This window comes from Curtobacterium sp. MCPF17_018 (assembly GCF_003234135.1).
GTDB classification, from domain to species: Bacteria; Actinomycetota; Actinomycetes; order Actinomycetales; family Microbacteriaceae; genus Curtobacterium; species Curtobacterium flaccumfaciens.
In genome coordinates this window covers 1-56,795 of sequence record NZ_QKSJ01000009.1, presented here as the reverse complement: position 1 = coordinate 56,795, position 56,795 = coordinate 1, and the positions used below count along the sequence as shown (strand labels likewise).

The following is a 56,795-nucleotide window of genomic DNA, read 5'->3' as shown; positions in this document are numbered from 1 at the left end:
ACGTCGCCGCGGGCCAGATCCTCGCGCGCCAGGACGAGCTCGCCGCGATCGTGTCCGGGCAGAGCCGGTTCGCCAAGCTCATCGAAGTGCACCCGGAGATCGTCGGGGACCTGCTGTTCCTGCGCTTCGCGTTCACCACCGGCGACGCCTCCGGCCACAACATGGTCACGCAGGCGGCGGACAAGCTGCTGCCGGCGATCCTGGACTGGCAGCCGGGCCTGCGGTACGTCTCGGTGTCGGGCAACTTCTGCACCGACAAGAAGGCCACCGCCGTGAACGGCATCCGTGGCCGTGGCCGCAACACCATCGCCGAGATCGTGATCCCCGGCGAGGTCGTCGAGAAGCGCCTGCGGTCGAGCACCGCGCGCATCGTCGAGCTCAACATCGCGAAGAACCTGATCGGGTCGACGATCGCCGGGGCCATCCGCTCGGCGAACGCGCACTACGCGAACATGCTGCTGGGCTTCTACCTGGCCACCGGGCAGGACGCCGCCAACATCGTCGAGGGCTCGCAGGGCATCACGAGCGCCGAGGACCGCGACGGCGACCTGTACTTCGCGACCTCGCTGCCGCACCTGATCGTCGGCACGGTCGGCAACGGCAAGGGCGGTGACCTGCCCGTCGTCGAGGACGCCCTGGTGCGCCTCGGCTGTCGCGAGGACCGCGAGCCGGGCGGCAACGCCCGCCGCCTCGCTGCCCTGTGCGCCGCGACCGTCCTGTGCGGGGAGCTCTCGCTCCTCGCCGCACAGACCAACCCGGGCGAGCTGATGGCCGCCCACGTCGCCATGGAACGTCGCGGCGCGAAGCCCGCAGGGGGTGCGGCATGACCGGCGTCGGCATCCACGACATCGCGATCGCGACCGGCCACCACGTGCTCGAGCTCGACGACCTGGCCGAGCGGCTCGGCGTCGACCCGGCGAAGTACCACGTCGGCATCGGGCAGGACGCCTTCAGCGTGCCCGCGCCCGACGAGGACATCGTCACGATGGGCGCCGCCGCAGCGAAGGAGCTCATCGACCGGCACGGCGTCGACGGCATCCGAACGGTGCTGTTCGCCACCGAGTCCGGCGTCGACCAGTCGAAGGCCGCCGGTGTGTACGTGCACGGCCTGCTCGGGCTGCCGAAGGCCGTCCGCGTGGTCGAGCTGAAGCAGGCCTGCTACGGCGGGATGGCCGCCGTGCAGCTCGCACTCGGCATCGTCGCCCGCGCCCCGCACGAGCGGGTGCTCGTCATCGCCGCCGACGTCGCCCGGTACGACGTCGACACCCCGGCCGAGCCGACCCAGGGTGCCGGTGCCGCCGCGATCCTGGTGTCCGCCGACCCCGACCTGATCGAGGTCGAGCCGGCGGCGGGTGTCTACACCGCGGACGTCGACGACTTCTGGCGGCCGAACGACCGCTCCACCGCACTGGTCGACGGGCGGCTCTCGGTGAGTGCGTACGTCAACGCGTTCGTCGGCGCCTGGGACGACCTGGCGGAACAGGGCGGCCCGGCGTACGACGACATCGCCCGGTTCGTGCACCACCAGCCCTTCACCAAGATGGCGATCAAGGCGCACCGCAAGCTCACGCAGCACGTCGGGGCAACCTTCGACGAGGCCGACCTGGCGATCGGGTTCACCTACAACCGGCAGACCGGCAACACCTACACGGCGTCGCTCTGGATCGGCCTCGCGGCACTGCTCGACCTCGACGACGACCTGGCTGGGGAGCGACTCGGCCTGTTCAGCTACGGCTCGGGCAGCGTCGGCGAGCTCATCACCGGCATCGTCCGGCCCGACTACCGCGAGCACCGTCGTACGGGTCGCGTGCGGTCGCTGCTCGAGGCACGGGTCCCGCTGACGGTCGACGCGTACCGCGCGCTCCACGCCGCGGGTGCCGCCACCAGCGAGGACGTCGAGCGTCCGCGCGTCACGACCGCGCCGTTCCGGTTCGCGGGCGTTCGCGGCGGCGCGCGCCACTACGAGGCGTCCTAGACCGGACACCGGGACGGACGGGAGGCCCGTGGCGGCGCCGCCACGGGCCTCCCGTCCGTCTGTCGGTCACGCTGCGGACAGGACCTCGCGTTCCAGCCGCTGGTAGCTGGCCTCCATGCCCTCCGTCATGCCGGTCGCGAGGATCGCGTCCCGCTGCTCCCGGTCCGGGTAGGTGACGAGCAGGGTCATGAGCGTGACGCCGTCGTCCTCGTCGAACTGCAGGTCGTTCGTGTTCGGCGGGAAGGGCGCCCCGGTCATGCGTTCGGTCGACACCATCCGGCGTTCCGGTTCGACGACGAGGTTCTCGCCCTCGAACCCGAAGGGCTCACCCTCGGTGTCACCCGTCGGCGCCCAGGCCTGCCGGAACGCGCCGCCCGGGGTCAGGTCGTTCTCGTACACCGTCATCTCCCACCCGTCGGGGCCGAGCAGCCACCGGCGCACCAGGTCGGGCTCGGTGTGCGCCCGCCAGAGCAGGTGTCGCGGCGCCGCGAACGCCCGGGTGATCCGGACGTGGGTGTCGTCGAGGACCTCGGTCCCGGTGCCGGCACGGAGGGCCCACTCGCGCAGGTCGGCGAGCACCCGGTCGAGCTGGCCGAAGGCCTGCTGGTAGCCCTCGAGCATGCCCATCTGGAGCATCGCGTCGAGGTCGGCGGCCGAGGCGAACGAGGACACCACGGAGACCCGGGCGCCGCCCTCGGCCGGCTTGAACGACAACACGGTCTCGCCTGCGGGCAGTGACTCGTCGACGGTGCCCTGGGGGTCGGTGAACAGGTCGCGGAAGACGATGCGACGGGGCTCGTCGACCTCGGTGACCTGCCAGACGGCGTGGAACCGCTCGCCCTGCGGTGACGTCATCCGGTAGTCGGCACGGCCACCGGGGCGCAGGTCGAACGTCGTGAACGTCGCGGGGAACCCGGGCGGTCCCCAGAACCGCTCGAGCTGGCGCGGGTCGGCGAAGGCGGCCCAGAGGCGTTCGACGGGGACGGGGAACTCGGCGACGAGGGTCATCGAGAGGGTGTCGGGATCGGTGTGGACGGACGTGGTGGGCATCATCGCTCCTGGTGTCGTCGGGTGTCGTCTGGTGCTGGGTGTCCGGAGGCGTCGCCGTCGAGGAGGTCGCCCAGACGGTCCATCCGGCTGTGCCAGAGGCGGCCGTAGGCGTCGAGGAGGGCACGGACCCGTTCGAGCTGCTCCGGCTCGGCGCGCACGATGCGGGTGCGGCCGCGGGCTTCCTTGCTCACGAGTCCGGCTCCTTCGAGGACGGCGACGTGCTTCTGGACGGCGGCGAACGACATCGAGTAGGCGTCCGCGAGCTCGCTCACGGACGACGACCCGACGAGCGTGCGCCGGACGATGTCACGACGGGTCGCGTCGGCGAGTGCGTGGAACACCCGGTCGACCTCGGCGTCGGACAGTTCGATTCGTACAACCATTTGGTTGTAGGTTACGTCCGGACGGTCTCGTCCACAAGGGGGACCTGCCGGTAGTCTTGCCGCGGAGATCGGAGGGGCGATGGCGGAGCAGCTGGGTGCGTCCGATGCCGTCCGTGCCCTCGTCGCCACCCTGCCCCGTGCGCCGCAGCTGTCCGATGTGGTGACCGGCGTCGGTCGGATGGTCGGCAAGCCCACGCGCGTCGTCGACGTCGACGGGCCGAGCTGGGGTCCGCTCACCGCGCTCGTGTCGCAGTTCGAGCACGAGAACCTGGTGCTCGTGCCGGCCGACGCACCGCCGCTCTACCGCATGCACTGCGTGCTGCACGAGCTCGGGCACCTGGTGCACGGCGACGTCGGCACACCCACCCCGTCATCCGTCGCCGAGTTCGCCGCCGGGGGTCACGTCTGCCGTCGTGCGCTCGACGCCGACTCCGGGCTCGTGAGCATCTCCGACGACGACGAGCACTTCGCCGAACGGTTCGCCTACGAGCTCGCGACGGTCCTGCTCGCCGGGGCCACGGGCGCGGACGAGCGGGCCTACGGCTGATGGCCGTCCTGCACGCCGCGGCCTTCTGGTTCGCGGCGCTGATCTTCCTCGCCCGCACGCCGTACGTGCTGCGGAACCCCCGTGGTCGGGCGGCCTGGGGTGCCACCGGCGTCGGGGCGCTCGGGCTCCTGACGCTCGGCAGCGTCGTGCCGCAGCCGGCGCTCGACGGCGCCCTGGGCGGCTCGAACCTCATCAACCTGGTGCAGAACGTCTGCGCGACCGTCGCGTTCTGGCTGATGCTGCGCGCGAGCACGGACGACCTGCCGGAGCGCCCGGTGCTCGCCAGGCCGATGGCGCTGCTCGTCGTGGTCGTGGCCTTCACGGTGCCGTTCCTGCTGGTCGAGGAGCGCGGCGGGACCGACTTCCACTTCATCGTGCGCGAGATCGAGCAGACGCCGATGTGGCTCTACGCGAGCGTGTACATGGTGGGCGTGGGACTGATCGCCGCGACGACACTGCGTCGCGGCGTGCTGCAGGACCCGGTGGCACTCGTGGTGTTCCGCGTCGGGCTCGCCCTGGTCGTCGTGGCGAGCGTCGACGAGGTCGCGTCGCTCACCGCCGACCACTTCGGACTCTTCCCGGCCGGGGTGCGGGACGGCCTGCGCCTGGCCTTCGATCCGCCGTTCTACCTCGGCATCGTGCTCATCGTCGTGGCGATGGCCTCGCTGACGTTCCGACGGTGGGGTCGTGACCTGCGCCACCGCGGGCACCACCGACGCCTGCGCCGCATCGCCCGTCGGCACGCGGTGCGGGCGGTCGAGCGGCCGGGGGACCCGCAGGCCCGGACCTACGACCTGGTCATCGCGATCCGCGACGCCGAGGTGCAGGGACGGACCCTCGACGACGCCGAACTCGCGCAGGTGCGGTCGGCGGAACGGACCCTGACCCGGAGCCTCGGAGGATGACGGCGTGACGATCGTGTGGTGGGTGCTCGGAGCGCTCGTGGTGCTGGTGGCGGTGTCCCTGGTGGTCCTGGTCGTCCTGCGGAAGGTCGTCGGCAGGATCGTGCTGCCCGGCGGCGATCGGTGGACGCCCGTGATCGAGTCCGACGCTGACTCCGTCCGGCTGCCGATCACCGACGACACCGTGCGGCCGGGGGAGTACGGGCTGTGGCACGACGGCCCCGGGCACACCACCGTCGGGCCGGTGCTCGAAGTCGACGAAGCCGCCGGGTTCGTGCGCCGGGCCGTTGTGCGGACGACCGGCGCGGTGTCGTCGCGGGTGCGGTGGAGCGGACACGTGCACCCCGACCCGGCGGCGATGGACGTCGACTGGTCCGAGGTGTCGCTGCCGACCCCGGTGGGGTCGGCACCCGCGTGGGTGGTGCGGCCGGGTCCGGGCGGCGCTGCCGACCGCGCTCCGTCTCCCGACCGCGCGGCTGCCCAGGGTGCGGACCCCGAGGCTGTCCGCACGTGGGCCGTCCACGTGCACGGGATCCGGACGACCCGGGTCACCGCGCTCCGGACCGTCCCCGCGGCGCTCGAGCTCGGCTGGACCTCGATCGTCCCGTCGTTCCGCGGCGATGGCGAAGCACCGTGGGAAGGACGGGCCTCGCACCTCGGCGCCCGTGAGTGGGCGGACGTCGAGGCGGCGCTCGACCACGCCGTCGCGAACGGCGCCCAACGGCTCGTCATCGTGGGGTGGTCGATGGGCGCGACGATCACGCACGAGCTCCTCGCCCGCTCCGCGCACCGCGACCGCCTGGCCGGGATCGTGCTCGTCGCCCCGGCCCTGGACTGGTCCGTCACCGTGCGGTCCCAGGCCCGCCGCGCAGGACTGCCGGGCCCCGTGGTGGGCGCTGCCCTCGGGGCGATGGCGGCACCGGTCCTCTGCCGGCTGGTGGGGCTGCGCTCGCCGGTCGACGTGCGCGCGCTGTCCTGGTTGCGCGCACCCCGGTCGCTGCCCCCGACCCTGCTCATCCACTCCACGGGCGACACCACGGTGCCGTTCTCGGCCAGTCAGGAGTTCGCCGATGCGCACCCGGGCACGGTGACCCTGGCGGTCAGCGAGCCCGCCGAGCACGCGTGGGAGCGCAACGTCGACGCCGTCTGGTTCGACCGCACCATCACGAACTGGGCATCGCACCTCGAACACACCGGAGCGCAGGAGTAGAAGGAGCCATGGGGCAGCTCATCTACGACGGCCAACCGCTCGACCTGCGGATCGACGACCGCGCGCTCACGCACCTGCAGATCGTCATCGTCAACATGCTCCGACGCGACCACCGCTTCGCGTTCTCGTGGAAGGACGACGTCGTCCACGGCAACGGTCGCAGCACGATCTGGCTGAACCCCAACGTGAGCCTGCACTTCAAGTTCACGGGCAGCCGGGTGCCGTCGATCAACCGCAGCTGGCTCGAGGACCTCTACGCCTCGGCCACCTCGGGGTCGGGGCTCGTGCTGACGCCGGAGCCGCCGGACACCAGCACGGCGGCCGACTCCGCGTGGTCGCGGGCGGTGGCGCCCGGCGACGCGGACGACGCCTCGGGGACACCGAGCGGGAGCACGGCGCGCTGATCCCGGGAGCAGTAGCACAGCGGGCTGATCCGGGTCAACGGGTTCCACTCGAACTCCACACCTCGTACGGTTTCCGTACCGCGGTTCGCTGTCGTCCCCCCGCACCGGCCCGCCAGGGCGCCGGTGCTGGCAGTGTCCGCGGCAGGAGGGGAACCCGAACAGCCCGTGACGCACAGCGAGTCCGGTGCCGACCAACCACCGGTGGCCGAGACGAGCGAGGGACGTGAGTCCCGGATCAGGGGACTCCCTGCTCGGGTCACCGGCGCCACGCGTCGGTGATGCGTGCGTCACGCTGCAGGGCTCGCCGGTCCGCCCCCATCGACCGGCGCTCCTCCGGGACCGCCCCGGCCATCGGATTCGGGTTCCGTGGCCGGGGCGGACTCATCCCGTCTGCATGCGGCTCAGTAGACGTCGCGCACGTACCGCTTCGCGCGACGCATGTCGGCCAGGTACGCCTGCGCGTCGTCCTCGCCGCGCCCGCGTCCGGTCCGGATGACCTGGAGCAGCGCGGCCTCGACGTCCTTCGCCATGCGTGAGGCGTCGCCGCACACGTACACGTGGCCGCCGTCCTCGAGCCAGGCGAAGAGCTCCGCCGAGCGCTCGAGCATCCGGGTCTGCACGTAGACCTTCTCGGCCTGGTCTCGCGAGAACGCAAGGTCGAGGCGGTCGAGCACGCCCTGTTCCTGCAGCTCGGTGAGCTCGTCCTGGTACACGAAGTCGGTGTCCCGGTGCTGGTCGCCGAAGAACAGCCAGTTGCGTCCCGTCGCCCCGGACACGGCCCGCTCGTGCAGGAACCCGCGGAACGGCGCGACACCCGTGCCCGGTCCGATCATGATCATCGGGGCCGACTCGTCCGCCGGCACCCCGAACGACGCGTTCGGCTGCAGGTAGACGTCGACGGTGCCGTCCGGGTCGACCCGGTCGGCCAGGAACGTCGACGCGACACCGGCGTACATCCGGTGCGGGTCGCCGTAGCGCACGGACGCGATGGTCAGGTGGATGCGGTCCGGGTGGGCCAGCGGACTCGACGAGATCGAGTACTGCCGCGCCTGCAGCGGCCGCAGGTTCGGCAGCAGCTCGTCGAGTCCCGGGGCGGCCGGTCCGGCGTCGCGGAGCAGGTCGAGGACGTCGCGTCCCCAGAGCCAGCGGTCTAGCTCGTGCTTGTCGCCGTGCGCCACGACGGCCGCGAGCTCGCTCGACGGCGCGCGCTGCACCAGGTCGGCGATGAGGTCCTTCGAGGGCGTCCGGATCTCACGGTCGGTCCGCAGGACCTCGGTGATCGGCCGGCCGTCGAACGCCTCGCCACCGTTCGCGCCGACCTGCTCGAGCAGGTCCGCCACGAAGACCTCGTCGTTCACCGGCACGACCGCCAGGGCGTCGCCGGCCGCGTACTCGATGCCCGAGTCGCCGAGGTCGAACTCGTAGTGCCGGATCTCCTTCGCGCTGCGCGGCGAGGAGAGCAGCCGGTTCTCGACCAGGCGCGACGGGTACGGGTTGCGCTTGTTCCACTGCGACCCCGGACGGGAGGCACGGCTCGCGCCCGCCCCGCCGGTCGCGCCGGCACCGTCGCCGGCACCACCGCCCGCGGTCGCGCCGGGTGCAGCCGTCGCGCCGGCCTCGGCGGCGAGGCGGTCGAGGACCGCCGCGGTCCACAGAGCGGCCGGGTCCTCGAAGTCGACGTCGCAGTCGACGCGGTCGTGGACCCGGGTCGCGCCGAGCTGCTCGAACCGGGTGTCGAGGAGCTTGCCGGCCTGGCAGAACTCGTCGTAGCTCGTGTCGCCGAGGCCCAGGACGGCGTACTGCAGCCCCTCGAGCCGCGGCACGGTGCTCGCCTGGATCGCGTCCCAGAACAGCCCGGCGTTGTCGGGCATCTCGCCCTCGCCGTAGGTCGAGGTGACGACGAGCACGTGCGACATCTCGGCGAGCTGCTCGGGGGTGACGGCGTCGAGCGCGCTGGCACGACCGCCGAGTCCGCGGGCCTTCGCGCCGGCGACGAGCTCGTCGGCCAGGAACTCGGCGTTGCCGGTCTGGGTGCCGAAGAGCACGTCGATCGTCGTCGTGGGCGCGCTGGCTGCGACCTTCTTGCCGGCGGCGGCGATGCCCGCGATGAACCCGGCGAGCCAGGACTCCTGGGCGGCCGAGAACGGTGCGTCGACGGGGATCAGCGACCCGGTCGGGGGGAGCAGGCTCACGCGGTCACCGCCTCGGTCGGCGCCTGCGGTGCACGGCGGGCGATGTCCTCGAGCGCCGCGGTGGCGAGCAGCTCGTCGAAGCGGGCCTCGCGGACGCGGCCGTCGTTCTTGGCGTTCTGGTGCATGATCCACCCCGTGGTGCCCGGCGCGTCCATGCTGCGGTTGTTCCGCTGCGTGAGCGCGCGCTTGTAGTCGTCGAGCCGCTTGATCGCGATGAGGGTCGCGAGCTGGTCGTCGGCGAACCGGTCGAGCGTCCCGCGCAGGTACTTCACGACGCGCTGCTTGACGGAGAAGTCCTCGGTGAGCACGAGGTTCTTGACGGCCTCGGCGACCCGCGGGTCGGCGGCACCGAACGCACCCGGGACGCGCTCCAGGGCGACGTCCTGGGCGACCCCGAGCACGGTGTACGACGACAGCAGCGAGAACATGTCCTCGCCCTGGTCGCCGAGCGCCGGGGCACGACCGTCGAGCACCGTGCGCTGGTCGCGGTAGTCGAGCTTGAACGCGCGGAGCTTGTCGGTGGCGATCGAGGTCGCGAGCTCGTCGAGGAGCTCGGGCCGGGTCGCCGCCGCGAGGATCTCGCCGGCGTCCTGCGTGAGCAGCAGGGCACGGGGCATGCCGACGTAGACGTGCGCGCGGGCGGTGTCCCACTCGGCGAGCAGCCGCTCGGCCAGGGCCGAACCCGTCGCCTCGAGGTGCCACTCGAGCAGCAGGCGAGCGGCGGCCTCGTGGAACGCACCGCGCTCGGTGTCGGTGACCGGGAACACCAGGAGCGAGTCCGTGCTGGCACGCTCGGCGACCTGGCCGGAGGGGTCGTACTGGTACAGGAACCCGCCGGACATGCCGTTGCCGAGGCCCTTGCCGAACGCGCCGAGGTTGAACACGGCGCCGCCGGTCATGTACTCGCACCCGAAGTCGCCGAGGCCCTCGACGACGGCGGTCGCACCGGAGTTGCGGACGGCGAACCGGTCACCGGCCTCGCCCTCGACGAAGGTGCGACCACCGGTGGCCCCGAACAGCGCGAAGTTGCCGACCAGCACGTTGCCGCCCTGCTCGGCGCTGCCGCCACCGGGGGCGCGGACGATGATCCGTCCGCCGCTCTGGCTCTTGCCGACGCCGTCGTTCGCGGTGCCGGTGTGCTCGAGCACGACGCCGTCGTTGTTGAAGACGCCGTAGGACTGCCCGGCCGAGCCCTGCGTGCGGATCGTGACCGCGCCGTCCACCAGCCGGCGGCGTCCGCGGTCGTCCGTCGTCACGGCGGGCAGGCCCTGCACGTCCTCGGCCCCGAGCTCGTGGTTGAGCAGACGCTCGAGGTCGATGCCGAGCTGACCGCCGACCGACTTGTCGGCGTTGCCGAGCAGCACGCCGTGCACGAGCACGTGCTCCTGCGCGTGGTCGACGAGGGCGGTGCGGACGCGCTCGAGCAGGGCGTCGTCGGTGTGGAAGTCCTTCTCCAGGTACTCCGGGTCCGCGACGACCTTCTCGGGCACCTGGGCGAGCAGGGCGCGGGCGTCGAGCCGGCCCACGCTCGCCGGGTGGTCCAGGAGCTGCAGCAGGTCGGTCCGGCCGCGGGCCTCCCGCAGGGAACGCAGGCCGAGACGGGCCAGGATCTGCCGCACGTCGTGGGCGATGTTGAGCAGGTACTGCGCGAGCGCGCGGGGGTCGCCCTCGAACGCCTCGGCGTTCGTGGTCAGGCCCGCCGGGCACTTCACGTTGCAGTTCTTGGCCATCACGCAGCCGAGCATCATGAGCGCGGTCGTGCCGAACTCGAAGCTGTCGCCGCCGAGCAGGGCGCTCGTGACGACGTCGCTGCCGGTCTGGTGCGCACCCGAGCAGCGGAGCGTGACCTTCTGGCGCAGGCCGTTCGCGACCAGGGCCTGGTGCACCTCGGCGACGCCGATCTCGGCGGAGCGGCCGGCGTACTTCAGGCTGGTGACGGCCGCGGCACCGGTGCCGCCGGTGTTGCCCGCGACGTTGATCACGTCGGCGCCCGCCTTCGCGACGCCGACCGCGATGGTGCCGATGCCCTCGGACGAGACGAGCTTCACGATCACCCGGACGCGGGCGGCCTTGCAGTCGTGGATGAGCTGCGCGAGGTCCTCGATCGAGTACGTGTCGTGGTGCGGCGGCGGCGAGATCAGCTCGACGCCGGGCGTACCACCACGGGCCGCGGCGATGTCCACCGTGACCTTGGGTGCGGGCAGCTGACCACCCTCGCCGGGCTTCGCGCCCTGGCCGATCTTGATCTCGAGCTCCTCGAGCATGGGGTCGGCGAGGTAGCCGGCCCAGATGCCGAACCGGCCCGAGGCGAACTGCTTGATGCGCGAGCCGCGGATGGTGCCGTAGCGGGAGTGGTGCTCGCCGCCCTCACCGCTGTTCGACATGCCGCCGACCATGTTCGTGCCGTGCGCGACGGCCTCGTGGGCGGTGGCGACGAGTGCGCCGTGGCTCATCGCACCGGACGCCAGGGTCCGGGTGATCTCGTGGGCCGGCTGCACCTCGTCGAGCTCGACGCTCGCCGGGGCGCTCTGCAGCAGCGCGAGCAGGGCGACGGCCGCACCGGTGGCGCGGAGCGTCACCCCGGTGTCGTCGACGGCGTCGACGTCGATCTGCCCCGGGTGGAGCAGCGCGAGGCCGTCCGCCAGGGCCGCGTGGCGCAGTGCACCCGTGGTCCCCGTCGACGTGAGCTCCAGGCGGAACCGCTCCGTGCCTCCCGGCAGGTCCTGGTCGTCCGACGGACGCGAGCCGGAGAGCCCGCGCACGGTGACGCTGGCGTTGCCGCTCGTCGAGAAGCGGCCGAGCTCGCGGGCGAAGTCCTCGGCCGTGTCGATGCCGGTGACGTCCGCGGGCAGCGCGAGCACGTCGCGGAGCGCGGCGGGGCGGCGGGACCGCTCGTCGTGGGTCGTCTGCAGGAACGTGACGTAGCCCGGCGTGATGCGGTGTGCGTCGATCTCGGCATCGCTCAGCCGGTCGTACCCGGTGTTCCGGTACGCGGCGTCGGTGATGCCGAACGAGTCGTCGAGCTGGCCGAGCGTGAGCAGGCGCAGCGCGTCCGAGTCGCCGGAGCGTTCGAAGGCCGGGCGCTCCTCGGTCATGCCGCCGAACCCGCGGACGCTCGCGACACCGAACGAGTGGCCGGCGCCGTCGGAGCGTTCCTTGAACAGGCCGAGCAGCGGGACCTGGCCCTCGGACGCCACCGAACGGGCACGCTCGTGCCAGTCCGTCGCCGCCTGGGCGATGCGCGCGAAGCCGACGCCGCCGACCGGTGCCTGCATGTGCGGGAAGATCCGCGCGAGCACGTCGTCGCCGGTGTCGAGGTAGTTCGGCTCGAAGAACTCGCCACCGATGTAGCTCTCGGCGGTGCACAGGCCGACGCGGCCCATGGTCTTCGCCAGGGCCTTCTCGGCGGCCTTGCGGAACTGCTTGAGTGCCAGGTCGGTCGCGGTCAGCTCGCCGGCGGGTGCGGGTGCGGCGGGGTACTTCTCCTCCGCACGCAGCCGAGCGCTCAAGCTGTACACAGCGGCGGCACCGAAGCCCAGCGCGGTCGCGACGTGGTGTGACGATGGCAGCTGACCGCTCTCCGCGACGACGGACACCCGCAGGCGCAGACCGGTCTCGATGAGCCGCTGGTTCACGGCGGCCACGGCCAGGATCACGGGGAGGGGCGCATGGGTCGACGACACCTCGCGGTCGGTCACGACCGCGATCCCGCCACCGCGCGCCGCGAAGGCCTCGATCGCGTCGCACAGCACGTCCAACGCGCCGCGCATCGCGTCGGCGTTGGCCTGCTCGTCGGCGGGCACCGGCACGTAGAGCATGTCGAAGCGCTCGAGCGGGACGATGTCCTGCTCGCGCAGCCGCACCATGTCGAGGTGCCCGAGGATCGGCGACTGCACGACGAGCTGACGCCCCGTGGTGCCCGTGCCGTCCGGCTTCGCGCCGAGTGCCACGCGCATCGACATCCCGTCCGCCTCGCGGATCGAGTCGAGCGGCGGGTTCGTCACCTGGGCGAAGCGCTGCGAGAAGTACTTCGCCATGCCGCCCTCGGTGTCGCTCAGGGCGTTGATCGCGTTGCCGTAACCCATCGCCGAGATGCGCTCCGACCCGTTCTGCAGCATCGGGTCGAGCATGAACCGGAAGCTCTCCTGGTTCAGCGAGTACGCCACGTACCGGCCGGCGAGCGACAGATCGCCGTCGTAGCCCAGGGTGGACGTCGTGCGCTCGTAGTCCGGAGCGGGCACGTCGTCCAGGTTCACGCGAGCGGCGTCGAGCAGGGTGCCGTAGTCACGGCGGGCCGCGAGCATGTGCAGCACCTCGCCCGTGCGCATGCGGGTGCCGGTGCGGTGGTCGACGACGAGCATGCCGCCGGCCTCGATGCGGCCCCGGTGCACGACCTCGTCGGCGTCGAACTCGACCTGGCCGGCCTCGGACGACACCATCAGGTACTCGGCCGTCTCGACGGTGCGCAGCGGGCGCAGGCCCAGGCGGTCCAGGCGGGCGCCGACGACGTCGCCGTCGCTGAAGATCACGGCGGCGGGACCGTCGTTCTTCTCCTCGTACAGCGAGAAGTACTCGAGCATGTCCCGGACGTCCGGGGTCAGGGTGCGGTCGTTCTCCCACGCCGGCGGCATGAGCGAGACCACGGCCTCGATGATCTCGAGCCCGTCGTCGAACACGCGGCTCTGCAGGGTCTGGTCGAGCCGGCTCGAGTCCGACTGCCCGGGCGGGCGGACGATGCTCCGGGTGCGGGCCCGCGCGAGCGCCTCGTCCGACAGCCGGTTCTTGCGGTCGGTGTTCAGTTCGCCGTTGTGCGCCATCAGGCGGAACGGCTGCGCCATCGTCGGGTGCGGCTCGGTGTTCGTCGAGAACCGGGTGTGGAAGTACAGCGTCCGCACCGAGTGCCGGGGGTCGCGCAGGTCGGTGAAGTACCCGATCACCTCGCCGGAGTTCAGCCGGCCCTTCAGGATCTGGGTCCGGGCGCTGAGCGACAGCGGGTACAGGGCGGCGTGCTCGGCGCGCTCGGCGGCGGCCTGGGCGTAGGAGACGGCCTCGATGGCGAGCAGGGCGCGGTTCGCGGCGGCGTCGACCTCGGTGCGGTCCCAGTCGGACGGTGCCCGGAAGACCCACTGCACGATCGGCAGCTGGTACTGCTCGGCCTCGGGGCGCGCGACGGAGTGGTCCACCGGGACGTCACGGACCAGCAACAGCTCGAAGCCCTCGGCCGTGATGGCGTCCGTGACGGTCTGCTCGGCACGGGCGCGCTCGTCGGTGCCGTCGGCTCCGTCGCTGCTCGGCACGAAGCAGTTCGCGACGCCGAAGTGCCCGGCGCGCAGCTGCTCACCGGTGATGGCGCTGAAGAACTCCACCGACAGGTCGATGCTGACACCCGCGCCGTCGCCGACACCCTCGGCGGACTTGCCGCCGCGGTGCGGGATGGAGCAGAGCGCTTCGTCGCCCTTGCGGATGACGTCGTGGCTCGGCGTCCCGTCGAGACGGGTGATGAAACCGACGCCGCAATCGCTCGATTCGCGGGCAGGGTCGTAGAGACCGAAAGAGGTGGGGTTCACGTGCGGGTCCAGTGGGGCGTTGCCGACAGCGGACGGCGCGGGCTGCATCGATGGAGCGCTCGCCGCGGGCAGACCGATGGTGGCAGTCGGGCCCTGTGGGGTGGTGGTGCGGTAGGGCGATGCTACGGCTTGGTATACCGACCGTGCAACACGGGTGGTGTGGGGCGCGGCGCGGGGTTCTCCGGCTGGTGCGAGGTCGATCACCCGGTGCGAGGTCGCAGCGCCGCACCGAGTGGACGACCTCGCACCGGGAGGAGCGACGCGGCGGCAGGTGCCGTGCTGCTCGCACCCGCCACGCCAGCCCGTGGGACGGACCCGGTGACCGCCGTGCTGGCGTCGGCCGCCAGGGTGGTTCCGGGGCGGATGAGCTCGCCGATCCCGCGCGGCACCGCGCGCTCCTCGCACCGTTCGAGGGGTCAGGCGTACCGCTGTGCTGCCCGGAGTGCGGCGCCGGTGTACGAGCCGCCGAACAGGAACACGTGCAGCAGCAGCGGTGCGAGCTGGTGGAGCTCGACGCGCTCCTTCCAGCCGTCGGCCAGCCGTGACTCCCGGTCGTAGGCGGCGAGCACCGTCTCGAGCCGGGGGAGCCCGAACAGCCCGAGCAGTGCCAGGTCGGTCTCCGCGTGGCCGCCGTGGGCGATCGGGTCGATGAGCACGGCGCCGGTCGGTTCGGACGGGTCCGTCGGCCAGAGGACGTTACCGGCCCACAGGTCGCCGTGCAGGCGCGCGGGGCGGTCCCCGACGAGCACGGGCTGCGGCGACCCGAGGGTTCCGTCCTGCACGCGCTGCGCGACCCGCTCGAGCACGGCGGCCTCATCGCGGTCGAACCCGCCGGCGTCGACGATGCGCCGGACGAAGTCGCGGATGCGGTACTCGGCGAAGAACTCGCCCCAGGTCGCCGGCGCCTGCTCGGCCGCGGCGAACGGCGTGCGAGAGCGGCCCATCCGCAGTGCCGCACCGCGGGTCCATCCGGCGGGCGGCGCACCCCAGTGATCGGCGCCGGCGGCGTGCATGTGGGCGAGGGAGCGGCCGAACCGCTCGGCCTGGGCGGCGGTGGGCGAGCCGTCGGAGATCAACTCGAGGTCGAGCACGGTCGGGCCCGGACGCCCCAGCACACGGGCGATGCGGGTCCCTCCGGTGTCCTCGGCCTGGGCGAGCCAGGCGAGCCCGGCGGCTTCGGCTGCCGCCTCGTCCGCGGTGGTGAACGTCTTCACGTGCGTCTCGGCCATCGGCCCATCCTGCCGAGGGAGCACCGTCGACCGTTCAGCCGACGGTCACCCGGTCACGCGCTCGGCTCTCCCCGCCGGGCCGCGTGCACCACGAGTGCCAGCTGCACCCGGTTCTCGACGCCGAACTTCTCGTACACGTGCCCGACGTGCGTCTTCACGGTGGCGAGTCCCACGTACAGGTCGGCGGCGATCTGCGCGTTGGACGCCCCGTTCGCCACGGCGAGTGCGACCTCCCGTTCCCGCTCGGTCAGCAGGGCGAGCAGCCGGCGCGCTTCGGTGTCGTCCGCAGCGGCGCCGGCCGTTCCGCCGCCCCGGCCACCGGCCGCCTGGCCCGAGCGTGGCCCGGCCGCGAACGCGATGACCCGGTCGAGCACGGACGGGGACAGGATCGAGCGCCCGGCCGCCACGGTCCGCACGGCCTGCACGAGTTCGTGCGGCGCGGTGTCCTTGAGCAGGAACCCACGGGCACCGGCCTGCAGTGCTCCGAGCACGAGGTCGTCGCCCTCGAAGGTCGTCAGCACCAGGACGGCCAGGTCGGGTCGTCGGCGCAGTTCGCGTTCGGTGGCGACGAGTCCGTCGCACCGGGGCATCCGGATGTCCATGAGCACGACGTCGGGCGCGGTCGACGCGATGACACCCTCGGCTTCGAGCCCGTCGCCCGCTTCGCCCACGACCACCAGGCCGTCGTCGCCGCTGAGCAGCATGCGGAGCCCGACGCGCACGAGCTGGTCGTCGTCGACCAGGACGACGCGGACGGGAGCGGTCACGGGGTCCACGGCAGCACCGCCTCGACCACGTGCACGCGTCCGTCGTCGCTGCCGGCGCGGAAGCTCCCGCCGACGAGACGGGCGCGTTCGGCGAGCCCGCGCAGGCCGTGCCCGGCCGAGTGCCCGGAGGCGTCCGCGGGCGCAGGTCCGTCGGCCAGCGTGTTCGACACCACCACCCGGATCGCCGACCCGCGGACGGTCTCGACCACGACGTCGACGGGCTCTCCTGGGGCGTGCCTTCGGGCGTTCGTCAGTGACTCCTGCACGATCCGGTAGGCGTGTCGCCCCACGGCGGTCGGTACCGCCGCACTGTCGGCGTCGACGCGCGCCCGGACGGTCGCACCGCCGGCACGCGCCTGGTCGAGCAGGGTGGGCAGGTCGACGAGGGTCGGCTGCGGAGGCGCGGTGCCGGTCACCTCGTCGCCGCCGTTCGCCGCGGGGTCGCGCAACACCCCGAGGACGTCGCGCAGGTCGGTGAGCGCGGAGTGCGCCTCGGCCCGCACGACCCCGGCCGCCGCGGCGGTCTCGTCGGGGGTGAGCCCCGGGCCGCGGTACTCGAGTGCACCGGCGTGCAGCGCGACCAGGGACAGCCGGTGGCCCAGGACGTCGTGCATCTCGCGGGCGATGTGGGCGCGCTCCTGCTCGCGGGCACGGTCCTCGCGCAGCTGCTGGTCGCGTTCGAGCAGGGCCGCGCGCTCGCGCAGGGACAGCAGGAGCGCCCGGCGCTGTCCGATCCCGATGCCGATCGCGACGAGCAGGGCGATGCCGACGGCACCGGCGACGAGGATCTGCCAGAGCGGCATGGCGTCGTCCTGGGGCGCCAGGACGACGTCGTAGAGCACCGTGGCACCGAGCAGCACCGCACCGGCGACGGCGAGCTCGACGGCCCGGCGCCGGGTGGCGAGCGACACCGTGGCGATCGCGGCCGCCCCGACCGCCAACGTCGACACCGAGCTGAGGGCAGCGATGACGACCGTGATCGACAGCGGTGCCCGGTGCCGGAACGGCAGGAGGACGAGGGCAGCCAGACCGGCACCCACATCGCCGAGGATCAGCGCGCCGACGTGCAGGTCGCTCCAGCCGCGGGTGTCCATCGACGGCCACACGAGCCCCGCCGTGAGCAGTCCGGTCAGGGCCGCGACGGCGACACGCCAGCTCTGTGACCACACACGCTGCCCGAGTGGCACAGCGGGGAGCGCGGTCGAGGTCATGCCCCGAGCCTAGGGAGCCGTCGGGACGAGCGGATCCGCCGAAGGTCGGAGGTCGGGGGTGCCCCGTGTCTCAGACCGCGTCGACCAGGGCCCGCGCCAACGGGTGCCACGCACGGGACGACGGCCCGCTCAGCACCAGGGTCCGTTCGAGCCGCCGGGCCATCGGGATCATCACGAGGTCGGGCGGCAGCATCCCGCGGCCCAGGGTCGGCACGATCGACACGCCCTCGCCTCGCTGGATCATCCCGAACATCGTGCTCATCTCCCGCACCCGGTGGGCGTAGCGGAAGGGGCGGCCGTCGAGCTCGTGGAGCTTCTGGACCTGGTACTCGCAGCCGCCGCCGCCCGCCACCAGGCCGTCCTCGTGCAGGTCGTCGAGCGTGAGCGCGGGCAGTTCGGCGAGGGGGTGGTCGCGGCGGATCACGGCGGCCATCTCGTCCCGCGCCACGACCACGCCACCTGCGGGTGCCGGCGACGGGTCGACGAGCACTGCGGCGTCGACGGTGCCCGCCTCGAGCCACTCCGGCATCTCGTCGTCGTCCCCCTCGTAGACCTGCACGTCGACGTCCGGCAGGGTCACCGCCCACAGCTCGCGGAGCCGCGGCAGCAGGCCCTGGCAGACGGTGGGGACGGCGGCGAGGCGCACGGTGCCGCGCGCCGAGGCGGGCCGGACCACCGCCTCCAGGGCTTCGACCGAGGCGAGCACGCTGCGGGCGTGGGCCAGCAGGCGGTCGCCCAGCGGTGTGGCGGCGGCGACCGTGCCACGGCGCACCACGGGGCCGCCGACCTCGCGTTCGAGCCCGGCGACGGCGTGGGACACCGCGGACTGGCCGACGCCCAGGGCGGTCGCCGCCGCGGTGAAGGACCCGGCGTCGAGCGTGGCGACGAACGCGCGCAGTTGCTGGACCGAGACGGTCATGCGTCCTCCTCATGTCGGCATGAGCCCCATGCGTTTGCCGCATGTCACTCGCTGGTCCGACACTAGGCCACGTGAACGCCCTCCTCTACGCCCTCGTCGCACTGACCTGGGGCTCGAGCTTCCTCTTCGCGAAGATCGGGCTCGACGGTCTCGCCCCGCAGCAGGTCGCCACCGTGCGGACCGTGCTCGGTGGGGTGACGCTCGTGGTCGTGTTGCTCGCCACCCGGCGCCGGTGGCCCCGGGAGCCGCGGACGTGGGCACACCTGGCGGTCGTCGCGGTGTTCCTCAACGCGGTGCCGTCGTCTCTGATGGCGTGGGCCGAGCAGACGGTGCCGTCCGGACTCGCGAGCATCTACAACGCGACCACGCCGATTATGACGCTGGCCGCGCTCGCGGTGCTCGTGCCGTCCGAACGGCTGCGCGGACGGCAGGTGCTCGGGATCGTGCTCGGCATCGTCGGGGTGCTCGTGCTGGTCGGCCCGTGGGACGTCCTGACCGACCCGGAGGTCCTGGCGAGCGTGCCGGGGCAGGTCGCACTGCTCGGCATGACCGCGTCCTACGGCATCGGGCTCGCCTACCTGCGCCGGGTGGCCGTGGCGAGCGCGTACGACCCGGTCACGCTGGCGACGGTCCAGCTGACGCTGGCCTCCGGGATGCTCCTGCTGGTCGCGCCCGTCATCGCGACCGGTCCGGTGCAGCTGGACGGGAGGATCGTGGCCGCGATGATCGCGCTCGGTTGCGTCGGCACGGGGCTGGCCTACGCCTGGAACACCCGGCTCGTGCAGGCGTGGGGCGCCGGTCGCGCCTCCACCGTCACGTACCTGACGCCGGTGGTCGGGGTGGCGCTCGGTGTGCTCGTGCTGGGGGAGCGGGTGCGGTGGAACGAGCCCGTCGGCGGACTCGTCGTCCTGCTCGGGATCGCCCTGGCGTCCGGGGTGCTCCTCCGGCGTCCGACACCTCGTCCTCGTCGGCACACCGAGCGACTGCTGCATCCGGACCACCACGCACGCAGCGGCCGCCCGTGAGTCCGACGTCACGTCGGTGTCCGACGCGCACACGCCGACGGACGCCGAGCACGACGACGTCCTGATCACCGGCGAGCCGATCATCGACCCCACGAACATGTTCCCCGACAGCCTTCGCTCCCCACGGGGAACACGGGGACGCCGCGGAACGTCGACCCGCCGGAGATCAGGGCAGCATGTGCGCGTGCTCGCTTCCTGCCATCTCCTGGCGATGTCGCCGTCAGCGCCCACGAAGAGGAAGCGAAGCGACGAGACGTCCCCCCGCTGTCCCAAGGAGCAGAGGTCGGACAGCACCTCGCACGGGTGATTCTCGTCGGACATGGCGTTCACCGCCGGCATCGCGTGAGTCGCGGCCAACGCTTTGACCACTGCGAGGTCATGGTGGCGCACCACAAGGAGGTCGATCCAGGCGTCGAGGTACTGAGCGACATCTGCCAGCGCCTCTGTCTTGTCGAGCGTCATGTCCGGAAACACGATCGGTTCAAGCCCCATCAGCGAAGCTCCCCGCTCGAACGTGACCCTCGTGCGCAGATTCGTCGGCGGGAAGAACATCACCGCGGAGCCCTTCGCCATTGGTCCTCGGCCCTCTCGGTACGCGTCAGCCAGGTCGAAGACCGCACCGACGTCAGATGAAGACCAGTCATCGAGCTTGACGAGAGAACGCATCCCACCACCGGAGCGACTGCCCGGAGCAGGATCCGCTATCGAACAGTGGCGTTCCCGCAGGAGAGCCGCTAGCGTTCCGGCTACAGGTCCAGGGTGGGAAGGGAGATGGCTTTATGCCGATCCGAACCCCTCAGACACTGTTCCCCGTCAAGCCGGCCCCTGCATTCAGCGGGCCACGGCCGATACCTCCCGGAGTCATGGCAACGCAGCACTGAGCCGACGCACCAGCGACGGCCCCTCCTCCACGTGAGTTCCCCGCTCACGTTCTTCTGTATCCCTGCGCGGCCGAATGACGGCTACGCGATGACTCCTGGGACCACTCCAAATGCTGTTCGCTCCAGCCCGGATACGGGCATCTCTGTCAAGCCTTCGTGAACACCGCTTCGTCACATTCGCGGTCCTCACCGACACCATCGGCGCTGGACTCACCCTCCCGCTGACGATCGTCTACTTCACCCTCACCACCGACGTGCCACTGGCCGTGATCGGTGTGCTCTCAACCGTGGGATCGCTCATCGCTCTGCCCATCGGACTGATCGGTGGTGCCCTCACTGACCGGTTCGGTGCGAAGGCGTCGATGATCCTCAACAACCTGATGTCCGCGACGGGGTTCGCGCTCTACCTGATCGCCCACGACCCCGTGATGATCTTCGCCGCGATCTTCCTCGTCAACGCGTCGGAGCGGTTGTACTGGACGTCTTGGACGGCGTACGTGCATGACCTCGCGGAAGGCCGCCCGTTCGAACGGTGGTTCGCGTTCCTCGAGGCCACGAAGGCCGCGGCCCTCGGCGCCGGCGCGATCATCGCCGCGATCACCCTGGCTCAGGGCCAGGACGGGCTGCGCTGGCTGATCCTCGCCAACGTCGTGACGAGCATCGCCGCAGCAGTCGTATTCGCGTCGCAACGCACCGGGCAGAAGGCCACTGCCCCGACGGCGGCGAGCGAACCCGGGGGCTCGACCGGGTCCTTCCTCGAGTTTGCTGCTGACAGGTCGATGCGTCTCATCACCCTCGGTCAGTTCCTCATCGGGCCAGCCATGGTCCTCCCGAACGTCGCGCTGAGCGTCCTGTTCGTGCAGCGATGGGACATGCCACCCGCGGTCGCACCAGTCCAGTTCGCCATCGCCACCGGCCTGTGCGCGTTCCTGCAAACATCGGTAACGAAACGAGTCGCCGGTCTGCAGCGGGGCCGGTTGATCGCCGTCGGGGCGATCCTCACAGCTTTCACCGCGGTGCCCCTCATCTTCCTCCCACCGCTGCACGGTGCTGCAGCGTGGGCGTACGTCGTCCTGGTCGCTGTTCTGCTCGCGGTGGCCGACATGGTGTACCTACCAGCTGCGAACGCCGTCATGGCAGAAGCACCCCACCCCCGTATCCGCGGCCGAGCGATCGGTGTCTTCCAGACCGCGAGCTCGATCGGCATGGCACTGTTCCCGCTCACGCTCGGGCTATTCGACTCACGCTTCCCCTGGGCGCTGTGGACGATCACCACGGCCGTGTTCATCGCCGCAGCCTGGGCATGGCGAGCTGCGCTGAAGGGCTTGCCCGGCCGAGTGCAGATCGCCTCAACAACCGACCTCGACGCTTAGCCCCATCCCTCACCGGACGGCCGGCCACCGCCGCCCGGTGAAGGATCCGTATCCGGACGAGGTATGCCGTCGTCGATCCGCCTGCTTGAGGGGTGGGTGGTCAAGCTTCGGCACCGGTCAGCTCGGCGGATTGGTCCCACAGGGTGCGTGCCGTTTCCATGTCGGTGAACGGCCGCCACATCGGCTGAAGCGTCGGCGCACCGCCGACCGTACGTCGCGGGCCGACGAACGCGTCGCCGTGTGAGTCAGGGCCCGTCGCCGCGAGCAGTGCGGGCTGGGCAGCGTTCTCGACTGTGCCGAGCACCCCGACGCGCGACAGGAGCTCGATGGCGCGGCGTTCCGCACCGGCACGCTCCCGACCCATGCCGGGTTGGGCGGCGAGGAGGTTCGTCGGTGACACACCGGGGTGCGCGAGGTTGCTGCTGATGCCCCACCCGTCCGCGCGGCTGCGAGCGTCGAGCTCGCGTGCGAAGAGGCCGACAGCGATCTTCGACGTGGTGTAGGCCCGCATCACGTCGTACTGGCGTTGATGGGCGAAGTCCGCCAAGTCGAGCGTGCCCCGTCGAGCGGCGACGCTTGTCTGGTGCGTGACCCGTGCCCGTCCGGCCCGCAGAAGCGGGAGGAGGCCGAGCGTGAGGGCGAAGTGCCCGAGGTGGTTCGTCCCGACTTGCAGTTCGAACCCGTCGGCTGTCTCCTGCCGCGCCGGCGGACGCATCACGCCGGCGTTGTTCACCAGGAGGTGGATCGGTCGCCCCTCGTCGAGGAGTTCCGCCACGAGGGCGGCGACGGAGTCGAGCCGGGCGAGATCGAGCGTGGCAATCCGGTGCGCCGCGTCTGGCACGACCGCACGGATCTGGGCAGCCACCCGTTCGCCCTTCTCCCTGGAGCGGACCGGCATCACGACCTCCGCACCGGCGGCAGCGAGGCGTCGGGCGATCACGGCGCCAAGGCCGTCACTGGCGCCGGTCACGACTGCCAGACGTCCGGTCAGGTCTGGGATGTCGAGGTGTGGCGTGGCTGGCATGGTGTGTCCTTCCGGGACGGCGAGCAGGAACGGGTCGTTGTCATGCTCGATGGGTCTCGTGATGACATCCAGGACCCGTCGGTCAGTGGCTCGAGAGGTCCTGCGTGCCGATCACCGCGAGCAGCTGCAACCGCTCGTGACTGAGGCTCCCCGGAACGGCCGTGTACACGAGCATCCGGTGCGACTGATCCGGGTCGAGGAGGGTCTGGCAGGCAAGTTCGAGCGCGCCGACCGCCGGGTGCAAGAATCGCTTCACCTCGGGCAGGCGGACCCCGACTTCGTGCCGGTCCCACACCACACGGAACTGCGGGTTGTCCCGCAGTTCGTCGACCATGGCCGCGGCACGGGAGCCTGGTCCCCGCATTGCGACGAGTTCGCGAAGCCCGGCCGCATACACGCGGGACAGCACGAGCTGCTCGTCCTCCGGGTACGGCTCTCGCGCGGCAGGGTCGGTGAACCACCGGTACCCGAGGCTCCGCGCGTACCCGGTGCGCTGCATGGCGTCACCGGTCAGAGCCTTCCCGAGTGGCGTCTGTCGGAGGGTTTCCCCGTGCTCCGAGACGATCTCGGCCGGGGTGTCGATGAGCCGGTCCAGGATCCGCAGCATCCCGGGCCCGACGTGTTCGCTCGCAGTCCCGCGCAGGGGCGGGTGCTGCCCGGCGAGGCGGAACACGTGGTCCCGTTCGTCCATGGAAAGGTGCAGGCCTTGCGCGATCGCGGCGACCATTTGCTCTGATGGCTGCGGCCCGGTGCCTCGCTCGAGTCGGGCGTAGTAGTCGGTCGACATGTTGCAGAGCGCCGCAACTTCCTCACGCCGAAGTCCCTCGGTGCGACGCCGAGACCCAGGGGGCAAGCCGACGTCCTCCGGTTGCAGCGCGTTGCGTCGAAGTCGGAGGAACTCGGCCAGGGCAGGGCGGTCGATCACCTGTCCGTCCTACAGGATCTCCTCCGCGGTATCCACGACTCGACAATCCACCGCTCCGCACGTCTCGACCCTCAGGCCTCAATAGCCGACCGGGCGCCGTGAGGTTCAGTGGCGCGGTTCGCGCAGCGCGTCGACGACGAGGTCGAGGAGGTGACCGGTGCGCGCCTCAGTTTGCGGAGCGACGTGCCAGAGGAAGCTCAGGAGCGGGAAGACCTCGTCCGGTGCGACGTCGGCGCGTACCTCTCCGTTGGCCTTCCCGGCATCGAGGAGCGCAGCGACCGCCGAGAGGATGCGGTCGTACTGTTCGTCGTGCAGTTCCGCTCGGGTCACCGCGTCCAGGACGTCGGAGAGTGCGTGTTTCATGTGCCCGAACGCCGCAAGGGCTTCGAACCAGCGACGGAGCGCCTCGAGCGGTGAGTGGTGCTCGAGCAGCTTGCGCGCCGCGGTCGTCAGTGCCTCGAAGTCGTCGCGGTACACCTCGACCAGGAGCGCCTCGCGCGTGGGGAAGCGCCGGTAAAGGGTCCCCTGTCCCACTCCTGCTGCGCGGGCGATGGACTGCATCGTCGCGGATCCGTCGGCGGCGAAGGCGTCACGTGCGATCTCGACGATGCGTGCGCGGTTCTGTTGGGCGTCTCTGCGAAGGTCAGCATGCGGACGACTCGACGAAGTGGACATGTGTCCGTTATGCTCCCTCAGTGGTGGACAGGTGTCCGCTTACTCTACTTGGAGGAATCATGATGAACGGCATCTCGGGCAAGACCATTGCGATCACGGGCGCTTCGAGCGGCATCGGTGCAGCGACTGCTCGGCGCCTCGCACACGCCGGGGCCGACGTCGTCCTCGGCGCTCGTCGGGCGGAGCGTCTCGAGTCGTTGGTCGAGGAGATCACACAGTCCGGGGGCCGGGCTGTCGCGGTCCCCATCGACGTCCGGCGACGAGATGACCTCGAGCGGTTCGTCAGCGCTGCTCGTGAGCAGTTCGGTCGACTCGACGTGCTGTTCTCGAACGCCGGCAGCATGGCGATCTCGCCGTTTGACGAGATCCGGGTCGACGACTGGCAGCAGATGATCGACGTGAACCTCACCGGGGTGCTCAACGGAATCGCTGCCGCGCTGCCGGTGTTCCGGGCTCAGGGGTCCGGTCACTTCATCCACACCGCCTCCACCGCGGCGCACCGGATCGTCCCGACGATGGGCGTCTACGCGGCCACGAAGACCGCTGTCCGCGTCCTCTCCGAAGGGCTGCGCCAAGAGGCAGGCCCGTCGCTCCGCGTCACGGTCATCACGCCAGGGATGACCAACACGGAGGGCGTGGGCGTCGGCGCGAGCGCCGATGTAGCTGCGGCACTCATCGAGCAGCGCGATGCCATTGCGATGCCGCCCGAAGCGATCGCACGCGCCGTAGCGTTCGCCATCGAGCAGCCCGACGGCGTCGACGTGGGCGAGATCATCGTCCGACCCACCGCACAGGGCTGAAGATCCAAAACCAAATCGGCGGCCCGGTAGTCGATGGTTGAGCGAGACGTCGAAACGGGGTTGAGTGAGCGCATGACGAGGACGTCGGTGTTCGAGCAGGTTCCACGCGAAGAATGGGTGACGCACAACGCGCTGGCCTTCGCGATCCGCGACGCTCACCCAGTGTCACCAGGACACACCCTCGTCATCCCTAAGCGGACCATCGTGAGCTGGTTCGACGCGACGGCAGACGAGATCGCAGCGATGACAGAGCTGGTCACAGCCGTGAAGGGCCAGCTCGACAACGACCATCACCCGGACGGGTACAACGTCGGGTTCAATGACGGAGCAGCCGCCGGCCAAACCGTCTTCCACGCTCACATGCACGTCATCCCCCGGTTCGACGGAGACGTCGCCTCACCTGCCGGTGGCGTCCGACATGCGGTGATAGGGCGGGGCCACTACTAAATCGGTCCTCGAGAGCACCCGGAAGAGGATCGGCTATCGAGACGTCGTCGGGAGCGACTGAATCGAGCCGGGAGGGCCGCAATCGGCGGCCCTCCCGGCTCGGATCAGAGTGTCCGGGCGTAGTCGACGGTCGGGTACGGGATAAAGCCGAGGAATTCGTTGAGGGCTCGTGCTGGTGCGTGGAACTCGTCGCCGCCGGTTTCGACGTGCACCACGGTGACGCCAAGCTCTTCAAGCCTCGTCAACGCCGCCGAGCAGAGCGCTCGCGCGACTCCGCGCCGTCGAGCGTCAGGGTGCACGGCGACCATCTGCAGTCGTCCAGACGATGCGCCTGTGGTGTTCCAGCCGACGTAGCCGAGCGGTTTGCCGTGTTCTTTCGCCAGTGTGATGAAGCGGCCTTCATCGGGAGCGAGCAGGGAGGGGACCTCGTGGCGGTAGTCGTCTTCCCAATGCCGGTGGTCGTGCGCGGTGACTTCGGCCCGTAGCTGTACGAGTGAGCCGGCGAGGAGGGGCCGGAAGACATCGATCGTGAGCGCGGTGAGCGCGGGCAGGTTGAGCGGGGTGCAGTCGCGGATGTGCATGGTTGTGCTTCTCTCGTGAGCAGTCTGAAGGCTCCACGCCCAGGGTTCGGGGTGGAGGAGAGCGACGGCCGGGGCCGTCCCTCCAGTCGCGCGTGCGCCAGCTCGCGAAGCAGTCCATGTGTCCACGGTATCCAGGGGGACGATCGGCTATTGAGCCAGCCGACGCTCGCAGGGCGGTGCGATCAGTAGCCGCGGCGATAGAGCGCTTGGAAGACGACCACCCACGCAATCAGAACGATGAGCCCGATCCCGCCGACCCACTTCTCGGTTGTGCCGCCGGCAACCAAGGCCCAGGCGCACAACACGCCGAGGAGCCCACTGCCAACCGCAATTGGGATGCGGTAGTTCGTCGTCCACGTCTTCGGAGTAGGGCGAGCTGCATCGTCGCGGTCGGTCATGACGCGAGCGTAGGTGTCATCCGGTGGCGGCGGAACGAGAGCAACCAAGGGATGCGGTGTCACGCCATAGCAGGAGCATCACGAAGGGGATTGACGCCCGGACAGCGCTCAAGCCGACGGAGCGGCGTCGGGGCCGAGCGCGATCACTGTCCCGATGAATCGAGGCGGTTGCTCGCCATCAGTAAAGGTCACGGGAGTGAGTTCGGAAACCGGAATTAGCCCACTCGCTCCTTCATCTGTCCTGAACCACACCGCGGGAACAGGTTCGCGACCCTCCTCAGGTGCCAGGACCGCGACGGCGGCAAGCCGCGGCCAGTTCGCCTCCTGCTCCGCGGAGACACCCATCGCCACAGTCTGAGTCGTCAACACACGCACACGTTCATAGTGCGCCGGAACCTGCTCGAGCGCGTCCCGTAAGCCGGTCGTCCACCGCTACACGACAGCTGTTGCGACAGGGCCCGGTGCCTCCTGCTGCCTGATCTGGGGTGATGCCGCATGCCTGTCCCGCGAAAATGCCCGGTGAAGGGGCGCTAAACGCTACATGAACGAGCATCCGGTGCGACGTGGTGCGGTCGATGCCGAGGTTCCGGGCGACGATGATCTTGGGGACGCCAGTACCGATGAGGCGGCGTGCTTCGCTGACCTGGTCGTTGTTGAGCCTGCGGGTGCGGCCCTTGTACTTGCCGGCGGCCTTGGCGATCCGGATGCGTTCGCGTTGGCGCTCGTGGATCGGGGTGCGTTCGAACTCGGCGAATGCGCGGAGAAGGTTGAGCCTGAGACGACCGATCGCGTCGTCGGTGTCGCGACTGTCGGTCTGTTGCTCCTTCAGGAACTCGACGGAGGCTCCGTTGGTGGTGATCTCGTCGCGGAGGTCGCCGAGGGAGCGCGCGAGTCGGTCAGCAGGTGCGACTCGGACGGCGACGGCGACGGCGTCGGCTGCCGGGTGAGACCGACACGTCGTCACCGGACGCCACTCCGGGGCCGGTCGTAGGATCGGCTGTGACGACGACGAGGTCGTCGACGAAGACGGAGACGGGCATGCACGACACCCACACCACCCGCGCGACCGCGTCGGTCGCAGCCATCCTCGCCGAGTCGGCGGCGCGCTACCCGGACGACATCGCCGTCATCGTGGGCGACGTCCGCACGACGTACGCCGAGCTGTGGGCGCAGACCCTGGCCTACGCCGGGGCGCTCCGCGCGCGGGGTGTGACCGAGGGGGCGAAGGTGGCGATGCTCGTGCCGAACGTCGCGGACTTCCCCCGCGTCTACTACGCCACACTGGCCCTCGGCGCGGTGGCCGTGCCCGTGCACGCGCTGCTGAAGCGCCGCGAGATCGAGTACGTCCTGCGCGACAGCGGAGCGACCCTGCTCGTCTGTGCTGCCCCGCTGCTCGGTGAGGGCGCTGCCGGTGCCGAGCTCGCCGGTGTCGACGTCGTGACCGTGCTCGCGCCGGCGACGACCGACGACGGGTCCGCGGTCGGCCCCGACCGGCTCGAGGCGCTGGCGCAGCAGAGCGTGCCGCTCGACACCTACGTGCCACGGCACCCGTTCGACACCGCGACGATCCTGTACACGAGCGGCACCACCGGCCAGCCCAAGGGTGCCGAGGGTTCGCACTTCTCGCTGCTCGAACAGGTCAACACGAACCTGATGACCACGTTCGACATGCACCGCGGGGACGTCCTGCTCGGCGCCCTGCCGCTGTTCCACACGTTCGGGCAGACCTGCACGATGAACACCGGGTTCCGGACCGGCGCGACGCTCGTCATGCTGCCGAGGTTCGACGGCGACTCGGCGCTTGCCGCGATGGTCGAGCACGGCTGCGGCATCTTCATGGGCGTCCCGACGATGTACATGGCGCTGCTCGACGCCGCGACCCGCTCCGAGGCCCGTCCGACACTCCGGTACGCGATCTCCGGCGGTGCCTCGCTGCCGCTCGCGGTGCTCGAGCGGTTCCAGCAGGTCTTCGACGCGCCGATCCACGAGGGGTACGGGCTGACCGAGACCTCGCCGGTCGCCACCTTCAACCACGTCGGACGGCCCCCGCGGCCCGGCACGATCGGTACCCCCGTGTGGGGCGTCGACGTCGAGATCGCCGACCCCGAGGTCCGCGACGCGATCGTCATGCTGCCGCGCGGCGAGATCGGCGAGCTCGTGATCCGCGGCCACAACCTGATGAACGGGTACCTCGACCGGCCCGAGGACACCGCAGAGGCCATCGTCGACGGGTGGTTCCGCACCGGTGACCTCGGTACGAAGGACGACGACGGGTACCTGACGATCGTCGACCGCACCAAGGACATGATCATCCGCAACGGCTACAACGTGTACCCGCGGCAGGTCGAGGAGGTCCTCGCCACCCACCCCGACGTCGCGATGGCCGCGGTGTTCGGCGTGCCGCACGCGGTGCACGGGCAGGAGATCGAGGCCGCGGTGGTCCTGCACGCGGGCGCGTCCGTCGAGCCGCAGGTCCTGGTCGACTTCGTCGCCGCCGAGATCGCCGCGTACAAGTACCCCCGGGTGGTGCACGTCCTCGACGCGCTGCCGCTCGGTCCGAGCGGCAAGGTGCTCAAGCGCGAGCTCGTCGACCGGTTCGGCGTCGCGGTGACGGCCGTTCCGTGATCCCTGCCACGACCGCGCAGGGGCGATCCGTACGCTGACCGGGTGACCGCCAGCAGCGCCCCTTCGATCGTCCGACTGCTCTTCGCGTCGTCGCATCCCGGGCCCACCGTCACCGTGACTGTCCTCGCCGCGGTGATCGCCGCGGCCGTCGGACACCCGGTGTGGCTCGTGGTCCTGGTGGCGCTGACGGTCGTCGCCGGGCAGCTGTCGATCGGCCTGGCGAACGACTGGATCGACGCGGACCGCGACCGGGCCGTCGGGCGGAGCGACAAGCCGGTGGCCCGCGGGCTCATCGCCGTCGGCACCGTCCGCACGGCCGCGTACGCCACGGCCGGGGCCGCCGTGGTGCTCTCGCTGTTCCTGGGTCCCGTCGCCGCGGTCGCGCACCTGGTGCTCGTCGCAGCGGGGTGGGCCTACGACGCCGGGCTGAAGCGTTCGGTGTGGTCGGTGGCGCCGTTCGTCGTCGCGTTCGGGCTGCTGCCCGTCGTGTCCGTCGCGGCCGGGCCGGAGGGGCAGTGGCCGGCGTGGTGGGCGATCGCCACGGGTGCCGTCTTCGGGATCGCCATCCACTGCACGAACGTGCTCCCCGACCTGGTCGACGACGCCGCCACCGGTGTCCGGGGATTCCCGCACCGGCTCGGGCTCCGTGGCGCGGGGATCGTCGCGTTCGCCTCGCTCGTCGTCGCGGCCGCCCTGGTGCTCGGCGGACAGGTGCTCGGCGACGACCCGGTGCGGGGCCTCGGGGTCGTGCTCGCGGTCCTCGGTGCCGTCGTGGTGGCCGGGCTCGCGGTCGTCGGCGTCCGGTTGGTGCTCGCGGGACGGGCATCACGCATCCTGTTCCGGCTGGTCATCGCGTCGTCCCTCGTGCTCGTCGTCGAGCTCGGCTTCGCGGGCGCGCGACTCGTCGCCTGACGACGCGGAACACGCTGCGCGTCTGCGCGCCCGACGCGAGCCGTCAGGCCCAGCGCATCGCGTAGAGCCGGGCCAGGCCGTGCGCGGTCGGCAGTGCCAGGGCGGTCCGGAGCAGCGCCTCCCGGCCGGTCGCCGTGACGGAGCCGAGCGGACGGCCGAGGGCCATGTTCACCTCGGCCTGCCGGGCCGCACGACGGGCGGCTGCTTGACGGCGGGCGGCGTACCTCGGCCACGGACCGGCGACTCCGGTACGGACCGCACCCGCGAGCAGCGGCGCCAGCTCGGCGGCGTCGAGCCAACCGAGGTTCATGCCCTGCCCGCCGATCGGGCTGATCTCGTGGGCGGCGTCCCCGATGAGCACGACCCGGCCGACGCCCACGCGGTCGGCGGTGCGACGGCGTACCCGGAAGCCGCTGGTCATCGAGCAGCTCACGGGGTCGGGGACGACGCCGGTGCGGTCCGCGACGAGTGTGGCCAGACGTCTGACGACCACGGGGTCCGGAGCGGCCGTCGCGCCGCGTTCCGCCGCCGCGAAGGCGTCGTCGTCCGGCACCAGGGCGACGTACCGGCGCCGTGCACCCGGCAGCGGGAAGGACTCGACGACGCCGTCCGGGCCGACGTCGACCAGCGCGGCGGACCGGGCTGACGGCTCCTCTGGATCGGCGAAGTCGCCCATCACGTAGCGGTCCGGGTACTCGCGTCCGGTCGTGCCGATGCCGAGCAGATCGCGGACGACGCTCCGGGCACCGTCGGCACCGACGACGAAGCCCGCGCGGATCGTCACCGTGTCGCCGTCCGGTCCGGTCCCGGTGGCGTCGACGTGGTCGGTGTGCGGGGACAACGCGGTCAGGGTGGTCCCGGTGCGCAGGGCGTCCGGTGCGCTGGTGCCGAGCCGGGCCCGGAGCAGGGACTCGGTGCGGTGCTGGTCGAGGGTGGCCACGTACGGATGGGTCGGCGAGGCTCGCTCGAAGCGCAGGGTGCCGAGGGTCCGACCGCGGCTCCTGGCCACTCCGGCGTGCACCAGCGAGGCCTCGGCGAGCACCGCGGCGTCCAGCCCGATCTCGGCGAACGCGTCGAGGGACGGCGGGTGGATGCCGATGGCCCGCGAACCGGTCGGGGGTTCGACCCGTCGTTCCCACACACGGACGTCGACACCCCGCCTGGCGAGGAGCGTCGCGAGGAACAGGCCGACGGGCCCACCTCCGACGACCAGGACGTCCGTTCGTTCCGCGCTCACGGGCCGAGCCTACGGAGCGACGGTGCCGCCGGGCCGGATGTACCGAGAGCGCAGTCCGGTGCCGGCGTCTGTCCGGCCTCACACGTGCGCCGGAGTTGCCTTCCGCCGAGGGGACGACCAGCACCTTGGAGGTTGACCATGAGCACACCCGACGACCGCACCCGACCCGACCTCGATGCCGCGCGGCGGGACGCAGGGACCGGGCCGGCGCACGACTCCGACGGCGCGACCCGAGCAGTCCCGGCGGAACGCGGCGCGACCCAGCGCGAGACCGTGCTCGAGCGCGAGAAGGAGGAGTTCTCCGGCTTCAAGTGGGGATCGGCCTTCTTCGGTTGGCTCACCGCGACGGGCACCGCCCTCATCCTGACGGCGATCCTCAGCGCGGTGGGCGCCGGGGTCGGCCTCGGCCAGAACGGCGGCGACGTCGACGACGCGGCGAAGGACGTGACCCGGAACGGTGACGTGGTCGGGATCGTCGGTGCGATCGCCCTGGCCGTGATCCTCTTCGTCGCCTACCTGTGCGGCGGGTACGTCGCCGGACGGATGGCCCGGTTCGCCGGTGCGAAGCAGGGCATCGCCGTGTGGATCTGGGCGGTCGTCATCGCCGTCGTCGTGGCGGTGGTCACCGCCGTCGCGGGGTCGCAGTTCAACGTCCTCGGCAACCTCAACAGCTTCCCGCGGATCCCGATCGACGAGGGCACCCTCACCGTGACGGGCATCGTCACGGCGGTCGTCGTCGCCGTCATCAGCCTGGTGGGGGCCGTCCTCGGCGGGATCCTCGGGATGCGCTACCACCGCCGGGTCGACCGCGTCGGCCTCGGCCGCTGAGCGCCGGCCGCCACGACCGCAGGACGGCACGTCAGCACGTCAGCACGTCAGCACGTCAGCACGGAAGGGAACACACCATGATCGACTCCACGAACCTGAACAGCGTCTTCGGCGCGCAGGTCACCGATCCGGACGGTGCCAAGGTCGGCACCGTCAAGCAGGTCTACGTCGACCAGCAGGACGGACACCCGCTCTTCGCGAGCGTCAGCACCGGGCTCTTCGGGCGGTCCGAGTCCTTCGTGCCGCTCGAGGGAGCCGACCTCAGTGGCGACGAACTCCGCGTGGCCTACGGCAAGGACCAGATCAAGGACGCTCCGCGGGTCGAAGGCGACGGCGAGCTCAGCGACGAGGAGCAGGACCGCGTCTTCGACCACTACGGGATCGGCGGCGGGCACCAAACCGGGCAGCAAACCGGGCAGCAGGACGGGCACCAAACCGGGCACCAAACCGGGCACCAAACCGGGCAGCAGGCCGGGCAGCAGGCACCGCAGGAGACAGCCCAGCAAGCCGACCAGCAGACCGGCGGGACCTCCGACGCGACCGATGCGACGACCGGTACCGACCCCGATCTGACGGCGGGCGCTGCCGGCCGCGACACGTCCGGATCCACCGGGCAGGGTTCGTCCGCGTCGACCGGGCAGGGCACGACCCGCTCGGCCGGACACGACACCTCGGGTCCGGACACCGACGACGCGATGACCCGCTCCGAGGAACGCCTCGAGGTCGGTACCGAGCAGGTCCCCGCCGGCCGCGTCCGACTCCGCAAGCACGTCGTCACCGAGCAGCAGAACGTCACGGTGCCGGTGCAGCACGAGGAGCTCCGCGTCGAGACGGAGCCGATCACCGACGCGAATGCCGGTGCGGCGCTCGACGGCCCGGCCTTGTCGGACGAGCAGCACGAGGTGACGCTGAACGAGGAACGCGTCGTCGTCGACAAGGAGACCGTCCCGGTCGAGCGGGTCCGGGTCGGCAAGGAGACCGTGACCGAGCAGCAGCAGGTCTCCGAGGACGTCTCCCACGAGGAGATCGACCTCGACCAGGACGGCACGACGCGTCGCTGAAGCGTCGCCGACGCGTTCTGGGACCGAGAACGGGAGAGCGGACGGACGGGAGGCGCGGTGCCAGCCGGCACCGCGCCTCCCGTCCGTCCGTGGCCCCGGGCCAGGGCCCCGCTCCCGCTGCGTCAGCCGGTCACGTCAGCCGGTCACGTCGCGGACGTGCGTGCCGCGCTCGGCCCTGGCGCGACCCGCTCGGACCCGTGCGCGGAACCGCTCGACGGGCACCTCGACGGCGTACGCGGCACCGATCGACACGATCACCACGGCGCCGACCAGGCCGACCGTGCCCCAGGGACCGATCGCGAAGGTGCCGAGCAGCGCGATCACCAGCGGGTGCCAGAGGTACGCCGAGTACGACACCCGGCGACCGAACCACGACACCGGTGTCCAGGCCAGGGCGGCCGACACCGGGGAACGCACCGAGACCAGCCCGCCGATCGCCACCGCCGCGATCAACCCGGTCAGCGGCAGCACGATGCCGAACGTCGACGCGTGCCGGGTCCAGTCGTCGTCGATCCAGAGCAGCACCCCGACCAGCAGCGCGAGACCGAGCCAGGTCGCCACGTGCCCGAGGACCCCGGCGGCCCGCACCCGCACCCGTTCGTCGTCGAGCAGCAGCGCCAGCCCGCAGCCGATCGCGAGCGGCACCACCCCGAGCACCGGCGAGAAGTAGACGTCGGGCGTGGCACCGCCGCTCGGGCTGCGGTAGCTCGCCCACGACGCCGCCGACGCCCCGACGACCAGGACCCCGAGCCCCGTCAGCAGCCAGCGGCGGCGGACCCGGAGTGCGGCGAGCAGGACCAGGACCGGCGGCCAGACCAGGTAGAACTGCTCCTCCATCGACAGGCTCCACGTGTGCGCGAAGACGCCCTGCGAGGTGTCCCAGAAGGCGCGGAACAGGTTGCCCGTGTAGGTCAGCGCGATGAACGCCGCTTCGCCGGACGACAGCGACGCGCCCTTGTAGTCACCGACCCAGTTCCAGAGGAGCAGCCCGACGACGACGAACGCGAGCAGCGCCGGGTACAGGCGGAGCAGCCGCTTCACCCAGAACGAGCCGAGGCGCACCCGCCCGGTGCGACGCCGTTCGCCGAGCAGCAGCGTCGTGATGAGGAAGCCGGACAGCACGAAGAACACCGTCACGCCGATGAAGCCGCCCTCGAACTGCGGCACGTGCAGGTGGTACAGGACGACCACCAGGATGGCGAGGGTCCGGAGTCCGTCGAGCGCGGGTGCACGGTGCGTCAGCGGGGGTGGTGGAGCCTGCGACGACCCGGCCCCGGCGTGCGCCGGGGTGGCCGTGGGGTGCTGTGGTTGCGCCTGCGTCGGCGCGTGGGTCAGCGTGGTCGTCGCCATGGTCCCTCCCCGCGCTGCTCGGTTGCGTGTCGCCGACCAGGGTCCTCCTCGCGGGTAAGAGGAGTCTCAACGAGCGGGGTGCACCAGGCTCGTCAGGGCATCGAGTCGCTCGTGCGCGATCGCGGCGAAGGGGCGGTCCTCGTCGGGTGCGATCCACTGGGCGAACGACAGGTGGAACACGGTGACCGCGGCCTCGGCGGCCATCGTCGCGACCGGCTCCGGCACCGCTTGCTTACGCAGGACCTCGCCGAGGCGGGCCTTCAGGGTGGCGAGCTTGCCGAGTTCCCGCTCGCCGAGGGCCGCGTTCGCGTCGATCACGTGCTGGCGCGCACGGGACCACCCCCGACGGTCCTCGGGGAAGAAGTCGGCGCTGGCGTCCAGCGCGAGGCGGATCAGCTCGAACGGCGCGGTGCCCTGGGGAGCGGCGGTGATCGGGTCGACGAACATGGCGAGGAATCCGTCCTGTCCCGCGAACAGCACCTCGGGCTTGTCGGCGAAGTGCCGGAAGAAGGTGCGCTCGGTGACCTCGGCCGCCGCCGCGATCTCGGCCACCGTCGTGCGGTCGTACCCCTGCTCGGCGAACAGCTGCAGGGCGACCGCCTGGAGTCGCGCGCGGGTGCCGGGTTGCCAACGAACCATCCCCGCAGTCTACTGATGACAGTGGCTGACATCGAGTGCTACGGTGATGTCAGTTCATGACATCAGGTTGTGAACACTGCGGAAGGGAACGCTCATGCACGTGTTCGTCACCGGGGCCTCCGGCTGGATCGGCTCACACACCGTCGACGACCTGCTCACCGCCGGTCACGTCGTCACGGGGCTCGCTCGCTCCGACGCATCGGCCGCGGCACTCGCGGCGAAGGGCGTCGAGGTGCTCCGCGGCGACCTCGACGACCTGGACGTCATCCACCGTGGTGCGGCCGAGTCCGAGGGCGTCCTGCACCTCGCCAACAAGCACGACTTCGCGAACCCGGCGGTGTCCGACGCCGCTGAACGTGCATCCATCGAGACGATCGGCGCAGCGCTCGCCGGCAGCGATCGTCCGTTCGTGTTCGCCGCCGGGGTCGCCGGGCTCGCCTCAGGGCGTCCGGCGACCGAGGCCGACCCCAACCCCTTCGTCGGTCCGGACGCTCCGCGCGGTGGCGGCGAGAATCGCGGCTTCGACTTCGTGGAGCAGCGCGTCCGCGCTGTCGCAGCACGCTTCAGCCCCACCACACACGGCCCGGGGGACCACGGGTTCGTCGCGTACATCGTCGCCACCGCCCGGCAGCACGGGGTCTCCGCGTACATCGGCGAGGGCACGAACCGCTGGGCCGCCGTGCACGTCGCCGATGCCGCCCGGCTCGTGCGGCTCGGCCTCGAGCAGGCGCCGGCGGGCACGCGGATGCACGCCGTGGCGGAGACCGGCATCCCCACCCGGGCGATCGCCGAAGCCATCGGCGAGGGCCTCGGGCTTCCCGTCGCCTCGATCGACCCCGCTGACGCGCCCGCGCACTTCGGGTTCATGGCGTCGTTCTTCGGCATGGACATGTCCGCCACGTCCGAGGCCACGCGCGAGCTGCTCGACTGGCGGCCCACCGGCCCGGGGCTGCTCCAGGACATCGCCGCCGGCGCGTACTTCGACGTCCGGGTGGCGTAGGACGGCTGACGTCGAACGACAGCGACGACGTCGTTCGTTGCACGCGCGCACTGTTGCGAAGCGCGCGCAGCGACAGTGTCGACGTCGCCCGACAGCGACATCGTCGTTCCGCGTCGGCCGGTCCCACGGTCCCGGCCACGCGTCGGCGCCAGCCCCGCGCACCACGCGCCGGCTGGGAGGCCCGTGGCCGGCCCGCACCGCGCCTCCAGGCCGCCGCGCCCCGTGTCCACGGCACGCAGATCGTGAGCAGGAACGGCCGGGTCCGACGTGCGGACCCGACCGTTCCTGCTCACGAAGCGAGCGCGCGAGCGACCTCGGCGGCTACTCGGCCTTCTGCAGCTGCCAGGGGTCCGGCTCGCGGTCGCCGTTCGGGCGCACCGGGCGCACGTCGCCGACGATCGGGATCGAGCGCTTCCGCATGAACCAGACGTAGCGCACGAAGAAGTGCGTCAGGGTCGACATCCGGTTACCGGCACCGAGCAGGCTCGTGATGTGCACGAACACCCAGGCGAGCCAGGCGACCGGGCCGACCATCGTGATCCCGCCGCGCAGCTGGGCGACCGCGGCGTTCGTGCCGATCGTCGCCATGGTGCCCTTGTCGAAGTACTTGAAGCGCTCGGTGGCCTTGCCCTCGAGCAGGCGCACGATCTGCCGCGCCGAGTGCCGTCCGCCCTGCAGCGCGGGCTGGGCGAGCTGGGCGAGGGCGTCGTCCTGCGCGGCGATGTCGCCGGCGGAGAAGATCCGTTCGGCACCCTTCACGCTCAGGTCGTCGTTCACCTGGATGCGGCCACCGTGGGTCTGCGGCAGGCCCCAGCCCGAGACCTCCTTGTGGGCGGCGACACCGGTCGCCCAGATCACCTGCGACGCGGCGATGAACTCGCCGTCCGCCGTCATCACGCCGTCGCGCTTGACCTCGGAGACGCCGGTGTTCAGCCGCAGCACGACACCACGCTTGCGCAGCACCTTGGCGGCGTAGCGGCGCAGGCGCGGCGCGAACGGCTTGAGCAGCTCGCCGCTGCGGTGCACGAGCGTGATCGAGATGTTGCCGCGTTCGATCTCCGGGTACGCGCCGACGAGCGCCTGGTCGCGGAGCTCGGCGAGCGCGCCGGCCATTTCGACGCCGGTCGCACCGCCACCGACGATCACGATGCGGATCTCGTCGGGGCCCTGGTTCGCCGCCGCTTCTTCGAGCCGGGTGAACAGCTCGTCGCGGATGCGGAGCGCCTGCGAGCGCGAGTACATCGAGTAGGCGTACTCGTACGCACCGGGGGTGCCGAAGTAGCTCGTATTCACGCCGTTGGCGAGGATCAGGTAGTCGTAGTGCAGGTGCTCGCCGTCGGACATCTCGGCGATGCGCTCGTCGGTGCGGATGCCGGTGAGCAGGCCGTGACGGAACTCGGCGTTCGACTGGCGGGCCCGGAGCGAGCGCAGGAAGTACGTCACGTCGCCGGCGTTCAGGCCGCCCGTCGCCACCTGGTACATCAAGGGCTGGAACATGTTGTAGACGTGACGGTCGACCAGGGTCACCCGGACCGGTGCGTCGGCGAGCTCGCGCATGGCGGCCACACCGGCGAATCCACCGCCGACGATGACGACGTGCGGGCGGGTGTCCTGGGTCATGCTTGCTCCGGTGTTCCTCGGGTGCGTGTGGTCACCCACGAGGGTACGCGCGGTTTGCCGGGGCGCATGACGGGTGGGGCCGGGAGGCCCGTGGTGCGTCCGTCAGGCGTCGAACCGCCCGTAGGTGTTCAGCACGTTCCCCTTGCTCGTCACGGTGCTGTCGACCAGACGCAGGCGCGTGGGCGGGTCGGTCGGTTCGAACAGTCGCCGGCCACGGCCGGCGATCGCCGGGTGGATCATGAGCTGCAGTTCGTCGAGGACCCCGGCGAACAGCAGGCTGCGGACGAGCGTGACACTGCCGCAGACGGCGATGTCGGCTCCCTCGCGCTGCTGCAGTCCGCGGACGAACGCGGGGACGTCGCCCGGGATCTGCGTGCTGTTCTGCCAAGTCAGGTCGCCGCCGAGCGTGGTGGAGGCCACGTGCTTCTCGATCGGGTTGATCCACTGCCCGAACGGGTCGTCCGCGTGGGCGGGCCACCACTCGGACCACTCCAGGTAGCTGTTCCGCCCGAGCAGCACGGTGTCGGTCCGGGCCATCCAGGCGCCCATCGCCGCACCGAGCTCGTCGTCGAAGCTGTCGTACTGGAACTCGTAGGGGTCCTGCACGACGCCGTCGACCGACGTGAACAGACCGGCAGTGGTCTTCCGCATGGAACGGATCGTACCCGCCGGTCAGCTCCCGGTGCCGTCGCCCGGGAACCGGTTCGTGCCGGGCACCTGGGTCGTCGACTGCGTCCGGTCCGCACCGATCGCGTGGCCGATGGCGAAACCGACGCCACCGCCGACGAGCAGTGCGGCGAGCCCGACGATCGCGGCGAGGAGCGGCCAGAACCACGGGGGCTTCGGGCCTGCGCTGCGCCGGTTGGCTGTGGCCCCGGCTCCGTACCAGGGGGTGGTGCCGTTCGGGGCGGTGGAGTCCCAGGCACCCGGGGTCCAGGCGCCGGCGTCCGCACGGTACTGCGGCTGCGGCTGCTGTTGTTGTTGCGGCGCGGGGGCGTCGAGCGTGGAGGTCGACGTCGGGGTCGGGGCGGCGCCCCAGCCGGTCGGCGTCGTCGCCCGGTCCACCGGGTGGGAGCCGTCCGGCTGGTGGTCGTTGGTGGGAGTGGTGTCGCTCATGTCAGGAGTGCACACGGCCCGGCTGTGTGCGGCCGATGACGAGGCTGACCCGGCGCTGCGAACCGCCGCGTAGCCTCGGCTCGTGCGCGCTGCTGTGGAGACCGTCCGGATCGACGGGTTGCCCGTGCGCCTGCACGCGATGGCGTCGCGGCAACCGGTCCGCGACGACACCGACCCCACCGTCGTGTTCGTCCACGGCATCGGGATGTCCCACCGCTCCTTCGCTCGGTCGCAGCGCGCCGTCGCCGCCGAGCACCACACGATCAGCGTCGACCTGCCGGGGTTCGGCTGGCTGCCCGCAGCCGGTCGACGGCTGTCGATCGAGGAGCTCGGCGACGTCGTCGTGCGGGCCGTCCGCCACCTGGTCGACGGCGACCTGGTGCTCGTCGGGCAGTCGATGGGTGCCCAGGTCGTGGTCGAGTCCGCCCGGCGCCACCCGGAGACCGTCGCCGCGATCGTGCTCGTCGGTCCGGTGATCGACTCCGAGCGGCGATCGCTCCCGCTGCAGGCGCTCGACCTGGGCCGAGACGGGTTCGTCGAGGGCGTCCGGATGAACGGCGTCCTGGTCACCGACTACGTGCGGAGCATGCGGCAGTACACGCGTGAGCTCGGGCCGATGCTCCGCTACCCGACCGAGCGGACGATCACCGAGGTGACGCAGCCCGTCCTCGTCGTCCGCGGCACCCAGGACCCGATCGCGCGGCACGACTGGTCGGCTCGGGTCGCGGCCGCTGCGCCGAACGGCACCTTCGTGGAACTGGCCGGCCCGCACCACGTGCAGGAACGGCAGCCGGACGCCTTCGCACGCCTCCTCGAGACGTTCCGCAGCGCCGAGCGCCTGGAGGGGCTGCGATGACCCGGCCGGCCACGTCGGGGACGGAGGCGGCGCGGACGGGGCGATCCGGGCCTCCAGGCCGTGTCCCGCTGGTGCGACGCGCGTGGTGGGCCGCACTCGACTGGGGGTACGCGGCGAGGTGGCAGGTCCGGAGCCTCGGCCCGACCACCGCGGACGACTACCGGACCGGCGCCGGGCAGCCCGTCGTCGTGGTCCCCGGCGTCTACGAGACCTGGCACTTCATGCGGCCGCTGATGGACGCGCTCCACGATCGGGGACACCCGGTGTACGTGCTGCCCGTCCTGCGGCACAACCTGCGGCCCGTGCCCGACTCGGCGCGCGAGGTGATCGCGACCCTGGAGGAGCAGGACCTGCGGAACGTGCTCGTGCTCGCACACAGCAAGGGCGGACTGATCGGCAAGTACGCGATGACGCAGCTCGACCAGCACGATCGGATCGACCGGATGGTCGCGGTGTCGACGCCCTTCGCGGGCTCGGTCTACGCGCGGCTCGCACCGGTTCCGCACCTGCGGGCGTTCCGGGCGGCCGACCCGGTGCTGGCGGGGCTGGCACGGGAACTCGACGCGAACGCGCGGATCACCTCGGTGTACGGGGTGTTCGACACGCTCATCCCCGAGGGCAGCGAGCTCCAGGGGGCGACGAACGTGCGGCTGCCGGTGGGTGGGCACTTCCGGATCCTCGGCGATGCGCGGACGCGGTCGGCGGTGCTGGCGGCGGCGGATCCGGGTGGGGGCTCCGGCGGCGGCGGCGGCTCCGGCGGTCTTTCGCGCTGAGCGACACTCCACGGGCGCGTGGCCGCGTGAGGTGTCGGTCAGCGTGAAACCGCGTCGGCCGCTCACCGGTCGGCGACACTCGCCCGCTCGACGATCCGGTGCGGCACGACGACGGTCCCCGGCGCGGCACCGCGGTCCGCGATCCGACGGGTCAGCAGGTCGAGCGCCGCCGTCGCGAACGCCCGACGGTCGAACGACACCGTGCTGAGCGACGGGATCGCGTACGCGGCGCCGTCGACGTCGTCGAACCCGATGACGCTGACCTGGTCCGGCACCCGGACGCCGCGGGCGGCGAGCACGTGCAGCACTCCGAACGCGATCGAGTCGGTGAAGGCGAAGACGGCGTCGGGCAGGGGGTGCTCGTCGAGCCAGGCCGCGAAGGCCGTCGCCGCGGAACTCGTGGTCCACGCCGGCAGCGGGACACGGAGCGACGGGTCGGGCGCGATGCCGGCGGCCGCGAGCGCGGCGGCGTACCCGCGTTCACGGAGCTCGCTGGTCGCGGTCGCTGCACCCTCGGGTGACGCCCCGACGATCGCGATGCGTCGGTGGCCGTGGGCGATGAGGTGTGCGGTGACCTGCTCGGCCGCCGAGCGGCTGTCGACGTGCACCTGGTCGACGTGCTCGGGCTCGACCTCGCCGATGACGACCGTGGGCGGCAGCCCCTCGGTCGAGGCCAGGACGCTCGCGCTGAGCGACACCGGGTTGAGGATCAGCCCGTCCACCAGGTGTGCGCGGGCACGGGAGACCAGTTCACGTTCGCGGGCCGGGTCGTTGCCGGTCTGCTCGAGCTGCACGACCCAGCCGCGTTCGCGGGCGAGTTCGACGAAGGACTGCGCGAGCTCGGCGGAGTACGCGCTGCCCATCTCCGGCAGTGTCAGCGCGATCGCTCCGGAGCGGCCGTTCCGCAGCCCACGTGCGGACAGGTTCGGCACGTAGTCGAGCTCGGCGACCGCCCGCTCGACGCGTTCACGGGTCTCCGGGCGCACGACCACGCCGCCGTTGACGACGTTGGAGACGGTCTTCGGGGACACCCCGGCGAGGGCGGCCACGTCCCGCACGGTTGCGCGCATCGGGACGAGCGTAGCGCGCGCGCTCCGGTGAGGACGCTCCCGGGCGGTACCCGGCTGGCCGCTGCGGCCGCTGCGACCGTTGCGGCCGTTGCGGCCGTTGCGGCCGTTGCGGCCACCTCAGCCGGCGACGGCGGCCTCGACCGCAGCGGTCACCTTCGGCTCCAGGAACGGCGCCATGGACCGCGCGTAGGTCTGCGTGACGTGCTGCACCTGTCGGTAGACGACGACGCCGCCGATGACCGAGGGGCAGGTGCCGTCAGCGCAGAACATCGCCGTGGAGTCGATCAGCGTGACGCCCGGCGTGGTCCGCGCGGCCTGCGCAACCGGGTCGTCGATCAGCGCGTCGGCCTCGGAGACGTCGCAGGCGGCGCCGTCACCGTGCTGCTCGACGCAGCTCGGCACGTCGGACACGCCGCCGATGCCCGGGTCGGGGTTGTCGCGCAGGGCCACGATGCTCGACCCGGCCTGCTGCAGGCGGACCCAGGTCTTCGCGTACTGGCCCGCCGCATCGTCGCGGACCTGGGGCGTCATCTCGTCGGCGTGCCGGATGATGCCGTGCGGCCACGGCGTGCGGGACATCGCGGCGACGAACACGACGTCGTACCGCTCCTGCTGCAGCCGCTCGAGGGTGTCGGCCTTCCAGGTGTTGCACGACGGGGTCACGAGTGCTCGGGTCATCGGACAGCCGGAGTGCAGGTAGGTGGTGAGGCTCCAGTGCTGCGCCTTCGCGATGAGCTCGAGGGACGGCACGTAGTTGGCGGCGTGGGAGTCGCCGACGATCGCCAGCCGCACGGTGCCGTCGGGGTCGCCGACCTCGCAGCCCCGGACCGTGGTGTCCTCGCCGGCGACCTGGCACCCGGCGCCGGACTGGTCGGCGAACGAGTCGGACGCCGCCTGCACCGGGCTGGGCGTGAGGTCGGCCGCGTCCACCTGCGGGCAGTCCGCCCCGGGCTGCATCGCTGCGGCACCGTGGCAGGCTCGGCTGGTCAGCGTGCCGTCCGCGGTGACGGTGACCCCGGTGGCGGCGCCCGTGGACTCCTCTCGCGCCACCGACCAGTACATGCCGGCGGCGGGCACGGCGACGACGAGCATGCCGGCGATCGCGAGCACCAGGACGCCGCGGTGCCGCGGGTGCCGCGCACGCATGCGCTCGCTGGAGAACGCGATCACGGGCTGCTCGATCAACCGGCGCGAGAAGTGCGCGAGGACGAGCGCGACGACGAGCACGATGCCCTTCGCCCAGAGCGGGGTCGCTTCGCCCGTCGGGGTCCCGATCACGAAGGGCATCACGATCAGCAGCGGCCAGTGCCAGAGGTAGAGCGAGTACGACACGTCCCCGAGCCACTGCACGGGTCGCAGCCGGTACAGGAACGCCGGGCTCCACGCGGGGTCGGGCATCCCGCCCGCGATGACGAGCGAGACCCCGATGATGGGGATGAGCGCCGTCCAGCCCGGGAACGGCGTCGACGCGTCGAACCGGAGCGCGGTCGTCGCGACCAGCACGAGGCCGGCCCAGCTCATCGCCGCCGCCAGCGCCGCGGGGATCCGGACGCGCTGCAGGCCGAGCCAGAGCAGGCCGCCCGCGGCGAACTCCCACGCCCTGGTCGTGGTGAGGAAGTAGGACGCGGGGGTGTGCGCCGTCGCCCAGATCGAGTACGCCAGCGACAGCACGAACACGATGCCGAGCGCGACGGCCATCGCCGGAGCGAGGGACACACCGTTCCGGCGTCGGCGCCGGTACCGCACGAAGGCGCAGAACCAGAGGACGAGCGGCCAGACGGCGTAGAACTGTTCCTCGGTCGACAGCGACCAGAAGTGCTGCACGATGCTGGCGTCGGACGCCAGGGCGGAGTAGTCGACGGCGTTGCCCGCGAGCGCCCAGTTCTCGACGTAGAGCGCGCTGGCGATGATCTGCTCGGTGAAGTCCTTCCAGAGCGTCCGGGGGACGAACACCGCGGTCAGGATCACGGTCACGAAGAGCGTCGCCATCGACGCCGGCAGGAGTCGCCAGGCGCGTCGAGCGTAGAAGGCCCGGAAGCTGAACCGGCCGGCCGCCAGTGGTTTCGCGATGTGCGCGGTGATGAGGAAGCCCGAGATCACGAAGAAGACGTCGACGCCGACGTAGCCGCCGGGCAGCACCTCGGGGAACAGGTGGTAGAGCACCACCGCCCCGATGGCGACGGCACGGACGGCCTGGATCTCGAGTCGCAGCGTCCTGGTGTCGGCTGCGCCGCCCGGACGGCGAGCGTTGTGACGGGCACGGTGGCGCGCGACAGGAACGTGTCGCGCTGCGCGCGCGGGCGCGACCGTCACGAGCTACCCCTTGCCTCACGGTGCGCGGTCCCTACCGCGCGCCCCGAACATACCGCCCGGGCCGCCACGACGCGAATCCGCCTCGCCTCCGAGGCCGCGGCTGACGCTGACGCCGATGTGGACGGCCACAGCGGACTCGCGCTGCGGCGCTCCGGCGTCACGCCGGGGTGACCGCCACCGTCCTGCCGGTCCGCACCGACTCCTGCGCCGCCAGCACGATCGACAGCGTCCGCAGCCCGACCCCGACATCGGGCTGCGGCTGCTCGCCGGACCCCACGGCCGCCAGGAACGTGCGGAGCATCGGCAGGTCGTGGTCGGGTCCGTACCGGAGCTCGATCGGCCGGCCCCCGACCGCGTCGAGTCCGCGAGCAGCCGCCCCGAAGAAGTCCACCGACACCGTGCCACCGGTCCCGGCGACGTCGAGCGTCAGCCCACCCCACACCGGCGACGTGTCCGGTCGGCTCCACGAGCAGTCGATCGCCGCGATCGTGCCGTCGTCGTACGTGATGGTCACCAGACCCGCGGTCTCGGCGTTCGCGCGGTCCGCGTGCAACACCCGGTTGGCGACCGCGGTGACGGACACCGGCGCCGCTCCGGTCAGCCCGTCGATCAGGTCGGCGACGTGCACGACGTGGTCGACGAGGGCGCCGCCTCCGCTGGACCGGACGTCGGTGAACCAGTGCCGGGCGAGCGGCAGCATGCCGTTGTTCGCGCCCCGGACCGAGAACACCCTGCCGAGTGCGCCGGAGTCCCGCGTCGCGCGCAGCCGGTCGAACGCCGGGGCGAAGCGCACCGGGAACGCCATCATGAGCAGCACCCCGGCGCGGTCCACCGCATCGCGGATGGCGAGGCCGTCCTGCCACGAGGTCGCGAGCGGCTTCTCGCAGAGCACGTGCGCCCCCGCTGCCGCCGCGAGCTCGACGTGCTCACGGTGCCGGGCGTTCTCGCTCGTGACGATCACCGCGTCCGGGCCCCAGGCGAGCAGTTCGTCGACGGAGTCCGCGTACCCGGCGCCGAGCGCGTGTGCCAGCTCGGCGCCGCGCAGGTCGCCGAGTTCCGTCCCCGTCGAGACGCCGTCCGGATCCGTGCCGCGCACCTCGACGTCGGGCATCGCCGCCAGGGCGCCGAGGTAGCTGATGGCGTGCGTGTGGGCGAAGGAGAGCACGCCGACCCGGAGCGTCACCGCGACACCTCCACCGGCTGGCCGGACTCGATCGAGGCGATCGCCGCGTTCGCGATCCGCACCGCAGCGACGCCGTCATCCACGCTGACCCGGGGCGGTGCACCGCCGTCGAACGCGGCGAGGAAGTCGGCGAGCTCCAGCGCGTACGGGTCGTCCGCCGGGTCGACCGTCGGCAGGAAGCCGTCCACGGAAGCCGGTGCCGCGAGGTCGCTCCGGGTGTCCTCCTCTGCCCGGGACGAGTGCGACAGGCTGCCGAGCGTCCCCGTCACCGAGTACTCGGTCGTGAAGGCGAGGTGCTGCGGCCCCCACAGCCCGGCGACGTGGCTGATCGCGCCCGACTCGTGCGTGAGCAGGACGTGTGCCGCCTCGACCGGCTCCGCCTCGGAGCCCGCGCGGACGCTCACCGCCGACACTCGGGTCACCTCGCCCGCCACCCAGCGTGCGATGTCGAGGTCGTGGATCATCTGGTCCATCACGATCCCGCCCGACAGCGCGCGGTCGCCGAACCAGGGGACGTGGGTGGGGAAGGCGCCGGACCGCGAGAACCGCAACACCGCCAGGTCGCCCAGGAGGCCCGTGGTCGCGGCCTCGTGCAGGCGCGCGTACGCGGGGAACCAGCGCACCACCTGGGCTGGGTAGAGCTGGACGCCTGCGTCCGCAGCGCGCGCCGCCAGGTCCGCCGCGTCCGCGTCGGTCCGGGCCAGGGGCTTCTCGGAGACGACGTCCTTGCCGGCCGCGATCGCCGCACGGACGACCTCGGCGTGGGCGTGCGTCGGGACCACCACGTCGACGACGTCGACCCCGGCGAGGAGTTCGTCGAGGCTGTCGGCGACGGTGATCGTGCTGCCCTCGGCCCGGGCGGTGTCGGTGAACGCGGCGACGAGTTCGTGTGCGCCCTCGCGAGCGTGCACCACCACGTCGCCCAGACGGAGCAGCCCGGGCAGGTGGGCGACGGAGATGCCGCCCGCGCCGACGAGCCCGATGCGTTTGCGGGCGAGGGACTCCGACTGCGACGTCATGGGGTCAGCGTAGGAGACGCCGGGAACGACGGGCTGGTCAGCGGGGTCCTGCCACGCCGACCAGGTTGCCCGCCGGGTCGTGGAAGTGCCCGATCGTGACACCGCCGCCCTCGTTGCGCTGCGCCGGCAGGACGACGGTGCCGCCGAGTTCCTCGACCCGCTTGAGCGCCGCAGCGACGTCCTCGACCCCGACGTAGAACAGCGCGCGGGCGGCGAACCCCGGGCCACCGCCGATGCCGCCCGCGACCGGCCCGGCGCCCGGCACCGGTTCGAGGAACGAGTACGAGGACTGGTCGGAGACAGCTGCGGCGACCGGGGCGCCTGCGGGGAGTCCCAGCCGAAGAGCGCGGCGTAGAAGGCCCGCAACCGGTCGGGGTCGAGGCCGATGAGTTCGACGTGCACCACTGCGTTCGTCATGCGCGCCGTTCTACTCCGACCGAGGCCCTGAGGTCAGCCCAGCCAGCCAGGGTCGGCGAAGAGCTCCTCGAGTTCGCGCAGCAGTCGGGTCGTGTGGAAGCCGTCGGCAGCAGCGTGGTCGACGTGCAACGCCAGCGGCAGCAGCGTCCGGTCACCAGCGGCCCGGTACCCGCCGAGCGTGATGATCGGCAGCAGGTGGTCCCAGCCGTCGCGCACCTGCAACGAGAAGCCGGTGAACGATGCTCCCGGCAGGGTCGAGACGTCGAAGACGTTGCCGGGCCGGTCGTCCTGCGGGAACATCCGGGTGTCGTCCCGGTACTGCGCCATCGTCGACACCGCAGCGTCGTGGAACGTCTCGAAGTCGTCGTGGTACGGCACGACGAGTGCGGAGAACGTCTCGGTGTCCGGGTGGAACACGGTGAACATCGGGTGGACACGGTCCCACACGGCGGGGGAGCCGTCGTCCAGCAGCTGCATCCGGAACTCGTCGTGCCGGTTCACCACGGTCGCGATGGCCCAGAGCTGCGACGCGTAGGTCCGACGGCCGGTCGCTCGGACGCGCTCGACGAAGGCGGTGACGTCGAGTTCGACGGTCACCTCGTACGCGCACGGCACGCGGTGCCGGTAGTGCTCGAAGTGCTCCCGGCGGGGCCACTGGTCGACGTCGATCGCCCGGAGTTCGGTCATGGCTCCACCCTCGTGCGGGATCGCTTCCCTACGGTGGAGCCATGCCGACGCTCGAACGTGTTCCCGCCCTGGTCGCCACCGGATTCCTCGCGATCCCCGTCGCTGAAGCCCTCGTCGCGTTGCCGACCGAGGTCGTCATGAAGATCGAGGGTGCCCCGATCGACGCCGACCTGGCGGACACCGCAGCATTCTCGGAGGCGTACGGCTACCCGCTGGCCGGCGGCGCCAACTGCATCGTCGTCGCGGGCAAGCGCGGCGACGAGGTCCGCTACGCCGCCTGCGTCGTCCTGGCATCGACCAAACTCGACGTCAACCGGGTCGTGAAGCAGCTGCTCGACGTCCGCAAGGCGAGTTTCGCCCCGATGGACGAAGCGGTCGAGCTGACCGGCATGGAGTACGGCGGCATCACCCCCATCGGGCTGCCGTCGTCGTGGCCGCTCTACATCGACGCGCGGGTCCTCGACGCCCCCGAGGTCGTCATCGGCGCCGGCCGTCGCGCCGCGAAGCTGTTCCTGCCCGGCGCCGCACTCACCGCGCTGCCGAACGTGACCGTGGTCGAGGGTTTGGCGACCGAACCGGTCAGTCCGACGGCCGGATGAGGCAGAACGGGTGCCCCGCGGGGTCGAGGTAGACGCGGAACGTCTCCGTGCCCGACCCCGTGGCCGTCGCACCGATCGCGAGCACCGCGGCCTCGCCGTCGTCCAGGTCGTCGACCTTCACGTCGAGGTGGCTCTGCTGCGGCACCGCTTGCCCGGGCCACTCCGGCGCCCGGTAGTCGTCGACCTGCTGGAACGCCAGGATCGGACTGTGGTCGGTGAACGGGAGGGCGAGCTCCGCCCAGTCCTCGTCGAAGCCGACGATCTCCCCGCCGAGCAACTCGGCGTAGAAGCGGGCGAGGGCGCGGGTGTCCGGGCAGTCCAGGACGACGACGTCGAGTGTGCCGATCATGGCCGACACGGTAGACCCATCAGCGTGCGGCGATCAGGGCCTTGGTGATCCGCTGCAACGAGACGGTCTCGGCGGTCCCGAGTTCCTGCGCGAACAGGCTGAGCCGGAACTCCTCGAGCATCCACCGAGCGTGCACGAGTTCCGGGTGCGCCCCGACCGCGGGCGGGAAGGTGCCGCCGGCATCGGTGTAGCGGTCGGTCGCCACGGTCACCTCGCGCATCCAGGTCGCGTCGCGTCCGGGGTTCTGCAGCAGCTTCTGCACGCGCGCCTCGATGCCCTGCAGGTACACGCGGATGCGGCGCAGCCGGTCGAGCCCCGCGACGGCGACGAACCCGGGGAACACCAGGCGCTCCATCTGCTGCCGCATGTCGCTGAGGGCGGCGAGCAGCGACATCGAGTTCGCCTGCTTGAGTGCTCGTTCGGCGGAACGCTGCGCGGCCAGGACGGCCGCGACCTCGGACACCGCGGTGAACATCGTGTCGACGACGGAGGCCGACACGGCATCGCGGACGGACTCGAACTCGGCCTTCGTGAAGACGAGGCCGTCCGGGTGTGCCCGACGGATACCGGCGTCGACCACGGCGGCCAGCACGTCGTCGAACAGCGCGGCGGTCGACGGGTAGGGGCTGGCGGCGAGCGCGAGCTTCTCCTGCGCGGTCAGGTGCGACTGGATGTACGACACGGGCGACGGCACCGCGTGCATCACCAGACGGCGGACCCCGGCGGGCATCCGGACGACGCGGTCGGAAGGGGTGGCGAGCAGCTGCACGCCGACGGTCGCCTTCGGACCCGTGCCTTCTTCGACCAGGGACGGGTACGCGCGGATGACACCGCCGGCCTGCTTGGTGTCGAGGGTCTGCGGCAGGTCCTGGTCGGGCCAGGTGGTGAGTCCGGACTGTTCCAGCGGGCGACCGGCGCCGGCAGATGCGACGCGAGCCGCGCCTCCTGGCCGTCCTGCGCCCTGCACCGTGGCGGAGGCGACACTCTGCCGGGTGCGGTCCTCGAGCTTGGTCTGCAGGGCCGACAGGTCCTTGCCGGTCTCGACCCGGCGACCACGCTCGTCGACCACGGCCCACGTCGGCAGCAGGTGCGCGGGGACACGGGACAGGTCGAAGTCGGACTCGGAGACCGGCACGTAGGTCATGCGCTGGATCGCCTTGGCGAGGGTGGCGCGGAACGACTCCGTCGGCTCGGTCGGGGCGTCGTCGGGCAGCTCGGCGACGATCTTCTCGGCCCAGTCGGCAGCGGGCACGACGTTCTTGCGGATCTGCTTCGGCAGCGACTTGATGAGCGCGGTGACGAGTTCTCTCCGGAGGCCGCGCACCTGCCAGTCGAAGCCCTCTTCGCGCATCCGGGGCAGGAGCGCGAGGGGGACCTGCACGCTGACGCCGTCGTCCTCGGCGCCGGGCTCGAAGCGGTACTTGATGGCGAGACGCTGGTCGCCGCTCCGCCACTGGGTCGGGTACTCCACGTCGTCCTCGGCCGCCTCGGCCGCTGATTCGTCCAGCAGGTCCGAACGGCGCATCGTGAGCAGGTCCGGCTGTTCACGGCGAGTCGTGCGCCACCAGCCCTCGAAGTCGCGGGTCGTGGCGACGTCGGCCGCGATGCGGGCGTCGTAGAACTCGTAGACGTTCTCGTCGTCGAGCAGGATGTCCCGGCGGCGGGTGCGTTCCTCGAGCTGCTCGAGTTCCTTGCGGAGCTTCCGGTTGGCGCGGTCGAAGGCCTGCTGCGAGTCCCACTCGCCCTCGACCAGGGCGTGGCGGATGAAGAGCTCACGGGAGTGTTCCGGGTCGATCCGCGAGTACTGCACGCGGCGGCGCTGCACGATCGGGACACCGAACAGGGTCACCCGCTCGTAGGCGACGACCGCGCCCTGCTTCTTCTCCCAGTGCGGCTCGCCGTAGGTGCGCTTGAGCAGGTCCCCGGCGAGCGGCTCCACCCAGGCGGGATCGATCCGGCCGACGGTCCGGGCGAACAGCCGGCTGGTCTCGACGAGTTCAACGGCCATCACGGCGTCGGGCTGCTTCTTCGCGAGCACGCTGCCCGGGAAGACCACGAACCGGGTGTTCCGGGAGCCGAGGTAGTCGCGCTTCTCGCGGTCCCGCAGCCCGATCTGACTGAGGAGTCCGGCGAGCAGTGCCCGGTGCACGGCTTCGCCGTCGTCGGAGCGGGACTGCCCGACTCGGACGTCGACCTGCTTCGCGGCACGGGAGAGCTGCCGGTACAGGTCCTGCCACTCGCGGATGCGCAGGTAGTTCAGGAACTCGGCCTTGCACAGCCGACGGAACGCGCTCGACGAGAGTTCCTCCTGCTGGTCCTCGATGTGGTTCCAGAGGTTCAGCAGGGTCAGGAAGTCGCTCGTCGGGTCGGCGAAGCGGGCGTGCAGCTGATCGGCGTGCGCACGCTTCTCGAGTGGGCGTTCGCGGGGGTCCTGGATGCTCAGGGCGCTGACGATCGCGATGACCTCGCGTCCGACGCCCTGCCGTCCGGCCTCGAGCACCATCCGACCGAGCCGGGGGTCGATCGGCAGCCGGGTCAGCTGTCGCCCGGACTTCGTGATGCGGCCGTCCTTGTCGACGGCACGGAGCTCACGGAGCAGGTCGAGGCCGTCCTTCACGCCCCGGCTGTCCGGCGGCTGCAGGAACGGGAACGACTCGATGTCCCCGAAGCCGAGCGAGATCATCTGCAGGATGACCGCGGCGAGGTTCGTGCGGAGGATCTCGGGGTCGGTGTACTCGGGGCGTCGGCCGAAGTCGTCCTCGGAGTAGAGCCGGATCGCGATGCCGGCACTGGTGCGGCCCGCTCGACCGGAACGCTGGCTGGCGCTGGCCTGCGAGATCGCCTCGATCGGCAGGCGCTGCACCTTGGCCCGCGGGGAGTACCGCGAGATGCGTGCCGTGCCCGTGTCGATCACGTACTTGATGCCGGGCACGGTCAGCGAGGTCTCGGCGACGTTCGTGGCGAGGACGACACGACGGCGGATACCCGGGGTGTGCCGGCGCTCGAAGACCCGGTGCTGGTCGGCAGCGGACAGGCGGCCGTACAGCGGCAGGACCTCGGTGCCCGGGTAGCGCTTGCCCTCGATCGCGTCCTGCGCGTCGCGGATCTCGTTCTCGCCGGACAGGAACACGAGCACGTCGCCCGGGTCCTCCTGCGCCAGCTCGTCGAGGGCGTCGGTGATGCCCTGCAGGGTGTCGCGGTCGTCGGCGGCGTTGCCGCTGTCACCGGTGCGGGAGTCCGACTCGTCGTCGGCGTCGTCGTCCTGGTCTTCGGCGACGAGGGGGCGGTACCGGATCTCGACCGGGTAGGTGCGGCCGGACACCTCGATGATGGGGGCGTCGTCGAAGTGCTTCGAGAACGACTCCGGGTCGATCGTCGCGCTCGTGATGATGAGCTTCAGGTCGGGGCGACGGGGGAGCAACCGCTTCAGGTAGCCCAGCAGGAAGTCGATCGTCAGGGACCGCTCGTGCGCCTCGTCGATGATGATCGTGTCGTACCGCTTCAGGTCGCGGTCGAAGTGGATCTCGTTCAGCAGGATGCCGTCGGTCATCAGCTTCACGCGGGTCTCGGAGCCGACCTTGTCGGTGAACCGGACCTGGTAGCCGACGAGCCCACCGAGCTCCCCGCCGCCCAGTTCTTCCGCCACCCGCTCGGCGATGGTCCGCGCCGCGATCCGGCGGGGCTGGGTGTGCCCGATGTGCTCACGACCGAGCTCGAGGCAGATCTTCGGCAGCTGTGTCGTCTTGCCCGAGCCGGTGGCCCCGGCGACGATGACCACCTGGTTGTCACGGATGGCAGCCGCGATGTCGTCCCGCCGCTGCGAGACCGGCAGTTCGGGCGGGTACGTGATGACGGGCAGCGGAGAAGACATGAGCATTCCAGGATACAGGCGCGCCGGGCGGGAGGGGCGTCAGGCGATCTGCTGGGCCAGGGCGTCCGCCGACCGGGAGGGTAGTTCGCACACCCGGTCGTGGCAGACGTACGCGGCAGGGTCGAGCACGTCGCGTCCCTCGAACAACGAGAACCCCGCCTCGGCCCAGTCGCGTGCCTGCTCCGGCGTGGTGGTGGCGACGACCGTGCCGGGGCGACGAGCACGGTGTGCCACGGCCCGCATCGGGTCGTCGGTGCCGCTCGTGACGACGACGATCTCGCGCGACGGCCGTTGCAGGGCGAGGGCGACACCGAGGGCATCCGCGTGACCGAGGGGTCGCTCGGTCCCGGTGCGGGCGCGGTCGGCGACGAGTCGTGCCGCGGCGACCCGCAGTGCCTCGTCGCCCGTCAGTGCCCCGAGCGTCGCGGCGGCCGACGCCAGCGCCACAGTGCCGGACCGCATCGCGGTCTGCGGCTGTTCGCCCGTGGCGGTCCCCGCGGAGGCCAGCACCGGGTCGACGTCGAAGCGCTCGGCCAGGCCGTCGTCGACCAGCGAGCGTGCGACGGTCGCGTAGGAGACCTCGCCCGTCACCAGGGCCAGTTCGAGCAGCCCTTCGGCGAGCAGTCCGACGTCCTCGACGGTGGCCGGGGCGGAGGACGCCCCGCGCGGTGTGCTGGACCGCACTGTCACGTGGCCGTCCTGCACGTGGGCGGCGAGGACGGCGTCGGCCGCACTCCGCGCGAGCGCGACGAGTTCTGGATCGCCGTGCCGCGCGCCGGCGATCGCGAGCCCCCGGATCGCCAGGCCGTTCCAGCCCGTGAGCACCTGGTCGTCCAGCGGTGGCGGGTCGAGCTGGGCGCGCTCGGCGACCGGTCGGCGGTACCACTCACCCTCGACCCGACGGCCGTCGATGGTCGACTCGCTGTCCTGCGCGGCGACGAACGCCCCGTCGGCACGGCGCAGGGTGTCCCGGAGGAAGTCGGCGATGCCGCGGGCCTGCTCGGCACCCGCGACCGCGAGCAGCCCTGCGTTGTCGTAGAGCATCCGTTCGTAGTGCGGCACGCTCCAGTCGCGCCTGGTCGCGTACCGGAAGACGCCGCCGTCTGCGTCGGTCAGCTCGGACGCGCGGATCGCGTGCAACGACCGGTCGAGCAGCCCGTCGGCCTCGGCGTCGCCGTCGGCCGCCGCGTCGGCGAGGAACTCGAGCAACGGCGTGCTCGGGAACTTCGGCGCGCCGCCGAAACCGCCGTAGGTGGTGTCCTCTGCCCGGGACAGCTGGTCCGTGACGGCCCGGATGGCGTCCTCGGACGGGAGGCCCGGGTCGGCTCCGGCACCGCCGTCGCCCGATCGGGTCGCTGCGTCCGCCACGGCGCCCTGCCGGATCGCCGTCGCGATGGCCGAGGCGTTCGCGTCGACCTCGTGCCGACGCTCGGTCCAGGCGTCGAGCACCGCGGCCAGGATCTGCCGGAACGCCGGGACCTGCCCGACGGGAGTGGGCGGGAAGTACGTCCCCGCGAAGAAGACGTGGCCGTCGGGCGTCAGGAACGTCGTCAGCGGCCAGCCGAGCTGTTGCGTGAAGGCACTCGCCGAGGCCATCAGGCTCGCGTCGACGTCCGGGCGTTCTTCGCGGTCGACCTTCACCGACACGAAGTCCCGCCGGAGCAGCTCGCCGATCTCCGGGTCGGCGAAGCTCTCGCGCGCCATGACGTGGCACCAGTGGCACGTGGCGTACCCGACGGACACCAGCACCGGGACCCCGCGCTCGCGCGCTTCGGCGAACGCCTCGGGACCCCACTCGCGCCAGTCGACGGGATTGTCGGCGTGCAGACGCAGGTACGGGCTGACCGAGGTGCCGAGGCGGTTGTCGTTCATGGCTCCAGCGTGCCCGCCCGCGACTGGGCGGACCGCCGCCCGGGGACATCTGTGGACGGGACGGCCGCTCTGCACAGGCCGTGCGGGGAGATCAGCGCTCGAGCCACCCCGTGATCGACGCGAGCCGTGCGGCCACCTGGGCGGGGCTCTGGCCGTCGGTGTCCACCCGGGCGACCGTGCCGGCGGTGGCCGAGTCGAGCCTCCCGGCCGTCCGCGTGCTGTGCGCGAGCTGCGCCTGCGGGACGGCACCACCCGCTCGTCGAGCGAGCCGGTCGGCGGTCGTGTCGTCGGATGCGCGGAGCAGGACGACGCTGACCAGCGGATCGTCGCCCATCGCTGCAGCGAGGCGCTCGTGTTCGAGCACGGACACGGTGTTCGTGTAGACGAGTCGGTGGTGACCGATCGCCCGGTAGCCGGCCCAGATCATGGCCAGGTTCCGCTGGGCCAGGTGCGGCTCGGGGTGTTCGACGTGCGGTGCCGGGTGGGCGAGGTCGAGCAGGTCGCCCTCGATCACCGCGTGCCGGACGTCCGCAGCGACGAGCATGTCGTGCAGTGCCTCGGCCGCCGTGGACTTGCCCACACCGGAACGTCCGCCGACGAACAGGACCTCGGACCGGAGCACCGTGTCAGCCCAGGTTGAGGGACAGGAGTGCGAGTGCGGCGTCCTCGGGGCCGTAGTCGAACATGTGGTCCCAGAACGGGTCGTCGCCCCAGGGGACGTCGCCGTCGGCAGGCGTGGCGTGGGCGGTCTCGACCAGCCATGCCAGTTCCGGGGCGACGGCGGCCTGGAACTCCGGCGGTTCCCACCCCAGGGCACGTGCTGCCGTGGTGTCGAGGACGAACGGCGACGGCGACGACCAGGGCGTGCCGCCCACGAAGGCGGGCGCGTCCTCGTCGAGCAGGACCTCGTCGAACCGGTGGTCCAGGTGTCCGGCGATCGTGCGGACGATCTCGAGCACGGTCGGGGCGGAGGCGTCCGCCACGTTGAGGATCCGGCGGTCCGGTGCGTCCGCCACGAGTCGGACGAGCGAACCGATGCCGCTCGCCGCCGTCGTGTGGTCGATGCCGCGGCCGTGGTCGGCGAGCAGGATGCGTTCCCGGCCGTCGAGCGCGCGGCGGACGACGAACCACTCCCGCGGGCGGCCGATGCCGACGCCGTACACCTTCGACGGGCGGAGCACGGTGACCGGGGCGCCGTGGTCGAGCAGGACCTGTTCGGCCGCCACCTTCGCGGCGCCGTACCCGTCACGACTCGTCGGGTCGCCGTCCCCGGCGGTGACCGTGGGCTGGATCTCGGTGACCGCGCCGCCGAACACCGGCTTGTCGAGCGAGTTCGCGTGCCGGCCCTGCTCGTCGGCGTAGACGGCCTTGGACGAGACGAAGACCGTCGAGCCGACGTCGTCGAGGAACGGCAGGAGCTGCTGGGCGTCGTCGCGCGTCACACCGACGGTGTCGACGAGCAGGTCGGCTCCGGGGCGGAGCAGGTCACGCAGGACGGAACGGTCGCGCCGGTCGCCGGGGACGAACGTGGCCCCGGAGGCCGTCAGACTGTCGGCGACCGGGCCACCGCGTCGGGCGACGAGGTCGACCTGCCAGTCGTCGCCGCCACGGCCCGAGGCGTCGAGGAGCGCACGTACGACGGCCGAGCCGATCCCGCCGGTGCCGCCGAGGATGACCGCGCGTCTGGTGCTCATGGTGCAACGGTAGTGCGGTGTCGGCCGTTCGCCGTCGGTCCTCGGCTGTCCGTCCTCGGCCGTCGGCCAGGCGCGGCCGCCGTTCCGCGACCGGTTCCGTCAGGAGGCGAGTTGCTCGTGCCGCCACCAGTCGGCCAGCGAACCGTCGTAGACCTTCACCCGGTCGTGCCCGAGCACCGTCAGGGCGAGGGCGTCGACGCACGCGGCGCTGCCCACCCCGCAGTACGTGACGATCTCGTCGGCACCGATCACGTCGGCGAAGGCCCGCTCGAGTTCGGCACCGCGCAGGTACGCGTTCGTCTCGGGGTCCACCAGGGTGTCCGCCGTGATCGGGGTGCTGCCCGGCACGATCGGCGGGTGGTCGTCACCGAGGGCGGCCCAGGGCGCGGCGAACACCAGTGACGCCGGCTCTTCGCCGGAGACGGCACGGGTGACGCGGTCGTGGTCGGCCCAGAGCGCACGTTCTTCGCCGGCCAGGAACGCATCGGCATCGGGATCGGACGGCGCCGCGGGCGTGCGCAGTGCGCCCACGCGCACCGGGCGGCCCTCGTCGCGCCACTTCGTGAAGCCACCGTCGAGGACCGCGACCGAGTCGAAGCCGAACGAACGGAAGATCCACCACAGGCGCGCCGACCACTCGCCGACGCTGTCGTCGTAGACCACGACGGTCGACGTGTTCGTCACGCCGAGCTGTGCCGCGGCCACCTCGAAGCGCTCGGCGCCGGGGCGGGTGAACGGGACGTCGGCGTCGGCGGCGGAGAAGTCGTCGATCAGGTCGGCGAAGCGGGCGCCGGGCACGTGGCCGCGCTGCTCGTGGGCGTCCCGCCCGGGGAGCCAGGTGGTGCCGAACCCGGCCCCGACCGTGTGCACCGAGGCGTCGAGCACGACGAGCTCGTCAGCACCGAGGTGGTCTGCGAGCCACTGCGTCGACACGAGTGGTGAGGTCAGGACGGGGGCCATGCCGCACACCATAATCCGCACCCCTGACGTGGACCAGAGTCGTGGACACACGGCGCAACCGGGGGTGAGGGTGGGGTGCATGCGTGGGCATTGATCGACGATGCACCAGTCGTTCGACGAGTGGTCTGTCGGAACATGCGCGGGCATCGAGTGCGTGCGCATCCATCGACGATGCACGCGTTGTTCGACAGGTGGATCGTCGTGAAACGGGTGCAGCCGCCCCACCGCCAGCCGCCCCACCGCCCTGTCGCTTATACAC

Annotated in this window: 50 protein-coding genes and 1 pseudogene (1 of these 51 running past the window's edge); 18 read left to right on the top strand and 33 right to left on the bottom strand. The window is 71.6% G+C overall.

Annotated features, from left to right (window positions below):
- Together DEJ27_RS11670 and DEJ27_RS11665 are read left to right on the top strand one after the other, a co-directional pair.
- On the top strand, positions 1–827 hold the 3' portion of the coding sequence (locus DEJ27_RS11670) for a hydroxymethylglutaryl-CoA reductase (RefSeq protein ID WP_027466013.1). The gene continues 238 nt to the left of window position 1, outside the view; 827 of the gene's 1,065 nt are visible here — the last part of the coding sequence; its start codon lies beyond the left edge, outside the window; its stop codon occupies positions 825–827.
- A complete protein-coding gene (locus DEJ27_RS11665; RefSeq protein WP_110860897.1) occupies positions 824–1,975 on the top strand; it encodes a hydroxymethylglutaryl-CoA synthase in 1,152 nt (383 codons plus the stop codon). Before DEJ27_RS11670 ends, DEJ27_RS11665 begins: the two co-directional genes overlap by 4 nt.
- A gap of 66 nt (positions 1,976–2,041) precedes the next feature.
- Here DEJ27_RS11665 and DEJ27_RS11660 read toward each other — a convergent pair whose 3' ends face one another.
- Both DEJ27_RS11660 and DEJ27_RS11655 read right to left on the bottom strand, forming a co-directional pair.
- Positions 2,042–3,025 (bottom strand): SRPBCC family protein, encoded by a 984-nt coding sequence (locus DEJ27_RS11660; RefSeq protein ID WP_111090968.1) that lies wholly within the window; start codon positions 3,023–3,025, stop codon positions 2,042–2,044.
- On the bottom strand, positions 3,025–3,408 hold the full coding sequence (locus tag DEJ27_RS11655) for a helix-turn-helix transcriptional regulator (protein ID WP_110860892.1): 384 nt from the start codon (positions 3,406–3,408) through the stop codon (positions 3,025–3,027). The genes DEJ27_RS11660 and DEJ27_RS11655 overlap by 1 nt, the downstream gene beginning before the upstream one ends.
- Positions 3,409–3,487: 79 nt before the next feature.
- Between DEJ27_RS11655 and DEJ27_RS11650 the strand changes: the two genes are divergently transcribed.
- From DEJ27_RS11650 to DEJ27_RS11635, 4 genes are read left to right on the top strand one after another with little or no spacing between them, the layout of a single operon-like run.
- Positions 3,488–3,955: a hypothetical protein gene (locus DEJ27_RS11650; protein ID WP_110860890.1), complete on the top strand. Its 468-nt coding sequence runs from the start codon at positions 3,488–3,490 to the stop codon at positions 3,953–3,955.
- Positions 3,955–4,860, top strand: a complete 906-nt coding sequence (locus tag DEJ27_RS11645; protein ID WP_110860888.1) for a hypothetical protein — start codon at positions 3,955–3,957, stop codon at positions 4,858–4,860. Before DEJ27_RS11650 ends, DEJ27_RS11645 begins: the two co-directional genes overlap by 1 nt.
- 4 nt (positions 4,861–4,864) lie before the next feature.
- Positions 4,865–6,067, top strand: coding sequence for a S9 family peptidase (locus DEJ27_RS11640; protein ID WP_110860887.1), 1,203 nt, complete (start codon positions 4,865–4,867; stop codon positions 6,065–6,067).
- Positions 6,068–6,075: 8 nt separating this feature from the next.
- Positions 6,076–6,471, top strand: a complete 396-nt coding sequence (locus DEJ27_RS11635) for an ATP-dependent DNA ligase (RefSeq protein WP_110860885.1) — start codon at positions 6,076–6,078, stop codon at positions 6,469–6,471.
- Positions 6,472–6,872: 401 nt separating this feature from the next.
- On the opposite strand, the gene DEJ27_RS11630 is transcribed toward DEJ27_RS11635, so the two are convergent.
- The 6 genes from DEJ27_RS11630 to DEJ27_RS11605 all read right to left on the bottom strand — a co-directional run bounded on the left by DEJ27_RS11630 (position 6,873) and on the right by DEJ27_RS11605 (position 18,356).
- Positions 6,873–8,663 (bottom strand): sulfite reductase subunit alpha, encoded by a 1,791-nt coding sequence (locus DEJ27_RS11630; RefSeq protein WP_110860883.1) that lies wholly within the window; start codon positions 8,661–8,663, stop codon positions 6,873–6,875.
- Entirely contained in the window at positions 8,660–14,230 is a 5,571-nt protein-coding gene (locus tag DEJ27_RS11625; RefSeq protein ID WP_110860881.1) for a glutamate synthase-related protein, read from the bottom strand. The genes DEJ27_RS11630 and DEJ27_RS11625 overlap by 4 nt, the downstream gene beginning before the upstream one ends.
- 416 nt (positions 14,231–14,646) lie before the next feature.
- Entirely contained in the window at positions 14,647–15,459 is an 813-nt protein-coding gene (locus DEJ27_RS11620; RefSeq protein WP_110860877.1) for a fructosamine kinase family protein, read from the bottom strand.
- 53 nt (positions 15,460–15,512) lie between these two features.
- Entirely contained in the window at positions 15,513–16,235 is a 723-nt protein-coding gene (locus tag DEJ27_RS11615; protein WP_110860875.1) for a response regulator transcription factor, read from the bottom strand.
- Complete coding sequence (locus DEJ27_RS11610; protein WP_110860873.1) at positions 16,223–17,437, bottom strand: sensor histidine kinase; 1,215 nt, start codon at positions 17,435–17,437, stop codon at positions 16,223–16,225. The genes DEJ27_RS11615 and DEJ27_RS11610 overlap by 13 nt, the downstream gene beginning before the upstream one ends.
- Positions 17,438–17,507: 70 nt before the next feature.
- Complete coding sequence (locus DEJ27_RS11605; protein ID WP_110860871.1) at positions 17,508–18,356, bottom strand: LysR family transcriptional regulator; 849 nt, start codon at positions 18,354–18,356, stop codon at positions 17,508–17,510.
- A 71-nt stretch (positions 18,357–18,427) separates the two neighbouring features.
- On the opposite strand from DEJ27_RS11605, the gene DEJ27_RS11600 reads away from it, so the two are divergent.
- Positions 18,428–19,381, top strand: coding sequence for a DMT family transporter (locus tag DEJ27_RS11600; protein ID WP_258370346.1), 954 nt, complete (start codon positions 18,428–18,430; stop codon positions 19,379–19,381).
- 282 nt (positions 19,382–19,663) lie between these two features.
- Here the strand turns inward: DEJ27_RS11600 and DEJ27_RS18050 are convergent.
- Positions 19,664–20,047: pseudogene (locus DEJ27_RS18050) on the bottom strand (ornithine carbamoyltransferase); the annotation flags it as partial.
- A gap of 325 nt (positions 20,048–20,372) precedes the next feature.
- Here DEJ27_RS18050 and DEJ27_RS11585 point away from each other — a divergent pair.
- Positions 20,373–21,635, top strand: coding sequence for an MFS transporter (locus DEJ27_RS11585; protein WP_111090967.1), 1,263 nt, complete (start codon positions 20,373–20,375; stop codon positions 21,633–21,635).
- A 100-nt stretch (positions 21,636–21,735) separates the two neighbouring features.
- On the opposite strand, the gene DEJ27_RS11580 is transcribed toward DEJ27_RS11585, so the two are convergent.
- The 3 genes from DEJ27_RS11580 to DEJ27_RS11570 all read right to left on the bottom strand — a co-directional run bounded on the left by DEJ27_RS11580 (position 21,736) and on the right by DEJ27_RS11570 (position 24,259).
- The gene (locus tag DEJ27_RS11580; RefSeq protein ID WP_111090966.1) at positions 21,736–22,659 is read right to left on the bottom strand and encodes an SDR family oxidoreductase; all 924 of its coding nucleotides are present in this window, start codon (positions 22,657–22,659) and stop codon (positions 21,736–21,738) included.
- An 82-nt stretch (positions 22,660–22,741) separates the two neighbouring features.
- Positions 22,742–23,584, bottom strand: a complete 843-nt coding sequence (locus DEJ27_RS11575) for a helix-turn-helix transcriptional regulator (protein WP_111090965.1) — start codon at positions 23,582–23,584, stop codon at positions 22,742–22,744.
- A gap of 105 nt (positions 23,585–23,689) precedes the next feature.
- The gene (locus DEJ27_RS11570) at positions 23,690–24,259 is read right to left on the bottom strand and encodes a TetR/AcrR family transcriptional regulator (protein WP_111090964.1); all 570 of its coding nucleotides are present in this window, start codon (positions 24,257–24,259) and stop codon (positions 23,690–23,692) included.
- 59 nt (positions 24,260–24,318) lie between these two features.
- Between DEJ27_RS11570 and DEJ27_RS11565 the strand changes: the two genes are divergently transcribed.
- Both DEJ27_RS11565 and DEJ27_RS11560 read left to right on the top strand, forming a co-directional pair.
- Entirely contained in the window at positions 24,319–25,059 is a 741-nt protein-coding gene (locus DEJ27_RS11565; protein WP_220035386.1) for an SDR family oxidoreductase, read from the top strand.
- A 72-nt stretch (positions 25,060–25,131) separates the two neighbouring features.
- Positions 25,132–25,506, top strand: a complete 375-nt coding sequence (locus DEJ27_RS11560) for an HIT family protein (protein WP_111091017.1) — start codon at positions 25,132–25,134, stop codon at positions 25,504–25,506.
- Positions 25,507–25,610: 104 nt separating this feature from the next.
- Here DEJ27_RS11560 and DEJ27_RS11555 read toward each other — a convergent pair whose 3' ends face one another.
- The 3 genes from DEJ27_RS11555 to DEJ27_RS18145 all read right to left on the bottom strand — a co-directional run bounded on the left by DEJ27_RS11555 (position 25,611) and on the right by DEJ27_RS18145 (position 27,449).
- On the bottom strand, positions 25,611–26,087 hold the full coding sequence (locus DEJ27_RS11555; RefSeq protein WP_111090963.1) for a GNAT family N-acetyltransferase: 477 nt from the start codon (positions 26,085–26,087) through the stop codon (positions 25,611–25,613).
- A 182-nt stretch (positions 26,088–26,269) separates the two neighbouring features.
- Entirely contained in the window at positions 26,270–26,485 is a 216-nt protein-coding gene (locus DEJ27_RS11550) for a hypothetical protein (protein ID WP_111090962.1), read from the bottom strand.
- Positions 26,486–26,864: 379 nt separating this feature from the next.
- Positions 26,865–27,449 (bottom strand): recombinase family protein, encoded by a 585-nt coding sequence (locus tag DEJ27_RS18145; RefSeq protein WP_111090961.1) that lies wholly within the window; start codon positions 27,447–27,449, stop codon positions 26,865–26,867.
- A gap of 74 nt (positions 27,450–27,523) precedes the next feature.
- Between DEJ27_RS18145 and DEJ27_RS11540 the strand changes: the two genes are divergently transcribed.
- The gene (locus DEJ27_RS11540) at positions 27,524–29,110 is read left to right on the top strand and encodes a long-chain fatty acid--CoA ligase (protein WP_111091016.1); all 1,587 of its coding nucleotides are present in this window, start codon (positions 27,524–27,526) and stop codon (positions 29,108–29,110) included.
- Between the two features lie 42 nt (positions 29,111–29,152).
- Entirely contained in the window at positions 29,153–30,022 is an 870-nt protein-coding gene (locus DEJ27_RS11535) for a UbiA family prenyltransferase (protein WP_110860867.1), read from the top strand.
- A 43-nt stretch (positions 30,023–30,065) separates the two neighbouring features.
- On the opposite strand, the gene DEJ27_RS11530 is transcribed toward DEJ27_RS11535, so the two are convergent.
- Entirely contained in the window at positions 30,066–31,259 is a 1,194-nt protein-coding gene (locus tag DEJ27_RS11530; RefSeq protein ID WP_111090960.1) for an NAD(P)/FAD-dependent oxidoreductase, read from the bottom strand.
- Between the two features lie 138 nt (positions 31,260–31,397).
- Here DEJ27_RS11530 and DEJ27_RS11525 point away from each other — a divergent pair, with 138 nt between their 5' ends.
- Together DEJ27_RS11525 and DEJ27_RS11520 are read left to right on the top strand one after the other, a co-directional pair.
- The gene (locus DEJ27_RS11525; RefSeq protein WP_181430142.1) at positions 31,398–32,087 is read left to right on the top strand and encodes a hypothetical protein; all 690 of its coding nucleotides are present in this window, start codon (positions 31,398–31,400) and stop codon (positions 32,085–32,087) included.
- A 77-nt stretch (positions 32,088–32,164) separates the two neighbouring features.
- The gene (locus DEJ27_RS11520; protein ID WP_111090959.1) at positions 32,165–33,148 is read left to right on the top strand and encodes a DUF2382 domain-containing protein; all 984 of its coding nucleotides are present in this window, start codon (positions 32,165–32,167) and stop codon (positions 33,146–33,148) included.
- Between the two features lie 135 nt (positions 33,149–33,283).
- Here DEJ27_RS11520 and DEJ27_RS11515 read toward each other — a convergent pair whose 3' ends face one another.
- Both DEJ27_RS11515 and DEJ27_RS11510 read right to left on the bottom strand, forming a co-directional pair.
- Positions 33,284–34,498 (bottom strand): acyltransferase, encoded by a 1,215-nt coding sequence (locus tag DEJ27_RS11515; protein WP_111090958.1) that lies wholly within the window; start codon positions 34,496–34,498, stop codon positions 33,284–33,286.
- Positions 34,499–34,564: 66 nt separating this feature from the next.
- Entirely contained in the window at positions 34,565–35,137 is a 573-nt protein-coding gene (locus tag DEJ27_RS11510) for a TetR/AcrR family transcriptional regulator (protein ID WP_111090957.1), read from the bottom strand.
- 94 nt (positions 35,138–35,231) lie between these two features.
- On the opposite strand from DEJ27_RS11510, the gene DEJ27_RS11505 reads away from it, so the two are divergent.
- The gene (locus DEJ27_RS11505) at positions 35,232–36,137 is read left to right on the top strand and encodes an SDR family oxidoreductase (RefSeq protein ID WP_110860857.1); all 906 of its coding nucleotides are present in this window, start codon (positions 35,232–35,234) and stop codon (positions 36,135–36,137) included.
- A gap of 321 nt (positions 36,138–36,458) precedes the next feature.
- Here the strand turns inward: DEJ27_RS11505 and DEJ27_RS11500 are convergent, their stop codons facing one another.
- The 3 genes from DEJ27_RS11500 to DEJ27_RS11490 all read right to left on the bottom strand — a co-directional run bounded on the left by DEJ27_RS11500 (position 36,459) and on the right by DEJ27_RS11490 (position 38,873).
- Positions 36,459–37,757, bottom strand: coding sequence for an NAD(P)/FAD-dependent oxidoreductase (locus tag DEJ27_RS11500; protein ID WP_111090956.1), 1,299 nt, complete (start codon positions 37,755–37,757; stop codon positions 36,459–36,461).
- A 102-nt stretch (positions 37,758–37,859) separates the two neighbouring features.
- On the bottom strand, positions 37,860–38,408 hold the full coding sequence (locus DEJ27_RS11495) for a dihydrofolate reductase family protein (protein WP_111090955.1): 549 nt from the start codon (positions 38,406–38,408) through the stop codon (positions 37,860–37,862).
- A 21-nt stretch (positions 38,409–38,429) separates the two neighbouring features.
- Positions 38,430–38,873 carry a hypothetical protein gene (locus tag DEJ27_RS11490; protein WP_111090954.1) on the bottom strand — a complete coding sequence of 148 codons (444 nt, stop codon included), beginning with the start codon at positions 38,871–38,873 and terminating at the stop codon, positions 38,430–38,432.
- 82 nt (positions 38,874–38,955) lie between these two features.
- Here DEJ27_RS11490 and DEJ27_RS11485 point away from each other — a divergent pair, with 82 nt between their 5' ends.
- The gene (locus DEJ27_RS11485; protein ID WP_146244686.1) at positions 38,956–39,729 is read left to right on the top strand and encodes an alpha/beta fold hydrolase; all 774 of its coding nucleotides are present in this window, start codon (positions 38,956–38,958) and stop codon (positions 39,727–39,729) included.
- Between the two features lie 71 nt (positions 39,730–39,800).
- On the top strand, positions 39,801–40,502 hold the full coding sequence (locus tag DEJ27_RS11480; protein ID WP_110860848.1) for a triacylglycerol lipase: 702 nt from the start codon (positions 39,801–39,803) through the stop codon (positions 40,500–40,502).
- A 62-nt stretch (positions 40,503–40,564) separates the two neighbouring features.
- On the opposite strand, the gene DEJ27_RS11475 is transcribed toward DEJ27_RS11480, so the two are convergent.
- The 6 genes from DEJ27_RS11475 to DEJ27_RS11450 form a co-directional block, all read right to left on the bottom strand.
- Positions 40,565–41,572 (bottom strand): LacI family DNA-binding transcriptional regulator, encoded by a 1,008-nt coding sequence (locus DEJ27_RS11475; RefSeq protein WP_110860846.1) that lies wholly within the window; start codon positions 41,570–41,572, stop codon positions 40,565–40,567.
- 117 nt (positions 41,573–41,689) lie between these two features.
- A complete protein-coding gene (locus DEJ27_RS11470; protein ID WP_111090952.1) occupies positions 41,690–43,885 on the bottom strand; it encodes an acyltransferase family protein in 2,196 nt (731 codons plus the stop codon).
- A 157-nt stretch (positions 43,886–44,042) separates the two neighbouring features.
- Positions 44,043–45,068: a Gfo/Idh/MocA family protein gene (locus DEJ27_RS11465; RefSeq protein WP_111090951.1), complete on the bottom strand. Its 1,026-nt coding sequence runs from the start codon at positions 45,066–45,068 to the stop codon at positions 44,043–44,045.
- A complete protein-coding gene (locus tag DEJ27_RS11460) occupies positions 45,065–46,087 on the bottom strand; it encodes a Gfo/Idh/MocA family protein (RefSeq protein ID WP_110860840.1) in 1,023 nt (340 codons plus the stop codon). Before DEJ27_RS11460 ends, DEJ27_RS11465 begins: the two co-directional genes overlap by 4 nt.
- Before the next feature lie 37 nt (positions 46,088–46,124).
- A complete protein-coding gene (locus DEJ27_RS17770) occupies positions 46,125–46,352 on the bottom strand; it encodes a VOC family protein (protein ID WP_181430141.1) in 228 nt (75 codons plus the stop codon).
- A gap of 185 nt (positions 46,353–46,537) precedes the next feature.
- Entirely contained in the window at positions 46,538–47,191 is a 654-nt protein-coding gene (locus DEJ27_RS11450; RefSeq protein ID WP_111090950.1) for a CatA-like O-acetyltransferase, read from the bottom strand.
- 41 nt (positions 47,192–47,232) lie between these two features.
- Between DEJ27_RS11450 and DEJ27_RS11445 the strand changes: the two genes are divergently transcribed.
- The gene (locus tag DEJ27_RS11445; RefSeq protein ID WP_071246993.1) at positions 47,233–47,790 is read left to right on the top strand and encodes a YbaK/EbsC family protein; all 558 of its coding nucleotides are present in this window, start codon (positions 47,233–47,235) and stop codon (positions 47,788–47,790) included.
- On the opposite strand, the gene DEJ27_RS11440 is transcribed toward DEJ27_RS11445, so the two are convergent.
- From DEJ27_RS11440 to DEJ27_RS11415, 6 genes are all read right to left on the bottom strand, one after another.
- Entirely contained in the window at positions 47,771–48,139 is a 369-nt protein-coding gene (locus DEJ27_RS11440) for a VOC family protein (protein WP_111090949.1), read from the bottom strand. The two genes, DEJ27_RS11445 and DEJ27_RS11440, sit on opposite strands and share 20 nt — an antisense overlap.
- A gap of 19 nt (positions 48,140–48,158) precedes the next feature.
- A complete protein-coding gene (hrpA, locus tag DEJ27_RS11435) occupies positions 48,159–52,010 on the bottom strand; it encodes an ATP-dependent RNA helicase HrpA (RefSeq protein WP_111090948.1) in 3,852 nt (1,283 codons plus the stop codon).
- A 39-nt stretch (positions 52,011–52,049) separates the two neighbouring features.
- The gene (locus tag DEJ27_RS11430) at positions 52,050–53,882 is read right to left on the bottom strand and encodes a thioredoxin domain-containing protein (RefSeq protein ID WP_111090947.1); all 1,833 of its coding nucleotides are present in this window, start codon (positions 53,880–53,882) and stop codon (positions 52,050–52,052) included.
- A gap of 91 nt (positions 53,883–53,973) precedes the next feature.
- Positions 53,974–54,504, bottom strand: a complete 531-nt coding sequence (locus DEJ27_RS11425; protein WP_111090946.1) for an AAA family ATPase — start codon at positions 54,502–54,504, stop codon at positions 53,974–53,976.
- A 4-nt stretch (positions 54,505–54,508) separates the two neighbouring features.
- Positions 54,509–55,576, bottom strand: a complete 1,068-nt coding sequence (locus DEJ27_RS11420; RefSeq protein WP_111090945.1) for an NAD(P)-dependent oxidoreductase — start codon at positions 55,574–55,576, stop codon at positions 54,509–54,511.
- 99 nt (positions 55,577–55,675) lie between these two features.
- Complete coding sequence (locus DEJ27_RS11415) at positions 55,676–56,536, bottom strand: sulfurtransferase (RefSeq protein WP_181420083.1); 861 nt, start codon at positions 56,534–56,536, stop codon at positions 55,676–55,678.
- Positions 56,537–56,795: the final 259 nt, after the last annotated feature.

Coding starts and splice junctions, on each gene's coding strand:
- DEJ27_RS11665 (WP_110860897.1), top strand. CDS start 824: ATGACCGGCGTCGGCATCCACGACATCGCGATCGCGACCGGCCACCAC.
- DEJ27_RS11660 (WP_111090968.1), bottom strand. CDS start 3,025: ATGCCCACCACGTCCGTCCACACCGATCCCGACACCCTCTCGATGACC.
- DEJ27_RS11655 (WP_110860892.1), bottom strand. CDS start 3,408: ATGGTTGTACGAATCGAACTGTCCGACGCCGAGGTCGACCGGGTGTTC.
- DEJ27_RS11650 (WP_110860890.1), top strand. CDS start 3,488: ATGGCGGAGCAGCTGGGTGCGTCCGATGCCGTCCGTGCCCTCGTCGCC.
- DEJ27_RS11645 (WP_110860888.1), top strand. CDS start 3,955: ATGGCCGTCCTGCACGCCGCGGCCTTCTGGTTCGCGGCGCTGATCTTC.
- DEJ27_RS11635 (WP_110860885.1), top strand. CDS start 6,076: ATGGGGCAGCTCATCTACGACGGCCAACCGCTCGACCTGCGGATCGAC.
- DEJ27_RS11620 (WP_110860877.1), bottom strand. CDS start 15,459: ATGGCCGAGACGCACGTGAAGACGTTCACCACCGCGGACGAGGCGGCA.
- DEJ27_RS11610 (WP_110860873.1), bottom strand. CDS start 17,437: ATGACCTCGACCGCGCTCCCCGCTGTGCCACTCGGGCAGCGTGTGTGG.
- DEJ27_RS11605 (WP_110860871.1), bottom strand. CDS start 18,356: ATGACCGTCTCGGTCCAGCAACTGCGCGCGTTCGTCGCCACGCTCGAC.
- DEJ27_RS11585 (WP_111090967.1), top strand. CDS start 20,373: ATGCTGTTCGCTCCAGCCCGGATACGGGCATCTCTGTCAAGCCTTCGT.
- DEJ27_RS11580 (WP_111090966.1), bottom strand. CDS start 22,659: ATGCCAGCCACGCCACACCTCGACATCCCAGACCTGACCGGACGTCTG.
- DEJ27_RS11570 (WP_111090964.1), bottom strand. CDS start 24,259: ATGTCCACTTCGTCGAGTCGTCCGCATGCTGACCTTCGCAGAGACGCC.
- DEJ27_RS11565 (WP_220035386.1), top strand. CDS start 24,319: ATGATGAACGGCATCTCGGGCAAGACCATTGCGATCACGGGCGCTTCG.
- DEJ27_RS11560 (WP_111091017.1), top strand. CDS start 25,132: ATGACGAGGACGTCGGTGTTCGAGCAGGTTCCACGCGAAGAATGGGTG.
- DEJ27_RS11555 (WP_111090963.1), bottom strand. CDS start 26,087: ATGCACATCCGCGACTGCACCCCGCTCAACCTGCCCGCGCTCACCGCG.
- DEJ27_RS11550 (WP_111090962.1), bottom strand. CDS start 26,485: ATGACCGACCGCGACGATGCAGCTCGCCCTACTCCGAAGACGTGGACG.
- DEJ27_RS11540 (WP_111091016.1), top strand. CDS start 27,524: ATGCACGACACCCACACCACCCGCGCGACCGCGTCGGTCGCAGCCATC.
- DEJ27_RS11525 (WP_181430142.1), top strand. CDS start 31,398: ATGAGCACACCCGACGACCGCACCCGACCCGACCTCGATGCCGCGCGG.
- DEJ27_RS11520 (WP_111090959.1), top strand. CDS start 32,165: ATGATCGACTCCACGAACCTGAACAGCGTCTTCGGCGCGCAGGTCACC.
- DEJ27_RS11515 (WP_111090958.1), bottom strand. CDS start 34,498: ATGGCGACGACCACGCTGACCCACGCGCCGACGCAGGCGCAACCACAG.
- DEJ27_RS11510 (WP_111090957.1), bottom strand. CDS start 35,137: ATGGTTCGTTGGCAACCCGGCACCCGCGCGCGACTCCAGGCGGTCGCC.
- DEJ27_RS11505 (WP_110860857.1), top strand. CDS start 35,232: ATGCACGTGTTCGTCACCGGGGCCTCCGGCTGGATCGGCTCACACACC.
- DEJ27_RS11500 (WP_111090956.1), bottom strand. CDS start 37,757: ATGACCCAGGACACCCGCCCGCACGTCGTCATCGTCGGCGGTGGATTC.
- DEJ27_RS11495 (WP_111090955.1), bottom strand. CDS start 38,408: ATGCGGAAGACCACTGCCGGTCTGTTCACGTCGGTCGACGGCGTCGTG.
- DEJ27_RS11490 (WP_111090954.1), bottom strand. CDS start 38,873: ATGAGCGACACCACTCCCACCAACGACCACCAGCCGGACGGCTCCCAC.
- DEJ27_RS11475 (WP_110860846.1), bottom strand. CDS start 41,572: ATGCGCGCAACCGTGCGGGACGTGGCCGCCCTCGCCGGGGTGTCCCCG.
- DEJ27_RS11460 (WP_110860840.1), bottom strand. CDS start 46,087: ATGACGTCGCAGTCGGAGTCCCTCGCCCGCAAACGCATCGGGCTCGTC.
- DEJ27_RS11450 (WP_111090950.1), bottom strand. CDS start 47,191: ATGACCGAACTCCGGGCGATCGACGTCGACCAGTGGCCCCGCCGGGAG.
- DEJ27_RS11445 (WP_071246993.1), top strand. CDS start 47,233: ATGCCGACGCTCGAACGTGTTCCCGCCCTGGTCGCCACCGGATTCCTC.
- DEJ27_RS11440 (WP_111090949.1), bottom strand. CDS start 48,139: ATGATCGGCACACTCGACGTCGTCGTCCTGGACTGCCCGGACACCCGC.
- hrpA (WP_111090948.1), bottom strand. CDS start 52,010: ATGTCTTCTCCGCTGCCCGTCATCACGTACCCGCCCGAACTGCCGGTC.
- DEJ27_RS11430 (WP_111090947.1), bottom strand. CDS start 53,882: ATGAACGACAACCGCCTCGGCACCTCGGTCAGCCCGTACCTGCGTCTG.
- DEJ27_RS11420 (WP_111090945.1), bottom strand. CDS start 55,576: ATGAGCACCAGACGCGCGGTCATCCTCGGCGGCACCGGCGGGATCGGC.
- DEJ27_RS11415 (WP_181420083.1), bottom strand. CDS start 56,536: ATGGCCCCCGTCCTGACCTCACCACTCGTGTCGACGCAGTGGCTCGCA.